The following is a 56,914-nucleotide window of genomic DNA, read 5'->3' on the forward strand; positions in this document are numbered from 1 at the left end:
CCCGAAACCGATGTATTATCAACCCGATTTCCTGATTGGTCAGTGGAACGCATATCTCAAGGAAAACAGTCTCCTGCCTGACGACGTTGACCCGGACGCCTTTGTTCGTTTCGCCTACGCCAAGGCCCTTGCCCATCGCGCGCCGCTGTATCGGGCGATGGCCGAAAACTGGGGCGTGACGGTGGGTGCCAACGAGATCGCCAGGGTCCGTGACGGGCAGGATGCGGTCGAGCTGATCGGGACCGCCCTTGGCAGACGAATGCAAAAGGCCTAAATCCAGCCTTCCCAGACCCGTGCCGTTCAGGACCGTTCCGATGCCCATTACCCTGCCAGAGACCCTGCCCGCCTACGCCCAACTGGAACGTGAGGGCGTGATGGTGATGGGCGAAGGGCGCGCCGCGCGGCAGGATATCCGCCCGCTCAGGATCGGGCTTCTGAACCTGATGCCCAGAAAGATCCAGACCGAGACGCAGTTCGCCCGGCTTATCGGGGCCACGCCGCTTCAGATCGACCTGAGCCTGATCCGCATGAGCGAGCATCAGACCAAGACCACGGCCGCCGAGCATATGGAGGAATTTTACCGCCCCTTTGCGGAGGTCGCGGACAGTGGCGAGAAGTTCGACGGGCTGATCATAACCGGCGCGCCGATTGAACATTTACCTTTTGAAGAAGTGACTTACTGGGAAGAGTTGAAGAAGGTTTTCGACTGGACCCAATCGCATGTGCATTCGACATTCGGCGTTTGCTGGGGTGGAATGGCGATGATCCACCATTTCCACGGCGTCAGGAAGCACATGCTGGCGGACAAGGCATTCGGCTGCTACCGGCATCGCAATCTGGCCCCGGCCTCCCCTTATCTGCGCGGATTTTCGGATGACGTGCTGATCCCCGTCTCCCGCTGGACGGAAATGCGCGCCGCGGAAGTCGATGCGGTGCCGGGTCTCGTCACCTTGATTGGCAGCGATCAGGTGGGCCCATGCCTGGTGGAGGACGCGGGTCACCGGGCGCTCTATATCTTCAACCATCTGGAGTATGACAGCACCACGCTGAAACAGGAGTACGACCGGGATGTGGAAGGCGGCAGCCCGATCGCCGTGCCGGTCAACTACTATCCCGAGGACGACCCCACGCGCGTACCCACCAATCGCTGGCGCAGCCACGCGCATCTGCTCTATGGCAACTGGATCAATGAGATTTATCAGACCACGGATTTTGATTTATCGAAGATCGGCACGTAATGGCCTGCTATTGCTGTTCTTTCTGGCAGCCACAGCATGTGGCCGTGCAGAGATGAGCGATCCGCACAGTCGTATCATCGAGGTGGCCGGCCGCTCGGTCCATGTCTGGCAGGCGGGCAGCGGTCCGGCCGTCATTCTGCTCCACGGGGCGGGCGGTAATCTGCGGGATTTCACCTTTCAGTTGGCGCCCGATCTGACCGATCGTTACACGGTGATCGCTTTCGACCGGCCCGGCCTCGGCCTGTCGGAGGGGCTTGGCCGCGGGCATGACAGCCCGGCAGAGCAGGCCGCCCTCCTCTCTGTCGCCGCCGGGCAACTCGGCGTCGGACAAGCGGTGATCGTCGGCCATTCCTATGGGGGCGCGGTGGCCATGGCATGGGCGCTGAACCACCCCGATCAGGCGGCGGGCATTGTCCTGCTCGCGGGTGCCACCCAGCCTTGGGAGGGGGGCCTTGGCGCATATTATAGGATCACGGGCTCGGCCCTGGGCGGCGTGACGGCGGTGCCGCTGATCGCCAATCTCACGCCCCGCCGCGCTGCGATGAACGTGATAGAGCGCATTTTCGCGCCGGACCCGGTACCGGATGGATACGGCAGCCATATCCGCCCGGAGCTGACCCTGCAAAGCTCGGTCCTGCGCGCCAATGCACGGCAGGTGAACGACCTTCTGGAACATGTCACGGCCATGGCCCCCAGATATGAGACACTCGATATCCCCCTGGAGATGATCCACGGAAGCGCTGACGACACGGTGCCGCTGAACGTGCATTCGATACCCCTTGCCGCGCAGGTGCCCGGCGCCAATCTCACCGTTCTGGAGGGGGTCGGACATATGCCACACCACGCCGACCCCATGGCGACACTGGATGCAATTGACCGTGTGGCAACCCGCGCCGGATTGCGCTAAGCCCCTCCGGGGGCCATATTACCGTTTGAGAGACAACAAAAACGAGGCGGCGCATGAGCAAACCCTTCGACGGCGCCATCACCCAGTTCTACCGTGAAGCCGCCCCCGAGGCGGTTCGGCTGGCGATTGACGCAGCCCATAAGGATGAGATCCTGGACCCGACCTACCCCTACCGCACCCGTATGGACAGGGACGACTACGAGACGCAGTTGAAGGCGTTGCAGATCGAGCTGGTGAAGTGCCACGCCTGGATCCGCGACACCGGCAGACGGGTGGCGGTGGTGTTCGAAGGGCGCGATGCGGCCGGCAAGGGCGGGTCGATCAAACGCGTCCGTGAAAACCTGAACCCCCGTGTTGCCAGTGTGGTCGCGCTGTCGAAGCCCACCGACCGGGAAGCCAGCCAATGGTATTTTCAACGCTATATCCACCATTTACCAGCCGCGGGTGAGATCAGGCTGTTCGATCGCAGCTGGTACAATCGCGGCGTGGTCGAGCACGTGTTCGGCTTTTGCACGCCCGATCAACGGGATGCTTTCTTTCACCAGTTGCCCGATTTCGAGCAGATGCTGGTGGCCGATGGCATCCATCTTGTGAAGATCTGGCTGAATGTTGGCCGTGCGGAACAGTTGCGGCGGTTCCTCGACCGCGAGAAAGACCCCTTGAAACAGTGGAAACTGAGCTGGATCGATGTCGAGGGGCTGAGGAAATGGGATGATTATTCGGATGCCATCGGCCAGACGCTCAGCCTTGGACACACCGCCGATGCCCCCTGGACCGTCGTCCGTTCGGACGACAAGCGGCGCGCGCGGCTGGCCGTCATCCGCCGCGTGCTGATCGATCTGCCCTATGACGGACGCAAGGACAAGGTGGTGGACCGCCCAGACCCGGCCATCTGTGGCGGGCCGGAAATGTGGGCCGACCGCGCCTATGCCTAAACGCGGGTATCATCACGGCAACCTGCGCCAAGCGCTGGTTGAAGCCGCGCTTGTTCTGATCGAGCAGAAGGGCCCGAATGGCTGGACCCTGTCCGAGGCCGCGAAGAACGCGGGCGTGACGCCGGCGGCCGTCTATCGCCATTTCGAGGGGCGCGAAGACCTGATCGCCGAGGGTGCGCGCCAGGGGCACGAGATCTTCGCAGACCTGATGACCTTTGCCTTCAACGAGGGCAAACCCTCGGCTCTCGCCGCGTTCGAGGCGACGGGCCGGGCGTATCTCGCCTTTGCCCGCAAGTATCCCGGCCATTACATGGCGATGTTCGAAAGCGGTTTGTCGGCCAATGAAACCCACGAGCTGGCCGCCGCCGCCGCCAAGTCCCGCGAGGTTCTTGAACGCGCGGCGGAGGCGTTGTCGGAGCATATCCCGCCTGAGAAACGTCCCCCGCCCTCAATGTTCAGCGCACATATCTGGGCGCTCAGCCATGGGGTTGTGGAGTTGTTCGCCCGCGGACGGCCCGGCGGCAATGCGCCCTTCCCGCCCGAAGATCTTCTTGAATCCGGGATCGGCATCTATCTCCGCGGGCTGGGCCTCATCGCGCCGGATCAATAGCGGCAGATCCGCCCGCGTCGGATGCGGGAGACTGCGCCGACAGCCCGCCGGTCGCCTCTACTCCGCCGCTTCCGCCATCGGCGTGCCACCGTTCCGGAACGCGCTCAGGAGGTCGTCGCGCTGACGAGCGGCCTTTTCGGCGTTCTTCTCCTTGACCGGACCAAATCCGCGGATCTGGAGCGGCAACTCCGCCAGGGCCACCGCAATGTCCAGTGTCCGGGGTGTCACGCTCGCCAGCACCTCGTCCATGTCACGCTCGTATTCCCGGATCAGCGCGCGCTCCATCCGGCGCTCTGCGGTGTATCCGAACGGGTTGAACGGGGTCCCGCGAAGCGGCTTCATCCTGGCGAGGATCTTGTAGCTTGTGGCGATCCAGCTGCCGAATTCCCGCTTCTTCGGGCGGCCCTGCGCATCCTTGCCCGGCAACAAAGGCGGGGCCAGGTGATAGGTCAGCTTCAGATCGCCGTCGAATTCGGCGCGCAGCTTGGCCTCCGTGTCCAGATGCAGGCGCGCGACCTCGAACTCGTCCTTGTAGGCCAGTAGCTTGTGATACCCTTTTGCGACCGCCTCCTTCAGGCGCGGATCGGAGATGGGGTCGACGCGCTGGCGATAGCGCCTTGCCAGTCTCGCATTCTGATAGCTGGTGAGATGATCGGCGCGAAACGTGATCTTTTCCTCAAGGGTTTTCGGCTTGTCGATCACGTTGGGCCCGTGCAGCGCGGCCACATCGGCGGGGTTCAGATGCGCCCAACGGCCAAGCTCGAACGCGCGTTTGTTGCGCTCCACCGCCGCGCCGTTCAACTCGATCGCCCGCAAGATGGCCTCATGGCTCAGCGGCACCAGCCCCATCTGCCACGCCGCCCCGAAGGTGATCATGTTGGAATAGATCGAATCCCCCATCAGAACACGGGCCAGTTCGGTCGCGTCGAACAGGCTCAGGCGCTCGCGAAGGCGTGCTTGAAGAGCGACCTGCAGATCTTTGCCCGGAATACGGAATTCCGTATTCAGAGTGAAGTCGCCCGTGGTGATTTCATGGCTGTTGACCGCGGCCCCCGTGCGCCCGGTCGTCATCAGCCCAAGCGTTTTCGCGCCGGCCGAGACAACCAGATCCCCACCGATGATGGCATGGGCTTCCCCGGTTGCGACGCGGATCGCGCTGATATCCTCGGGCCGTTCCGCCAGCCGCAGATGGATGTGAACCGCGCCTCCTTTCTGGGCCAGCCCCGCCATCTCGATCATGCCGGCGCCCTTGCCGTCGATCTGCGCGGCCTGCGCCATCACGGCCCCGATGGTAACGACCCCAGTGCCTCCCACGCCGGTGACCACGATGTTATGGGTTCCCTCGATCTCGGGCAGATCGGGCATCGGCAGGGTGCCCACATCGACCTCGGCGGTGGCCTGTTTCTTCACCTTCGCCCCCTGCACGGTCACAAAGGACGGGCAGAAGCCTTTGACGCAACTGAAATCCTTGTTGCAGGTGGATTGATCGATCGCCCGCTTCCGGCCCAGTTCGGTTTCCACCGGGACGATCGAGACACAGTTGGACTGTACCCCGCAATCGCCGCAGCCCTCGCAGACATCGGTATTGATGAAGACACGCTTGTCGATATCGGGAAAGGTGCCGCGCTTGCGGCGGCGGCGTTTTTCGGCGGCACAGGTCTGGATAAAAATGATCGCCGAGACGCCTTCGACCCCTTTCATCCGGTTCTGCACATTCATCAGCTCGTCCCGCGGATACCTGGGCAGGCCCTTTGGAAAGCCGGAAAAATCAATGTCTTCCTTGGGGTCGTAGACAAGCGCGATCTCCTTCACGCCCATCGCGACCAGCTCATGGGCGATCTGCTGCGGGCTCAAATCGCCTTCGTTGTCCTGCCCGCCGGTCATCGCGACCGCGTCGTTGTAGAGGATCTTGTATGTGATGTTGGTCTTCGCCGCCAAGGCGGCGCGGATCGCCAGAATGCCGGAATGGTTGTAGGTGCCTTCGCCCAGGTTCTGGAACACGTGGGGTCGGGTGGAAAACGGCGCCTCGCCCACCCAGTTCACGCCCTCGGCGCCCATATGGGTGTAGCCTTCGGTGGAGCGGTCCATCCAGAGCGCCATCACATGGCAGCCGATCCCGGCCCCCGCGCGGGATCCGTCGGGCACCTTGGTCGACGTGTTATGCGGGCAGCCCGAACAGAACCAGGGTGTGCGCTGCGCCAGATCAGGAGCGTTGTCAGCCCGGCGCGCTTCGATGATATTGGCAATGCCGGCCTCGATGCGGTCCGTGCGGCGGCCTTCCTCGATCAGGATGTTGCCCAGTTTCTCAGCAATATCCAGCGGGTCGAGTGCGTAATGGGACGGAAACAGGATCGGTCCGCCCCCACCCTTCTTGTAGCCGTAGACCCGGCGCCCGCGCCGGTCGTCGAAGATCGCTTCCTTGACCTGCACCTCGATCAGTTTGCGCTTTTCCTCGACCACCACGATCAGATCCAGCCCCTCGGCCCAATCATGCAGCCCCTTCATGTCCATCGGCCATGTCTGTCCCACCTTGTAAGTGGTGACGCCAAGGCGCTCCGCCTCGGCGTGATCGATACCCAGAAGCTCAAGCGCATGGACAAGATCCAGCCAGTTCTTGCCCGCTGCCACGAAGCCGATTTTCGCGCCTGGCTTGCCAAGCACGCGCTTGTCCATGCCGTTCACATGGGAGAACGCCTCCGCCGCGAAGCGTTTGTATTCCAGAAGCCGCTTTTCCTGATCGATCCAGTGATCGTTCAGCCGGATATTCAGGCCCCCCGGCGGCATCTCGAATTCCGGAGTCACGAACTGCATCCGGTCCGGACGGCCATCCACCACGCCCGTCGCCTCCACCGTATCCTTCATCACCTTCAGGCCGACCCAGACCCCGGCAAACCGGCTGAGCGCAAAGCCGTAATGCCCGAAGTCTAGGATCTCCTGGACACCCGCGGGGCTCAGCACCGGCATATGCACATCGACAAGCGCCCAGTCCGACTGGTGACAGGTGGTGGAGCTTTCGCCCGTATGGTCATCCCCCATCGCCATCAGCACACCACCATGCTGCGAGGTGCCGGCCATGTTCACATGGCGCATCGCATCGCCGGACCGGTCGACGCCGGGGCCCTTGCCGTACCACAGGCCAAAGACGCCGTCATACTTGCCCTCGCCGCGCAGTTCGGCCTGCTGGCTGCCCCAGAGCGCGGTTGCGGCAAGGTCTTCGTTCAGACCGGGTTGAAACAGAATATCGGACGCTTCGAGATGTTTCTTCGAGCGCGCCATCTGCAGGTCGACTGCGCCGAGCGGAGAGCCGCGATAGCCCGTCACATACCCGCCGGTATTCAGCCCCGCGGCCCTGTCGCGCGCCTTCTGAGCGATCATCAGACGGACAAGCGCCTGCGTGCCATTCAGCAGGACCGGCGATTTGCTCAGATCGAACCGATCCTCCAACGAGACCTGTCGGATTCCCATGCGATGCTCCCCCCAGAAAACGATGCGGTTGCAACAAGTATAGGTCAAAAGTACTGACCTGAAAACTGTTTTCTTTTTGCCGCCGATTCAGTTGTTGGTTGCAAGAGTTCGCCAAGCGTCTATGTCTCTGCCAGCGCATTCATGTTGGCGCAAACACGCAACCGGGAGACGGGTCAGATGGACTGGGACAAGCTGCGGATTTTCCACGCCGTGGCGGATGCTGGCAGCCTGACACATGCGGGCGACGCGCTGCATCTCAGCCAATCGGCCGTCAGCCGGCAGATCCGCGCGCTGGAAGAAAGCCTGAACACGACGCTGTTCCACCGCCATGCGCGGGGGCTGATTCTGACCGAACAGGGTGAGCTTCTGTTCGATGCCACGCGTTCCATGACCAAACGGCTGGATGCCGCGGCGGCCCGTATCCGCGACAGCGAAGAGGAAGTGTTCGGCGAGTTGCGCGTGACGACCACGATCGGGTTCGGGTCACTCTGGCTGGCCCCGCGCCTGCCACAGCTATATGCTAAGTATCCCCATCTGAAGATCGACCTGATGCTGGAGGAGCGCCTGCTCGATCTTCCCATGCGCGAGGCCGATGTGGCGATCCGGATGAAGGAACCGTCGCAGGCGGATCTTATCCGCCGCCGTCTCATGACGATCAATATGCGCCTTTATGCGTCACCCCGGTATCTCGCGGCGAATGGAACGCCGGAATCGCTGGACGATATGGGCACCCATCGCCTGATCAGCCAGAACACTCAAAGCGCGCAGGTCAGTGCAGGCGCCACCCTTGTCCGAGAGCTGATGTCTCACGAGATCGGGAGCTTTCTGACGGTCAATAACTATTTCGGTGTTCTTCAGGGCGTGATCCACGACCTGGGGATTGGGGTGCTACCCGATTATCTGGCACAGGATTTCCCGGAGCTCGTCCATGTTCTGCCCGATGTGGAAAGCAACGAAGTCCCTGTTTTTCTGGCCTATCCCGAAGAGCTTCGCCAATCGAAACGGATCGAGGTGTTCCGCGATTTCGTCACCGAAGAGGTGATCGCCTATCGCCGGCGCAAGCGCGATTCCGCCGAGGCGGACGCTCAGTAATCTGTGGGCTATGCGCCACAGACATAGCAGGAATGCGGCAGCGCGGCGCAAAAGCCCTTGATCGTTCTCATAGTGCTGACTAATTGAGCAATAGTGGATGGCGAAGAGCAATCGACGTTATCCCTACCTCCCTGTTGGACTTTGGCCGAGATTCGTCTCGGCCTTTTTTTTGCAAATGGGGTGCCAGATGAATACGCCCGATGTGGAAACGAACCCGAAAAGCCCCGTGGACTGGTCCGCGATCCACGGGCTTCTGAGATTGAGTTTCCGTTCCATGGAGGGCCGGATCGATCCGCCCTCCTCGCTCAGGGCCATGTCCCCCGACACGCTCCGGATCAAGGCCGAGACGGAGGATCTTTTCCTGATCCGCGCGGGCACCACACCAATTGCCTGCCTCTTTGGCCATGGCACGCCGCCCGTCTACCGGCTTTCGAAACTCGCGGTTCACCCCGATCATGCGCGGCGGGGCCTTGCCCGCCGCCTGATCGACACCGCCGTGCGAAAGGCCGCCGGAACCTGCACGACGCTCCGCCTTCAGACCCGTATCGAGCTCGTCGAAAACCATGCCACCTTCCGCGCCCTGGGCTTCAGCCGGTCCGGAAGCAGTAGCCATCCGGGCTTCGACCGGCCCACCAGCGTCATCTTTACCCGCCCGATTGCCGCCGGATAGGCCTTCCCCCTTCCCTGCCCTTGGCCTAAAGACAGGCGCAAACACGTCTTGGGGGACACACGCCAGATGCAAGAACCGGCCATCACGCCCGACCTGATCGCCAAACATGGACTCAGCGCCGAGGAATACGACCGTATTCTGGAGATCATCGGGCGCGAGCCATCCTTTACCGAGCTTGGCATCTTTTCGGCGATGTGGAACGAACATTGCTCCTACAAATCCTCCAAGAAATGGCTGCGCACCCTGCCGACGGAAGGCCCGCAGGTCATTTGCGGCCCGGGCGAGAATGCGGGCGTCGTCGATATCGGCGACGGGCAGGCCGTGGTCTTCAAGATGGAGAGCCACAACCACCCCAGCTATATCGAGCCCTATCAGGGGGCGGCCACGGGCGTGGGTGGCATCCTGCGGGATGTCTTCACGATGGGCGCCCGCCCCATCGCGGCGATGAACGCGCTCAGCTTCGGCAGCCCCGACCACCCGAAAACCCGGCAGCTTGTTCACGGGGTCGTTGAGGGCATCGGCGGCTATGGCAACTGTTTCGGCGTGCCCACCGTGGGCGGAGAGGTGCGGTTTCATCCCGCCTATAACGGCAATTGTCTGGTCAATGCCTTCGCCGCCGGTCTCGCCGATGCGGACAAGATCTTCTATTCCGCGGCTTCGGGCGTCGGGATGCCCGTCGTCTATCTGGGCGCCAAGACCGGCCGGGATGGCGTGGGCGGGGCAACCATGGCCTCCGCCGAGTTCGACGACACGATCGAGGAAAAGCGCCCCACCGTGCAGGTGGGCGACCCGTTCACGGAAAAACGCCTGCTGGAGGCCTGTCTGGAGCTGATGCAGACCGGGGCCGTGATCTCGATCCAGGATATGGGCGCGGCCGGGCTGACCTGTTCGGCGGTGGAAATGGGCGACAAGGGGCGGCTTGGCATCAAGTTGGAGCTGGACCGAGTGCCGGTGCGCGAAGACGCGATGAGTGCCTATGAGATGATGCTGAGCGAAAGCCAGGAACGCATGCTCATGGTGCTGAACCCGGAACTTGAGGCGGAGGCCAAGGCCGTTTTCGAGAAATGGGATCTCGACTTCGCGGTCGTGGGTGAAACCATCGCCGAGGATCGGTTTCTGATCCTGCACGGCAATGCGGTGAAGGCCGATCTGCCACTGTCGAAACTGGCCTCCACCGCGCCGGAATACGACCGGCCATGGGTGGAAACGCTGGCGCCCGGCAAATTGGCCCCCGTCCCCGAAATCGACCCGATTGACGGGCTGCGCGCGCTGATCGCGTCGCCGAACTACGCGGCCAAGCACTGGGTTTACGAGCAATACGATTCCATGGTCATGGCCGATACGATCCGCAATCCGGGCCTTGGCGCGGGCGTGGTTCGCGTGCACGGGACCGACAAGGCGCTTGCCTTCACCAGTGACGTGACGCCCCGCTACGTCAAAGCCAACCCGGTGGAGGGCGGAAAGCAGGCCGTGGCCGAAGCCTATCGCAACCTGACCGCGGTCGGCGCGCTGCCGCTTGCCACCACCGACAACATGAATTTCGGCAACCCCGAGAAGCCCGAGATCATGGGCCAGTTCGTGGGCGCGATCAAAGGTATCGGGGCCGCCTGCGCCGCACTGGGCATGCCGATCGTCTCGGGCAACGTCTCGCTTTACAACGAAACGGACGGTCAAGGCATCCTGCCCACCCCCACCATCGGGGCCGTGGGCCTGCTGACATCGGCCGATGAGCTGATCGACGGGCTGCCGCGCGACGGGCATCTGGCCCTCGTTCTGGGCGAAACATACGGCCATCTGGGGCAATCGGCGATTCTGGCCGAGGTTTTCCACCGCGAGGAGGGCGATGCGCCGGCCGTGGACCTGGAGGCCGAACGCCGAAACGGAGACTTCATCCGCACCCATCGCGAATGGATCGACGCCTGCACCGATCTTTCGGATGGCGGGCTGGCATTGGCCGCGTTCGAGCTGGCGGAGGCCGCGGGCGTCGGTGTCACGCTCGAAGCCGGCGACACGCCCACATTGTTCGGCGAGGACCAGGCCCGATATCTGATCGCCTGTTCCTTCGACAAGGCCGAGGCGCTGATGGTTGCGGCCGGTCAGGCGGGTATACCGCTTACGACCGTGGGCCGGTTTGGCGGCGAGATGGTCCGGTTCGGCGGGTCGGAGGCACCGCTGGAGGAGCTTGCGACGCTTTACCGGGGCGCGTTTGCCGGGGTATTCGCCTGACCCGGGCGGGCGTCCGCATCGCGCCGGCCGCATGCATTGATCGTATCGCCTCCGGGTCGTGTCATTTCCATCGCGACCGCCTTGCACGGTCTGCCCCGCCAATCTACATTCACAACTGAAACAGTCAGGGATCGCCAATGGCCATTACCGCGCATGATATCGAAGCTCTGATCCGAGAGAGTTTTCCGAATGCAATCATCCAGGTGCACGGCGATGACGGTGCCCATTTTGCCGCCGAAGTGATCGATGAAAGCTTCCGAGACATGAATCGCGTCCAGCAGCAACGGGCCGTCTATGCGGCCCTTAAGGGCAAGATGGATGGCTCGGCAGGTGAGCTGCACGCCTTGGCTTTGACCACCAAAGCCCCGGAATAAAAGGAAATACGAGATGAGCGCTGAAGATACGATCAAAGAGACCGTCACCTCGAACGATGTCGTGCTGTTCATGAAGGGCACCAAGTCCATGCCGCAATGCGGGTTTTCCTCCCGTGTGGCCGGGGTGCTGAATTTCATGGGCGTCGAGTATTCAGATGTGAATGTGCTCGCCGATGAGGAAATCCGTCAGGGCATCAAGGAGTATTCCGACTGGCCCACCATCCCGCAGCTTTACGTCAAGGGCGAGTTCGTGGGCGGATGCGACATCATCACCGAGATGACGCTCTCCGGTGAGCTGGACCAGCTTTTCGAGAAAGAAGGCGTTTCCTACGACAAAGAGGCCGCCGACAAGATCCGCGAAGCTAACGCCTGAGCGACGCTCCGTCCGGGTGCGCCCACCGGACGTGATGGAACATACGTGACACAAGAAAGAGCTGATCCGAAACCGGATCAGCTCTTTTTCGTCGCCCCGGAGCGGACATGTTTCGACAGCCGGGACGGTGTCGATTTCTTCCGATCCTTGTACGGGTTCGCGGCGGCCTGGCTGCGCATATGCAGACGGATCGGCGTTCCGGGCATATCAAAGCTTTCTCGCAACCCGTTGACAAGATAGCGTGAATAGCTTTCCGGCAGCTTCTCCGGAAGCGAACACATCACCACGAAACCGGGTGGCCGTGTCTTGACCTGAGTCATGTAGCGCAGCTTGATACGGCGGCCGCCGGGTGCCGGAGGCGGATGGGCTTCCAGCATCCCGGTGAGCCACCGGTTCAGCGTGGCCGTCGGCACGCGGCGGTTCCAGACGTCATGGGCCTTGAGGATGGCCGCGTGCAGCCTGTCGAGCCCCCGTCCGGTCTTGGCCGACACGGTCACAAGCGGTGCGCCGCGCAACTGCGGCAGCAGGCGCTCGAAAGCCTCCTTCAGGTCGCGCAGCTTGTCCTGCCTGTGCTCTTCGAGATCCCATTTATTGACGGCAAGCACAACCGCGCGCCCCTCCCGCTCGGCAAGATCGGCAATGCGTAGATCCTGCTGCTCGAACGGGATCGCCGCATCCAGAAGCACCACGACAACCTCGGCAAACTTCACCGCGCGCAGCCCGTCCGAGACCGAGAGCTTCTCCAGCTTTTCCTGCACCCGGGCCTTTTTCCGCATCCCCGCCGTGTCGAAGATCTTCATCGGCACCCCGTCCCAAATGAACGGCACCGCGATGCTGTCCCGCGTGATCCCCGCCTCCGGGCCGGTCAGCAGACGCTCCTCGCCGACGATCTGATTGATCAGCGTGGACTTGCCCGCATTGGGGCGCCCAACAATCGCGATCTGCAAAGGTTTTTCAGCCGTTATGACACGACCTTCATCTTCGTCCTCACCCAGATCGACATCCGTTTCGGCCTCTTCGGAGGCGTCCTCGGCAGCCTCGATCAGCGGGGCCAGCATCACCGCCAGTTCGGCCATGCCCTCGCCGTGCTCCGCTGACAGGGCCAGCGGCTCGCCCAGACCCAGCCCATAGGCTTCCAGCACACCGCTTTCACCAACACGGCCTTCGGCCTTGTTCACACCCAGGATCACCTGCGTTCCACGCCTGCGCAGAAGTTCGGCGAACACCTCGTCAACCGGGGTGACGCCCGCGCGTCCATCGATGAGGAACAGGCAGGCATCGGCCATATCAACGGCCCGCTCCGTCAGCCGCCGCATTCGGCCCTGCAGGCTGTCATCGGTCGCTTCCTCCAGGCCCGCGGTGTCGATCACCGTGAACCGCAGATCGCCGAGCCGCGCCGCCCCCTCGCGAAGGTCACGCGTCACGCCGGGCTGATCGTCGACAAGAGCCAGACGCTTGCCCACCAGACGATTGAACAGCGTTGATTTCCCGACATTGGGGCGACCGACGATGGCAAGGGTGAAGCTCATGACACTGGTTTCCTGATCCAAGAGACGCGTCCTACCCCATAGCCCCGGTCTTGAAAAGGTGCTGCGGCCCTTCCGATCGACGATATCGCCTCGGGGCACAGTGCCTTGCTCATATGTGTGGCAGCTTGCGGAGCGCCACCTCCAGCGCATTCAAAAACCGCGACCGATCCGCCTTGGAAAACGGCGCAGGCCCACCAAGACCCTGCCCATCCATACCGGCGCGCAGATCCGCCATGATCGCGCGCGTGGCGACCTGGGTGCCGATGCTGTTGGCGGTAAAAGCCTCTCCCTTCGGGCTGAGCACCGAAGCGCCCGCGGCAATGCACCGTTCCGCCAGAAGGATATCGGCGGTGATCACCAAAGTGCCGGGCGCTGCCGCCTCGGCGATGGCATCATCGGCGGCATCGAACGCGTCTGAGACCATCTGCATCGAAATCAGCGGGTGATCAGGATGGCGCAGATACTGATTGGCAACCAGCCGAACCGGTATCTTGTGGCGATAGGCAACGCGGTAGATCTCCTCCTTAACCGGGCAGGCATCGGCATCGACAAGAATCATGGCGGAAAGAACCCGTCATCGAAAGGCACGGAGATATGCGCGCCCGACGCCTCGGTCAGGGTCAACAGGCCCGCGCCGACGGTCAGCGCGACCACGCGATCCCATCCGGGCGGGCGCGGCAGCGAAACCATGGCATGGCGGATCACATGGCTGCCCCCAAGTGTCAGCGCGGTCGGCACATCCATCGCCGTCAGCCGGTTTTCGGCCAACGATGCGGCCAGCCCGATCCCCCCGGCCGCGATCCCGTCTTCGATGCCGATGACGCCCCTGTGGCGGCCATTCCACGGGCTGAAATCACGGCCGCCATTGGAGATCCAGAGCATCGTCACCGGCAGCACGCGCGGGTCTTTCAAAATGACGAGCATGTCGTCCTCGACCACCCGCATCAGCACCGTCCAGCCAAGGCGACTGCCACGAGCCTCGACCAGCGTTACGAAATCCTCGACCGCGTGGCCCGCCGGATAAAGATGCAGATCCCAGTCGCCGCCATCCTCCCGCGGGAGATGCAGATCGGGCTGCATCTGGTTGAGCGCCCAGAGATTGGCGCCCGCCGCCTGCGGCGACGGATCGGTCAGGGCCATCCGCTTCGGCGAGAAGCTGAGCCGACCGCCCCCCGCCATCCGGCTCATGGGATGATGGGCCAGCGTGATACGGCCCTCCCCGCCGGTCAGCCTGTGGGTCTGGTAGAGCACCGGCCCGGTCAGGCGCAGATCCTTTTCCACCACCGCGCCGCGCACGGTCGCCTGAAGGCGGAAACGTCCATGGGACACGCCGATCTCCACCGGATCCCACGGGCTGTTGGCCGGCAGGCCATGGATCGGGTCATCCTGCAGATCGTCGCGGCCGAAGGGCGCACAGAGGAAATCTCCCGCCAGACGTTTGTTGACGAGCGGCAGCGCGGGATCGTCCTGAATCCCGGGCTCGTCCCGCCATGGCGCCGCATGCAACGGGTGACGGCCGGTCACGTCCCAGACCGGGATATTGCCGACCGATGGATCAAAGTCGAGTGTGGCATCGCCATGCCTGAGTGTGATCATCTAGCGCTCCGCCGCCAAGGCGCGCAATGCAGCGGAAAGCACGACAGCCTCGCTGCCCACGCCCAGAAACGTCACGCCGAGGCGCTTGTAATGGGCCCGCATCTCAGACGAAAAGCTGATGATCCCGGCCGATCTGCCATGCCTGAGGATGGTAGCGATCGCGGCGTCGACTGCCTCCAGAACTGCCGGATTGTCCAGATCGTCACGAAACCCCATATCGGCCGCCAAATCGGCGGGGCCGATGAATACACCATCCACGCCATCCACCGCGCAGATTGCATCGAGATTCTCCAGCGCCGCCCTGCTTTCGGCCTGAACGAGCACGCAGATTTCGTCATTTGCGGTGCCGGCATAGTCTGGAACGGCGCCGAAGCCACCCGCGCGCGCCACACCCGCCCCCAAACCGCGCACACCTTCAGGCGGATAGCGGCAGGCGCGCACCGCGGCGTGAGCCTGCGCCGCGGTATCCACCATCGGAACAAGAACCGTCTGCACGCCCAGATCTAGCACCTGTTTCAGCACCCAGTCGCGGTTGATGGGCACACGGACCACCGGCGCCGTGCCGGTTCCGGCCAGCGCGATCAACTGGCTGCGGATCGTGCCGGGATCGAACGGCGCATGCTCCGCATCGATCAGGCACCAGTCGAACCCGGCCAGCCCGGCGATTTCCGTGGCCAGATCGGACCCGAGGTTCAGCCAGAGACCGCGTTGCAACGTCCCTGCGTTGATCGCTGATTTCAATTTGTTTTTTGGCGCCGGCATATCTCTTCCCTTCGACTGCGCTACAACGCACCGCCTGTGACCGAACGATACCAGTTCCGGATCGCCGCTCGCTCGGTCTCTTCCATGAAGCTGAGATTTCCGGGCGGCATCGCATGGGTCACACCCGACTGCAGATAGATCGCTCTGGCATTGGCCGCGATGGCCGCGTCACTGTCCAGATACACACCGCGCGGCGCGGTTGCGATACCGTCCCAGTAAACCTCCGCCCCATGGCACATGGAGCAGCGACCCAGGACAATGTTCGCCACATCGCCAAACTCCGCATGGGCTGCGAACCGTTCCGACACCGGCGACAACCGGGCTTCCTCCAGCGGTTCGTCACGGGACAGCGGCAGGATCGACAGCCAGACGATGGCAACGAAAATCGCCGCCGTGGCGCCCCATGTCCACCAAAGCATGTCCCCCTTGGCGTGCATCGTGTTGAAGAAATGCCGGATCGTGACCCCCATGAGGAACACAAGGCTTGCGATAATCCAGTTGTACTCCGACGCAAATGCCAGGGGATAGTGGTTCGACAGCATCAGAAAAATGACTGGCAGCGTGAGGTAGTTGTTATGGGTCGAGCGCAGCTTGGCGATCTGCCCGTACTTTGCGTCCGGCGTACGGCCCGCCTTCAGATCGCGGACAACGATTTTCTGGTTCGGAATGATGATCATCGCCACATTCGCGGTCATGATCGTCGCGGTGAATGCCCCCAGATGCAGCAAGGCGGCCCGACCGGAAAACACTTGTGTGTATCCCCATGCCATGACGACGAGCAAAAGAAACAGAAGCAGCATGAGCGCCGTCGGATTCTGCCCGAGCGGCGATTTGCAGAGCAGATCGTAGATCACCCACCCGACGATCAGAGAGCCGGCCGATATCAGAACGGCCTGCCAGGTCGTCAGATCCATCACATTGTAATCGATCAGAAAAAGCTCCGCTCCCAGCCAGTAGACAACGGCCAGAAGCGCCACACCCGACAGCCATGTGGCATAGCTTTCCCATTTGAACCAGACCAGATGATCCGGCATTTCGGCGGGCGCCACCATGTATTTCTGGATATGGTAGAAGCCGCCGCCATGGACCTGCCATTCGTCTCCATCCGCGCCGCTGGCCGGTTTCGGGTCCCGTCTCAGGCCAAGATCAAGCGCAATGAAATAGAAACTGGAACCGATCCACGCGATCGCGGTGATCACATGCAGCCATCGGACCGCAAATTCGACCCAGTGAAGAAGGATGGTCTGATCCATCTAGCTGCCCCTGTAGGTGGAATAGCCATGGGGAGAGATCAACAGCGGAACGTGGTAGTGGCTCTGCTCGGACATGCCGAAGCGGATCGGCACGTCGTCCAGAAACAGGGGCTCCGCCGCAGCCTGCCCTGTTTCACGCAGATAGTCGCCGACATGGAACACCAGCTCGTAACGGCCGGTCTGAAAATCCCCGGTCGAAAGGATCGGCATCTCTGTCCGGCCATCGGCATTCGTGACCGCATCCGCGATCATCTCGCCATCACCGCCTGACAGTCGGTAAAGCCGGATCACCACGCCCTCAGCCGGGCGACCACGCGCGGTGTCCAGCACATGGGTGGTCAAAAATCCCTCGGCCATAGTCCCTCCTTTGAGTGTTTTGCGGGCATTTCGGACGTTTTGCCTCCGATGTGCAAGCCGCGATCCGGTGCGCCCCTTGCCCTTTTCCGGTTTTGCGGCGTAATTCGTGGGCATCTGCGACATTTGAGGGCACCAATGGCGAGCACCCCACCCCGTTATCCGCGCGACATGCGCGGTTATGGCGCCGACACGCCAGACCCCCGCTGGCCGAGCGGGGCGAAAATCGCCGTTCAGATCGTGCTGAACTACGAAGAAGGCGGCGAAAACAACCTGCTTCACGGCGATGCCGGGTCTGAGGCGTTTCTGTCCGAGATCGTCGGCGCCGCGTCCTGGCCCGGGCAGCGCCACTGGAACATGGAGTCGATTTATGAATACGGGGCTCGCGCGGGGTTCTGGCGGTTGCACCGGCTATTCACCGGGTTGGATATCCCGATCACCATTTATGGTGTGGCGACGGCGCTCGCCAGGTCGCCCGAACAGGTTGCCGCCATGCTCGAGGCCCAATGGGAGATCGCATCTCACGGGCTTAAATGGATAGATTACAAGGATTTCCCGCCCGACGTTGAAGCGGCCCACATGGCCGAGGCGATCCGGCTGCATACCGAGGTGACCGGCGCGCGCCCAAGCGGGTGGTATACCGGCCGCTGTTCGGAAAACACGGTGCGGCTGGCGGCGGAGGATGGCGGATTTGCCTATGTCGCCGACAGCTATGCGGACGACCTGCCATATTGGACGCGCTTTGGCGAAAGGGCCCAGTTGATCGTGCCCTATACATTGGACGCTAATGACATGCGGTTTGCCACGCCGCAGGGCTTCAACGCCGGCGACCAGTTCGAACGCTATCTATGCGATACTTTCGATGCGCTTTACAGCGAAGGCCAGGCCGGCGCGCCCAAGATGATGTCTATCGGTCTGCATTGCCGGCTGATCGGCCGGCCCGGGCGGATCATGGCGCTGAAACGGTTTCTGGATCATGCGATGCGGCATACGGATGTCTGGTTCGCGCGGCGGATCGATATCGCTACGCACTGGGCGGAAACCTGCCCGCCCGTGGCCGATCTCCCACGACCCTCGAAGATGGATAAAGACACATTCATAAAAGCTTACGGATCGGTATTCGAGCATTCGCCCTGGGTTGCCGAACGCGCATTCGCCTTGGAGCTTGGGCCGGCGCATGACACGGCGGCGGGCCTGGCCAATGCGATGGCCCGCGCCTTCCGCAGCGCCTCCCCCGACGCGCGCCTTTCGGTGCTCAAGGCGCATCCGGATCTGGCGGGCAAGCTGGCGACGGCGAAGCGGCTGACCGAAGACAGCACCGCCGAACAGGCGAGCGCGGGTCTGGATGCCCTAACCGCCAAGGAGCATGAAGTCTTCACCCGACTGAATACCGCCTATGTGGCGAAACACGGGTTTCCGTTTATCATCGCGGTGCGCGACCACACGAAAACCACCATCATGACCGCGTTCGACCGACGCCTGCACAATGACACCGAAACCGAGTTTTCCGAGGCCTGTCATCAGGTCGAACGGATCGCCCTGCACCGCCTGAAAGCGCTTTTGCCATGACCAGCTATGCCACGCCCCAAGGCGGGTTGCCGCCGCAGACCGCGCTCGCCACAACCCGGGCGCAATTCCACGAAAGCTTTGCGGTGATCCCGCGCGGGGTGATGCGCGATATCGTGACCTCGGCCCTGCCGGGATGGAGCGGAGCGCGCGCCTGGGTCCTTGCCCGGCCCCTGACCGGATTTGCGGAAACTTTCGCGCAACTGATCGTCGAGCTTGCCCCCGGCGGCGGCAGCGACAGCCCCGAGCCCGACAAGACCGGCCAGGCGGTGATCTTCGTGACCTCCGGCGATCTTCGGCTCACGATCGCCGGCACCGTCCATGATCTTTCGCCCGGCGGATATGCCTATCTGCCCGCGGGCTGCGAATGGCGGATCGCCAACCCCGGCACGGCACCCGCAACCTTCCACTGGATCCGCAAGGCCTATGAACCGGCGCCGGGCCTTGCCGCGCCCGAGCCCTTCGTGACCCACGAGGCGGAGGTACCGATTGCCTATATGCCCGACACAGGCGCCACATGGGGCACGCAACGCTTCGTTGCCGCGGACGATCTGCGCCACGACATGCATGTGAACATCGTGACCTTCGCGCCCGGCGGCTCCATCCCCTTCCCCGAAACCCATGTGATGGAACACGGGCTCTACGTTCTGGAGGGCAAGGCCGTCTACCTACTGAACCAGACCTGGGTTGAGGTCGAGGCGGGGGATTTCATGTGGCTGCGGGCATTTTGTCCACAGGCCTGCTATGCCGGGGGGCCGGGGCGGTTCCGCTATCTGCTCTACAAGGATGTTAACCGACATCCGAAGCTGACGCTGCGATGACCGGCCCGGCCCGGATCGCGGCGCAGCCCCTCACCGCCGCCGCCTTCGCCCCATTCGGCGACGTGCTGGAGGCCAAGGGCCCGCCCGACAGGCTGATCAATCAGGGCCTCTGTGGCCGGTTTCACGATCGCGCGCGCCTGTCCTTCGCCGATGGGCGTGCCGGGATCAGCCTGTTCCGGGCCGAGCCGCGCACCCTGCCCTATACGCTCGATCTGCTGGAGCGCCACCCGCTCGGCTCTCAGGCGTTCCTGCCGATGACCGAATATCCGTTTCTGGTGACCGTCGCGCCCGATGCCGACGGGCGGCCCGGGACGCCGCTCGCATTTTTGACCACGCCGGGCCAGGGTATCAATCTGCACGCCGGCACATGGCATGGCGTTCTCACCCCGCTGCATGCCCCGGGCCTGTTCGCCGTCGTGGACCGGATCGGCCCCGGCGACAATCTGGAAGAGCATTTTCTGGCAAAACCGGTCATGATAACTCACCAATTCTGACATTTTTCCTTGGCAATACCTCCCGGGCCTGTCTAACTTTGCAACCAAGCGGGTCCGCTTGAGGCCTGCAAAAGGGAGGTATCCATGAAACATCTGACGACAACGGCCATTGGGGCTGTTCTTTCACTCTCCTTCGTGGGCGAAGCGCTGGCCACGGAATGGAATGTCTCGCTCTGGGGGCAGCGCCGCGCCTTCACCGAGCATGTGCATCATCTGGCCGATGCCGTGGCCGAGGCCACGGGCGGCGAGTTCACCATGAACATTTCCTATGGCGGGCTCAGCGACAACCGCGAAAATCTCGACGGGATCTCGATCGGCGCGTTCGAGATGGCGCAGTTCTGCGCCGGTTACCATCGCGACAAGAATCCCTCCATCACGGTTCTGGAACTGCCCTTCCTGGGCGTCTCCACCCTGGAGGAGGAGGTCGCCGTCAGCCACGCGGTTTACAATCATCCCGCCACGCAGGCCGATCTGGGCCGCTGGAATGCGCGCCTGCTGATGACCTCGCCCATGCCGCAATACAATCTCGTCGGCACCGGCGAGCCGCGCGACAGCCTTGCCGAGTTCGAGGGGATGCGCGTGCGCGCCACCGGCGGCATAGGCGAATTGATGGAAAGCGTCGGTGCCGTGCCCACCTCGGTCACCTCGTCGGAGGCCTACAACGCGATGGAGGGGGGCGTGGTCGACACGGTCGCCTTCGCGCAACACGCGCATCTCAGCTTCCGGACGATCGACATCGCCGACTGGTGGACGGAAAACCTGAACCCCGGCACGGTGAACTGCCCGATCGTGGTCAACACCGACGCCTATGATGCGCTGCCCGAGGACCATCGCGCGGCCCTCGACGCGGCGGTGGATGGGGCGATCCAGCACTATCTCGACAATTACGCCGAACTGCTGCAGCGGTGGGATGCGGTGCTGGAGGAACGCGGCGTCGAGCGGATCACGATCCCCGATGAAGAGTTGTCCTCCCTTGCGGAAAACGCGGCCCCCATCCATGCCGCATGGATCGAACAGATGTCGTCGCAGGGCCTGCCCGCGCAGGAACTTTACGATCTCGTGCAGACGACGCTTGCCGAGCATCGCGCCGGCAACTGACACACCGGGCGGCTCCGAGACGTTTCTCTGGGGCCGCCTCTCATTGACGGGCTCCCGGACATGTCAAGCTCCTCTGCGGTTCTGACCGACGACAGCACGCTTTCGCGGCTGGACCGCGCACTTCTGAAGCTGGAAAGCAGCCTTAATCTGGTTGGCGGGATCGTGATTTTCCTGCTGGTCCTGATGGCGGTGTGGAACGTCTTCGGCCGCAAGATCTTCAATGCGCCGGTGCCGGGCTACGTGGACTGGACGGAACAGCTCATGGCGCTCTTCGCGTTTCTGGGGCTCGCCTATTGCCAGCGCGAGGGGGGGCACATCCGGATGGATATCGTCGTCTCCCGCCTGCACGGGCGCATCCTGTGGTTCGCCGAATGGATCTCGATCCTGTTCATGCTGATCGTGACCACTGCACTGGTCTATGGCACATGGTTTCACTTCCAGCGCAGCTTCGACCTGAACGCGCCGAATTTCTCCCGCGACAGCTCCATCGATATCAGCCTACCGCTCTGGCCCGCCAAGCTTATCGTGCCCGTTGCGCTGGCCATTCTGTGGCTCCGGCTGGTCCTGCAGCTCTGGGGCTACTGGCGGGCGCTTCGGACGGGCGAGGATAAACCCGTCGCCGTACCCCTGCCCGACGATCCGATGAGCCAGGCGACACGGGAAGCCCGGACCGTCAGCGGACGGGAGGATGATACGTGACCTACCCCTCCGGTCAGACATACGCAAAGGCCGCGCGCACGCCCGGAAAGGCCCTCTGAATTGGACAGCATCCTTGACATGCGCGCCCTCCTCGATGGCGTCGACATCTTCACCGTTTCGCTCTGGCTCTCCGCTCTTCTGCTGGTTCTGGTCCTGATCGGCGTTCGCGTCGCCTTTGCCGCGGCCTTTGTCGGCATGCTTGGCCTGTGCATCTATTTCATGCAGCGACAGGGCTTCGACCGGGGTCTCGTGACGGCAATCAAACTGGCAGGTCAGGTCCCCCATTCCAAATCCACGGGCTATGCGCTCAGCCTGATCCCGACCTTCATTCTGATCGGCTACCTGGCCTATTACGCCGGGTTGACACGGGCCCTGTTCGAAGCCGCCAAACGATGGGTCGGATGGCTTCCGGGCGGGCTGGGCGTCGCGACGGTGTTTGCAACCGCCGGGTTCGCCGCCGTCTCCGGGGCATCGGTCGCCACCTCGGCCGTCTTCGCGCGGATCGCCATCCCCGAGATGCTGAAGATGAACTACGACAAGGCCTTTGCGGCGGGCGTGGTCGCCGCGGGCGGCACGCTTGCCTCGCTGATCCCGCCCTCCGCCATCCTTGTCATCTACGCGATCATCGTGGAGCAAAGCGTGGGCAAGCTCCTGCTGGCGGGCTTCATCCCCGGCATGGTCTCTGCGCTCATCTATGCCGGGCTGGTCATCGGGCTTGCCAAGACCCGCAAGAATCTGGGGCCACCCGTCACCGGCTTCACCTGGGGCGAGCGGTTCGCCTCTCTGCCGGGCGCGATCCCGATCCTCTTCGTCGTCTTCATCATCATCTTTTCGATCTACTACCGCGGCGAGGACGGCGCATGGGCCACACCGACCGAGGCCGGCGCGCTTGGCGCATTCGTCGTCCTGATCATGGCGCTCTGGAAGGGCATGAAATGGGGTCAGCTGCGCTCCGCGCTGATGGAGGCGGCCAAGCTCACCGCGATGATCTTCGCGATGATCTGGGGCGTTCTGATCTATGTGCGCTTCCTCGGTTTCGCGCAATTGCCCGATCAGTTCGCGGCCTTCATCTCGGGCCTCGAGATGTCGCCCTATCTCGTCTTGCTGATGATCCTCGGCGCCTATGTGATCCTCGGGATGTTCATGGATGCGATCGGCATGCTCATCCTGACCCTCCCGGTGACGTTCCCCGCGATCATCGCGCTTAATGGCGGCCCCGATGTCACCCGCGAGATGTCCGCCTTCGGGATGACATCGGAGGAATGCGCCATCTGGTTCGGCATCATCGTTGTCAAAATGGCAGAGTTATGTCTGATAACGCCGCCCATCGGGTTGAACTGTTTCGTGGTCGCGGGCGTCGCACAGGACAGCAAGCTTCCGATCAGCGTTCAGGATGTGTTCCGGGGCGCCACGCCCTTCTTCGGCGCGGATGTGGCCACAGTGGCCGTGCTCATCGCGTTTCCCGGCATCGTGCTCTGGTTGCCCTCATTGGTCTGAACGGGTCGCTTCGCGCATCCGGCCCGCCGGTCGCGTTTGCCGGCCTTCGCCGAATGGTGACGGCGTCGGCTGTGCGGCCTCTCAGCGCCCGGCCGGGGCCATCCGGTAGAGCGTGTCGGTGTTCACCGACAGAAACCAGATCGCGCCGTCCGGGGCCACGCGCACATCGCGGACCCGCGCGGTCGCGGGGCCTGCGATCTGCTCGACCTCGGTCATGCCCTGATCGGGGTCCAGTCTTGCGATATAGTCGAAGACCAGCGCGCCCACCAGCAGATCGCCCTGCCATTCGGGAAACAGATCGCCCTGATAGAATGCCATGCCCGACGGCGCGATTGAGGGGTCCCAGTAATGCGCCGGTTGCGCCATTCCCGGCGCCTCGGTCCCCTGACCGATCCGCAGTCCGGAATAGTGCCGGCCATAGGCGATCACCGGCCATCCGTAGTTCACACCGCGCCGCACCTCGTTTACCTCGTCGCCACCGCGCGCCCCGTGTTCGACCACCCAAAGCTGGCCGGACGGATCAAGCGCCGCACCTTGCGGATTTCGGTGGCCGTAGGACCAGATCTCGGGCTGCGCGCCCTCCTGCCCGACAAAGGGGTTGTCCGCGGGGACCGATCCGTCGCGCGCCACGCGGAGCACGCTGCCATTTTCGCGGGACAGATCCTGCGCCGACGGCCGATCGCCCCGATCGCCCACGGTCACGTAAAGATATCCGTCCGGTCCTTCGACCACGCGGCTGCCGAAATGCCGCCCGCCGGAACTGCCGGGCTGCAACGCCCAGATCACGGTGACGTCTTCCAGCCGCGCATCGACCAGCCGCGCGCGGGCAAGGGCTGTCCCCGCACCGCGCCCCTGCGGCATGGCGAAGGTAAAGAAGATCTCACCCGTCTCCGCGTGGTCGCGCGGCACCATCACATCCAGCAGGCCGCCCTGCCCGCCCACCGCGATCTCCGGCAATCCGGACAGCGAAACCGATCCGCCCGCCTCGTCAAATCGCAGCATCTGCCCGCCGCGCAGGGTGACCAGAAAGCCGCCATCGGGCAGGAAGGCCACCGCCCAGGGTTCGACGAGACCGGTCGCCACCGGGATCACATCGACCGGGCCGGCGGTGGTGTCGATCTGCTCCGCGATGGCGGGTGCGGCAAGGGACACGGCCAAAATCGCGGCCTTGAAAAGATGTGGCATGAGACAGCTCTTTTCCTCAGATGACACCGGAAAACCTAGGGCGCGGACCCACGCGGGACCAGTCCCATGACGCAGCTGTGAAAAAACCCGGTTTTTCCCCTGTTTTCCGCATGCTGAGCGGCATAATTGCCTCTTTTCAATCCGTTTTGGCCGGACTAACCTTCCACGCATGACGGATCACCGCGATCCATACAGGGAGAAAACAATGAAAAAGCTTCTGCTGGCCTCAACGGCCACTGCTGTCATGTCAACCGCCGCATATGCCGACTCCGTAACGCTTGGCGTGATTGTGGGCTTTACCGGCCCGATTGAATCGCTTGCCCCCGCCATGGCCGACGGAGCCGAAATGGCGATGGCCGAGGTCACCGAAAGCGGCAATCTGCTGGATGGTATGAGCGTCACATCGGTCCGTGCGGACAGCACCTGCATCGACAGCGCCGCCGCCCAGGCCGCAGCCGAGCGGCTGATCACCGCAGATGGCGTGGACGGGATCGTGGGGGCCGATTGCTCGGGCGTCACCACGTCGATCCTATCCAATGTTGCGGTGCCGAACGGCATGGTCATGGTCTCGCCATCCGCCACCTCGCCCGCACTGTCGAGCATCGAGGACAGCGGCCTGTTCTTCCGCACCGCCCCCTCCGATGCGCGTCAGGGTCAGGTGATGACGGATGTGATCATGGATCGCGGTATCTCCGAGGTCGCCGTGACCTATACCAACAACGACTACGGCCAGGGCCTCGCCGACAGTTTCGCCGCCGCCTTCGAAGCGGCGGGCGGCACGGTGACGCTGGTCTCCGCTCATGAAGACGGCCGCGCCGATTACTCGGCCGAAGTGGGCTCGCTCGCCTCCGCCGGCGGTGATGCGCTGGTTGTCGCGGGCTATGTGGATCAGGGCGGCTCCGGCATCGTGCAATCCGCACTCGACAGCGGCGCGTTTGACACCTTCGTCTTCCCCGACGGGATGGTCAGTCAGGCGCTCACCGATAACTTCGGCAGCGATATCGACGGGTCCTTCGGCCAGCACCCCGGCACCGACAGCGAAGGTGCCGAGATCTATCATGGCATGGCCGAAGCCGCGGGCTTCGACGGCACCTCGCCCTTCTCCAAGGAAAGCTATGACGCCGCGGCCCTGATCATGCTGGCCATGCAGGCGGCAGGCTCCACCGCGCCCGCCGATTATGCGGCCCATATCATGGATGTGGCCAACGCACCGGGCGAGCCGATCCAGCCCGGCGAGCTTGGCCGTGCTCTGGAACTGCTCGCAGCCGGCGAGGACATCGATTATCAGGGCGCCTCCGCTGTGGAACTGATCGGTCCGGGTGAAAGCGCGGGCAACTATCGCGAGATCTCGATCGAAGGTGGTGAGATTGTCACGGCCCGGTATCGCTGATTGCCGATGATCTGAAACACATGTAGGAGCAGCCCGGCGTCTGGACCGGGCTGCTTCATTTGGGGGTATCGAAAAAGATGATCGTCGTTGAAGACGTCCACAAGCATTTCGGCGGGTTCCATGCGGTCGATGGCGCGACGCTGACCATCGAAACCGGCTCCATCACCGGGCTGGTCGGCCCTAATGGCGCAGGAAAAACCACCCTTTTCAATGTTATCGCAGGCGTTCTTGAACCCACATCCGGGCGCGTGATCATGGATGGGGAAGACATTACCGGCCTTCCTCCGCATGAGCTTTTTGCACGCGGGCTGTTGCGCACCTTCCAGATCGCCCATGAATTCAGTTCGATGACCGTGCGGGAGAACCTGATGATGGTGCCCGGCGGTCAATCCGGCGAAGCGCTCTGGAATGCCTGGTTCGCACGGCGCCGGATCGCCAGCGAAGAGCGCGCGCTGGCCCGCAAGGCCGATGAAGTGCTGGAATTTCTCACAATCGACCATCTGAGCGACGAAAAAGCAGGCAACCTGTCCGGCGGGCAGAAAAAACTGCTCGAACTCGGCCGCACGATGATGGTCGATGCCAAGGTCGTTTTTCTGGACGAGGTCGGCGCGGGCGTGAACCGGACGCTTCTGAACACGATCGGCGATGCGATCCAGCGTCTGAACGCCGAACGGGGCTACACGTTCTGCATGATCGAACATGACATGGATTTTATCGGCCGCCTCTGTGACCCGGTGATCGTCATGGCCGAAGGGCATGTTCTGGCGAAGGGAACGATCGACGAGATCAAGGCGAACGAGCAGGTGATCGAGGCCTATCTGGGCACCGGTCTGAAAAACAAGGCGGCCACTGCATGAGCGGATCTCCCTATGAAGACGATCGCGGCAACAAGGACCGCTCGATAACCCGTCCCGCCGCTCCGCGAATGGGCGACCCGGTCAAACCCGGCGGCCAGCCCCGCAAGATCGAGGGCGACAATCCGTTTCTGATCGGCCGGGCGATGACCGGCGGCTACGGCTCGGGCGCGGATATCCTCCATGGCTGCACGATTGCCGTGGAACCGGGTGAAATCGCCGTGATCGTCGGGCCCAACGGAGCCGGCAAGTCCACCGCGATGAAGGCGGTTTTCGGCATGCTCAACCTGCGTCAGGGCGAGGTGCTTCTGGATGGCGAGGAGATCACCGAACTGACGCCGCAGTCCCGTGTGGGCAAGGGCATGGGCTTCGTGCCGCAGACATCGAACATCTTCACCTCGCTCACCGTGGAAGAAAACCTTGAAATGGGCGCCTTCATCCGGCGTGACGATATCTCGGGCACCATGGCACAGGTGTATGACCTGTTTCCGATCCTGAAGGAAAAACGCAATCAGGCCGCGGGCGAGTTGTCCGGCGGGCAGCGCCAGCAGGTCGCCGTGGGTCGGGCCCTGATGACCAAACCCAAGGTGCTGATGCTGGATGAACCGACGGCGGGGGTCTCTCCGATCGTGATGGACGAGCTGTTCGACCGGATCATCGAGGTGGCGCGTACCGGCATTCCGATCCTGATGGTCGAACAGAACGCAAGACAGGCGCTGGCGATTGCCGACAAGGGCTATGTTCTGGTCCAGGGGCGCAACGCCTTCAGCGGCACCGGCGCGGAATTGCTGGCCGACCCAGAGGTCCGCAAGAGCTTCCTGGGGGGCTGAGGCGTGCGGGCCGGATACATCGTTCTTATGACGGGTGTGGGCCTTTCGCTGGCCGGCACCGAGGCCAATGCCGAACCCTGGGCCTGCGAATTCACGGTTGAATGCGTCGCCGGCGAGCCCTGCGACGCCGCCGCCTACCAGATCACGATCCTGGCTGCCGATCATGAGGGGCGGCTCTTTCTGTCCAGCGTCGTCGGCGACGCGCCGATCACCCGGCTCAATCCGGACGCGGCCCCGCCGGTCAGCTATGCCAGCGCCGGGCGGAACGGTTTGGCGGAAATGATCACGATCGAGGCCGACAGTACCGCGCTGATGACGGCGCATATCTTCGATGGCAGCCCGATGGCCGTCACCTATTTCGGAACATGTGAGGCTCTTTAGAGACATGGATTTCCTGAACGCGCTGGTTACCCTGCTTAACTTCGTCATCATCCCGGCCACGGCCTACGGGGCGCAGCTTGCGCTCGGCGCGTTGGGTGTGACGCTGATCTACGGCATCCTGCGGTTTTCCAACTTCGCCCATGGCGACACCATGGCCTTTGGCGCGATGGTCACCATTCTGGTCACCTGGTTTCTGCAGGGGGCGGGCGTGTCTCTCGGGCCGTTGCCCACGGCGCTTCTGGCGCTTCCGGTGGGCATCGCCGCGACCGGGCTTCTGCTGATCGGGACGGACCGGGCGGTCTATCGCTTCTACAGGGCGCAAAAGGCGAAACCGGTGATCTATGTGATCGCCTCTCTGGGTGTCATGTTCATCATGAACGGGATCGTGCGCTTCATCATCGGCGTCGACGATCAGCGCTTTGCCGACGGGGAGCGGTTCATCATCTCCGCCCGCACCTTCCGCGAGATGACTGGGCTGGAAGAGGGGCTCGCGTTCCGCACAAGTCAGGGCATCACCATTGTTGTCGCGATCATCGCGGTGGCACTGCTGTTCTGGTTCCTGAACCGTACCCGCACCGGCAAGTCCATGCGCGCCTTTTCAGACAACGAGGATCTGGCCTTGCTGTCGGGCATCAACCCGGAACGGGTGGTGCTGTATACCTGGCTGATTGTTGCCGCACTGGCGACGACGGCGGGTGTGCTTTACGGGCTCGACAAGAGCTTCAAGCCCTTCACTTATTTCCAGCTTCTGCTGCCGATATTCGCCTCGGCCATTGTCGGCGGGCTCGGCAATCCGCTTGGCGCGATTCTGGGCGGGTTCGTAATCGCGTTTTCCGAGATCACGGTCACCTATGCCTTCCGCCGCGTGGTGAGCTATCTGGCCCCGGAAAGCTGGCAGCCGGACGGTCTGTTGCAGCTTCTGTCCACCGATTACAAATTCGCGGTCAGCTTCGCGATCCTGCTGATCGTGCTCCTGTTCCGACCGACCGGCATCATGAAGGGCAAATCGATATGAAAACGATGCAGCCGAAACATGTGCTTTTGTTCGTTCTGGTGGGCGCGCTCTTCATCGGGACGGGGTTCGTTCAATCGTGGAATACCGCGCTGACGATTTTCAACATGGGGCTGGTATCGGCTATCATGGCGCTCGGCGTGAACATGCAATGGGGCTATGCGGGCCTGTTCAATGTCGGCGTCATGGGGTTTGTGGCGCTTGGCGGCCTCGCCGCGGTTCTCGTTTCCATGCCTCCGGTGGAAGGCGCATGGGCGGCCGGCGGGGTACAGGTACTTCTCGGTCTCGTATTGGGGGCGGCAACCATCGTCGGCGCGATCCTCGTCTGGGGCCGGATGCGACCCGGACGCATGCGCGGGATTGTCATCCTGATCATTCTGGTCGCGGGCTTCTTCATTTTCCGCGCAGTGTTCGATGCAGGCGTGGCCCGGGTTGAAAGCGTCGATCCGGCGCTGACTGGGTATCTGGGCGGCCTGGGCCTGCCGGTCGTCCTGTCCTGGCCGGTGGGCGGGCTTCTTGCGGCCGGGGCCGCGTGGATCATCGGGAAAACCGCCCTCGGCCTCAGGTCCGACTATCTGGCCATCGCCACACTCGGCATCGCCGAAATTGTCATCGCCGTTCTGAAAAACGAAGACTGGCTGGCGCGTGGGGTGAAGAACGTGACCGGCCTGCCGCGGCCTGTTCCGTTCGAGGTCGATCTCCAGGCCAATGAACGCTTCGTCGAACTCGCCCAAGGCATCGGCGCAGATCCGGTCAGCGCCTCGACGATTGCGGTAAAGCTGGCTTATGCCGGGTTATTCATTGTGGTTCTGCTCGCCCTGATCTGGCTGAGCGAGAAGGCCCTGAACTCCCCATGGGGCCGGATGATGCGGGCGATCCGCGACAACGAGATTTCCGCCTCGGCCATGGGCAAGAACGTCAAGGCGCGACATTTGCAGATCTTCATTCTTGGCTCGGCCGTCTGTGGACTGGCCGGGGCTATGATGACAACGCTGGACGGCCAGCTTGTGCCCGGCACCTACCAGCCGCTTCGCTTCACCTTCCTGATCTGGGTGATGGTGATCGTCGGCGGTTCCGGCAACAACTGGGGCGCGGTTCTGGGCGGTTTCCTTGTCTGGTGGCTGTGGATTCAGGTTGAACCGATCGGCCTGATGCTGATGCAAGGCATTACTGCGGGTATGGCGGAAGACAGCGCCCTGCGTGACCACCTGCTCGATTCGGCGGCCCACATGCGGCTGCTGACCATGGGGCTTATCCTGCTGCTGGTCCTGCGCTTCAGCCCGCGCGGATTGATCCCGGAACGCTGAGCGATACGCACGGGCGGCACACCCGTCCACGGTGGCCCCTGGCGGGGCCATATGCGGAGCGTTCCCTGGCAAAGATGATGGTGTGATGACATGGGTCGGGCCATTCCGGCCCGTACCCGGCGGGGCCCGGCTGGCGCTCAGCGCCCTTCGAAGCGGGCGGGCCGTTTTTCGAGAAAGGCCATGACCCCCTCCTTGAAGTCACGGGTGCGGCCACAATCGCCCTGAAGCTTTCCTTCAAGCTTCAGTTGCTCGGCCATCGTATTGCCAAAGCTCGCCTGCATCGCCTCCTTCACCTTTGCATAGGCAACGGTGGGGCCTTTTGCCAGATGCGCGGCCCGGCCGCGCCAGTGCCCGGCGAATTCCGCGTCCGGCACCGCCTCCCAGATCATGCCCCAATCCGCAGCTTGCTCGGCGGTGATCTTGTCGGCAAACAGGGCCGCGCCCATGGCGCGGGCCATCCCGATCTGGCGCGGCAGCACATAGGTGCCGCCCGCATCCGGGATCAGACCGATCCGGCTGAACGCCTGAATGAAGCTGGCGCTATGGCAGGCAATGACCACATCCGCGGCGAGTGCCAGATTGGCCCCCGCGCCCGCGGCCGTGCCGTTCACGGCGGACATCGTGGGAACAGGGCAATCGACGATCGCCATCAGCATCGGGATGTATTCGTCGCGCAGCGTCCGTTCGAGATTGATGTCGCCCACATTGGTTCGGTCGCCCAGATCCTGCCCGGAACAGAATGCCCGGCCCTCACCCGTCAGCACGACCACCCGCGCCTCGCGCCCCGCATTTCCGACCGCATGGGTGATTTCGGCCCGCATCTGGGTGTTGAGCGCGTTCATCACATCGGGACGGCGCAGGGTGACCGTCGCGATATCATCGGCAATGTCGAGGGTGATGGTTTCGTAAATCATGGAGGTCTCCGCTGTCCCTGTTCCGGGGCGGACCATATCAAACCGATCAGTTCAGGAAAGCGGAAACGCGGCGTCAGTCCTTCATTATCTCCGCCAGACGCATGGCCTCCGCATCGCTGAGCGCGTCCTCATCCGGCGCGGTGGCGTGATGGCGGCGGCGCACATAGCTTGCGGCGAGACCCAGACCGACCAGCAGGATCGCGGGACCCGCAAGCCAGAGGATCAGTGTGGAGCCGCGGGCGGGCGGATTGAGCAGCACATATTCGCCATAGCGATCCACCACGAACTCGATCACCTCTTCATCGGTGTCGCCTTCGACCAGTCTTTCACGCACCAGAAGACGCAGATCGCGGGCCAGTTCGGCATTGCTTTCGTCGATGCTTTCATTGCGGCAAACAAGACAGCGCAGCCCGGTCGAGATATCACGGGCGCGTTCTTCGAGAACCGGATCGTCAAGGATCTCGTCTGGCTTCACCGCCAGAGCGGCACCCGGCAGGATCAGGGCGAGGGACAGGACCAGAGCACGGATCATTCTGCCGGCACCCCGCCCGACGGAACCCGCGCCTTGGCCGCACCGGCCGCCACGCGATAGCGGCGGTCCGACAGCGACAGGAACCCGCCAAGCGCCATGATGATGGCACCGCCCCAGATCCAGTTTGCGAAGGGTTTGATGTAGGTGCGGACCGCCCATCCGCCGTTATCCTGCGGGTCGCCGATGACGACGTAGACGTCGCGGGTGAAGCCGTTGTTGATACCGGCTTCGGTGGTCGGCATGCCGGCGACCGGGTAGATCCGGCGCTCCGGATAAAGCAAGTCAAGAAGCCGGCCATGGTCGGTGACGGAAATCGTGGCCATGGTCGAGAAGTAATTCGGCCCCTCGACCCGGCGCACCTCCACCAGCTCGACTTCATAGGCGCCCACCTGATAGGGCTGCCCCTCCTGCGCGACGCGAATGTCCTCGATCTGGTAGGTGGTCAGCGCCGCAATCCCGAACAATGTGATGCCAAAGCCGGCATGCGCGACGGCCTTGCCCCAATCGGCGCGCGGCAGACGGGTCAGGCGGCCGAGCCGGTTGCCGATCTCGCCGCGCCCGGTACGCGACCACAGATCTACCGCAGCCCCGGCGACAAGCCAGACGGACAGGCCAATCGCGAGCGGCCCGATGGCCGATGATCCGGTGAACATCGCATAGCTCAGAAGCGTCGCCGCGATGGCCAGAACGGCGGCGCCGACAAGCGGTTTCATCGCGCGACCGATCCGACCCCGCTTCCAGGGCAGCATCGCGCCGATCGGCAGGGCCACGGCCAGACCGATAACAAAGGGTGTGAAGGCCGCGTTGAAGAAGGGCGGGCCGACCGAAAGCGTTCGGCCGAAGAACATGTCGGCGATCAGCGGCCAGATTGTCCCGATGAAGACCACGAAGCAGGAGACCGCAAGCAGCAGGTTGTTCACCACCAGCGCGCTTTCGCGGGAGACGGTAGAGAAAACGCCCTTGGCCTCCATGATGCCCGCGCGGAACGCGAAGAGAAGCAGCGCGCCGCCCATGAAGATCGTCAGGATCGCCAGAATATAGACCCCCCGCTCAGGATCGTTCGCGAAGGCGTGCACCGAGGTCAGGACGCCAGAGCGGACGATGAACGTGCCGATCAGCGAGAAGCCGAAGGCCAGAATCGCCAGCAGGATTGTCCAGCTTTTCAGGGCCTCGCGTTTTTCGACGACGATGGCGGAATGCAGAAGCGCCGCGGAGATCAGCCAGGGCATGAAGCTGGCGTTTTCCACCGGATCCCAGAACCAGAAACCACCCCAGCCAAGCTCGTAATAGGCCCACCAGGAGCCAAGTCCGATGCCGATGGTCAGGAAGACCCATGCCGCCAGCGTCCACGGACGGACCCACCGGCCCCAGGCCGCATCGACGCGGCCCTCGATCAGCGCGGCAACGGCGAAGGAGAATGCCATGGAGAGGCCGACATAGCCGAGATAGAGGAACGGCGGATGGAAGGCCAGACCGGGATCCTGCAAGAGCGGGTTCAGATCCTGGCCGTTGAATGGCGGAATCTCCATCCGCAGGAACGGGTTCGAGGTGAAGAGAATGAAGGCGAAGAACGCGACCGCCACGGAGGATTGCACCGCCAGCACACGGGCGCGCAATGTCGGCGGCAGATTGCCCCCGAACCACGCGGCCATCGCACCGAACAGGGTCAGGATCAGCACCCACAGAAGCAGCGAACCTTCGTGGTTTCCCCAGACCCCGGTGATCTTGTAGATCATCGGTTTCAGTGTGTGGGAGTTGTTGACCACCAGACTGAGCGAGAAATCCGATGTGACGAAGGCATAGGTCAGCGCCCCGAAACTAACGGCTGTCAGCGCGAACTGAGCGGTTGCCGCGGGGGAGGCCACGGCCATCCAGCCCGCCTGCCCGCGCGCGGCGCCGATCATCGGCACGATCATCTGAAAGATCGCGACCATGAAGGCCAGGATCAGGGCGAAATGTCCGAGTTCTACAATCATGTCTCTACCTTAGGCCTCCGCACGCCGTTGCGCCAATAGATAGTATGTTGAGATCACATAGGATTGTGCATTGATGTCGCGGGGGGTGAGCTGCGCCACATGCCACACTCTCCATCACCGCGGTTTGCCTGGCCTGATTGCGCCGGCACGCCAAAGGCCGGGGCGAACGGTCGCAGGCGGCGGCGACGACGACGCCCGCCCGACCTACCGGCCGCGGAACAGCCCGCCCAGCACCCCGCGCACCAGCGCCTGACCTGATCGCGTGCCAAGCTGGCGGGCAAAGCTCTTGGCGAAGGTGGTCGCAATGCTGTCGCTTCGGCTGGACCGCCCCCGCGCACCCGAGCCGGATTTGCCGGTGGATGTGGACCGGCTGACGCGAGTGCCGGAATAGCGGCGTCCGGCCTGAAACTCCCGCTCCGCGATGCTCTCGGTCTCCCGCTCCAGAGCTTCGGCCTTTTCGGCCTCCGCCGCCGCCTCTTCCGCGCGCCGGGTCAGCATCTCGAAGGCGCTGTCGCGGTCGACGGCCGCCTCGTATTTTCCGGCCACCGGCGATGCCTCGACAAGAGCCGCCCGCGCGGGCCCCGCAATCGGGCCAAGCTGGGACGAGGGCGGACGGATCAGCGTCCGCTGTACCACGCCGGGCACGCCCTTGCGTTCCAGCATCGAGGTCACGGCCTCACCCACACCCACCTCGCGGATCGCATCCTCGGTGTCGAAATCCGGGTTCTCCCGGTAATTCTCCGCCGCCTGCCGCAACTCCCGCTGATCCTTCGCCGTGAAGGCACGAAGCGCATGCTGAACCCGGTTGCCGAGCTGGCCCAGAATATCCTCGGGCACATCGGCCGGGTTCTGGGTGACGAAATAGACGCCGACGCCCTTGGACCGGATCAGCCGGGCCACCTGCTCCACCTTATCGACCAATGCCTTGGGCGCGTCCTCGAACAGCAGATGCGCCTCGTCAAAGAAGAACACCAGCTTGGGTTTGTCCGGATCGCCCACTTCGGGCAATGTCTCGAACAGCTCCGACAACAGCCACAGCAAGAAGGTCGCATAAAGCCGGGGCGCGCCCATCAGCCTGTCGGCGGCCAGAATGTTGATCCTGCCGAACCCCTGATCATCGTGCAGCATCATGTCGGACAGCTCCAGCGCCGGCTCCCCGAATAGCTGGCTGCCGCCCTGCCCTTCCAGCACCAGAAGACGCCGCTGAATCGCGCCGATCGACGCGGTAGAGACATTGCCGTAGCGCAGGCTGAGCGTCTCGCGGTTCTCGCCGACCCAGACCAGAAGCGCCTGAAGGTCTCTGAGATCCAGCAGCGGCAGCGACTGCTCGTCGGCCACGCGGAAGGCGATGTTCAAGATTCCTTCCTGCGCCTCGGACAGCTCCAGCAACCGGGACAGGAGCAGAGGCCCCATTTCGGAGATCGTGGTGCGCACAGGATGGCCCGCCTCCCCGAACAGGTCCCAGAAGGTCACCGGAAAGGCGCGATAGGCATAATCGACAAAGCCGATTGCTTCGGCACGCGACATGAAGGCGTCATGCAGCTTGAAATCGGCCGTGCCGCTGGCGCCAAGCCCGGACAGGTCGCCCTTCACATCGGACAGGAATACCGGCACGCCCCGGGCCGAGAAGCTTTCCGCCAGAATTTGCAGGGTGACCGTCTTGCCCGTGCCCGTGGCACCCGCGATCAGCCCGTGGCGGTTTGCATATTTCAAAAGCAGGGTCTGCGGCTCCGCATACGCGCTGCCCCCGCCGCCGATAAAGATACCATCACTCATGCGTCTGAACCGTCCCAAAGAATTCCAGTCGCAATACCATACATTCTTAACCAATCGGTGCCAGTGTGATCCGCGACGTTGCCCTCACTCCCTTGGGTGGCGTCAACTTCCTCCCTGTCGACTGGCCGCGTCCCCCTTGCTTGGGACGCGGCTTTTTTCATGCCCGGCGCCTGTGGAAAAAGTGAACGCTTCCCTGTTGACCTGTGGGCTGCGCTGTCATAGCGTCTGCGCCACAACGTCGGCCAGTCCGACAGGGAGAGAAAAAACGCTGGAAAGGGCTCGTGTCTTCGGGCCCTTTTCGATTTTTCTGCCCCGCCATCCCATCCCGGTCTGCCCGCATCTTGCGCCGTTCCCCGCCAGCGGCGCATTTTGCCCCTGACAGCGCCCGTTTCCCATGCTAGCCAGCGTCGCGATAGAGCAGAGCAGACTGCAAAAGGATACGTGATCATGAAACGCGCATTGCCCGTCATTCCCGCCATTCTGGCCCTTCTTCTGGCCGGCCCGGCCCTGGCTCAGGATACGACGCCCGAAGCGGCCGAGCCCGAGGCTCCCGAAACGGCGGCGCAGGATCCGACGGTCGACCCCGAAACGGGCCTTTCGCTCGGAACGCCCGTGCAGGACCCCAACGGGATTGGCACCACATATGTCGCCGAAACCCATGGCGATTGGGAAATTCGCTGTATCCGCGTTGAAGAGGGCGAGTTCGAACCCTGCCAGATGTATCAGCTGCTGTCCGACCAGGAAGGCAGTCCGGTGGCGGAGTTCAACCTTTTCGACGTCCCCGATCAAGGTGAGGTCGTGGCGGGCATCACCATCGTGACGCCGCTCGACACGCTGCTGATCCCGCAGCTGCGTCTCAGTGTCGATGGCGGTCAGGCGCGACAGTATCCGTTCAGCTTCTGCCAGCCCGTTGGCTGCTTTGTCCGGATCGGGCTCGGAGAGGCGGACATCAACGCCTTTCGCGCGGGCGCCAATGCCACGATCAGCATCGTGCCCCTGCCGGCCCCCGATCAGGTTGTCGACCTGACCGCGTCGCTGACCGGGTTCACCGCGGGCTATAATGCCCTGACCGAGCGGACAGCGGCCTTCGTCGCCACTCAGGAAGGTGCGTCGGAATAGACATCCGCGCGCGACCCGCATTCCGGTTCACAGGCAAACGCCCTGCCCGCTTCGGTCAGGGCGTTTTTCGTTTCAGCGATGTTTTGGTCGGCACTCAGGCCACCGCGCGCAGAGCCAGCACCGCATTCAGCCCGCCAAACGCAAACGCATTCGACAGAACCGCGCCAACCTTGGCGTCCCGCGCCACATTCGGCACCACGTCCAGCGCGCATTCCGGATCCGGCTCCTCATAGCCGATCGTCGGGGCGATAACGCCCTCGCGCAGAGCCATGATGCAGGCCAGAAGTTCCACCGCGCCGGTACCGCCGATCAAATGGCCGTGCATGGATTTGGTTGAGGAGATCATCAGATCGTTGGCGTGATGCCCGAAGGCATCGGCGACGGCGGCGCATTCCGTCTTGTCATTCGCGGCCGTGCCGGTTCCATGGGCATTGATATAGCCGATGTCCTCGGGGTTCAGCCCGGCATCGCGCATTGCGCCCGAAATCGCGCGCGCCGCCCCCTGTTTCGACGGCATGACGATATCGGCGGCATCCGACGTCATGGCGAAACCGACCATCTCGGCCAGGATCTCCGCGCCGCGGGCCCGGGCATGCTCGTATTCCTCGAACACGAATACCGCCGCGCCTTCGCCCTGCACCATCCCGTTGCGGGTGGCGGAAAACGGGCGGCAGGCGTCCTTGGACATCACGCGCAACCCTTCCCAGGCCTTGACGCCGCCGAAGGTCAGCATCGCCTCGGATCCGCCGGTCACCATCGCATCGCAAAGCCCGGTGCGGATCATCTGAAATGCCTGCCCCATCGCATGGTTCGACGACGCGCAGGCGGTGGCGACCGAAAAGGACGGGCCTTTGAGATTGTACTCCATGCTCACATGGCTGGCGGCCGCATTGTTCATCAGCTTGGGCACAACGAACGGGTGGACGCGGTTCTTGCCCTCTTCGTACACGCTGCGGTAATTCTCGTCCCAGGTGTTCACACCGCCACCTGCCGTGCCGAACACGACGCCCGACCGCGCCGCCAGTTGCCCCGCGAAACTCAGCCCCGACTGCGCGAGCGCCTCCTTCGTGGCGATCAAGGTGAACTGGGTGAACCGGTCGTAAAGCGCGATCTGCTGTCGGTTGAACAGCGCCTCGGGCTCGTAGCCCTTCACCTGACCGCCGATCTTGACCGACAGGCGGTCCACATCGCGCAATTCCAGTTCGGCGATACCGCAGCGTCCGTCGCGCATCGCATCCAGCGTCGTCGCCACATCCTGCCCCAGGGCATTGATGGTGCCTTGCCCGGTGATTACGACCCGTCTCATTTCTGATCGGCCACCAGTCCTTCGACGGCTTTCACGATTGCGGCCACGCTTGAGATGTCAAACGCGCTCTGCTCGGGTTCATTGGCGTTGAACGGTACCTGAATATCGAAGGCCTCTTCTATCGCAAAGATGGATTCCACCAGTCCAAGGCTATCGATCCCCAGATCTTCCAGCGAGTTGTCCATGGCGACATCGCCCGGCTCCAGCACCGCCTGTTCCGCTATGATCGCAATCACCCTGTCCTGAACACTGTCGGCCATCTGGTCTGCCCTCGGATCGTTTCTCACCGCTCACTTAGTCATTCTGGCCGCGGTTGAAAACGGCTTTCTGCAATGCCTCGACGGTCTTCATGACGCGGGGCAGACGGCGCATCGCTTTGTAGATCTCCACCTGCGTATCCATTTTCACGGCGGGAGAGCCCATAAGCATTCGCCCCGACGGCACATTGGAGAAGATCTTGGTGGCCCCCGCCGCAACCACATCATCGCCGATGACGATATTGTCCGACAGTCCGCATTGCCCGCCCAGAACCACCCGGTCGCCGATCACCGTCGATCCGGCGCTGCCCACCTGCCCACAAATCAGACAATCCCGCCCGATGCGCACGTTGTGGCCGATATGGACAAGGTTATCGAGCTTGGTGCCGTCGCCGATTTCCGTGTTGGCGATCGTGCCGCGGTCGATGGCGGTATTGGCGCCGATCTCCACATCGTCGCCCAGAACGACCGAGCCGAGGGAGTGGATGCGCGTCCAGCTTTGCGACACAGCGGGCGCGGGCGCGGAGCCCTTGCCAAGCGTCTCGCGCGCCATCTCGACCGTCGATTTCTCCGGCGTGACAAAGGAAAAGCCGTCCCCACCGATCACCGCGCCCGGCTGGATGAACACCCGGTCCCCGATCCGCACCCGCGTACCGATGCGGACGCCGGCATGGATCACCGCGTCATCGCCGATTGCCGCCTCGGCCCCTATGCTCGCATGTGCGCCGATCCGGGCATTTGCGCCGATCTCCGCGCCGCGCCCGATCACCACGAAGGGCCCGATGGCTGCGCCCGCGCCGATCCGGGCGCGGGCGTCGATCACCGCCGTGGCGTGGACACCCGCCGCGATCCCGGTCCCCGGATCCATCGCCGCGGTCAGCCCGGCCAGCGCATAGCGCGGCCGTGGCGCGATGATGGCCGCCTTGAGCCCGAGCGCTTGCCAGTCACTGCCTGCGCCCAGAACGGCAGCCCGCGCCGCGCCCTTGGAGAGATCGGCCAGAAATTTCTCGGACATGGCCAATGCCAGCTGATCCGGGCCCGCCGTGGCGGGCTCCGCCAGTCCGGTAACCTCAAGATCGACGGCGCCCAGGGCTTCCGCCCCGAGCGCCGCTGCAATCTGTTCAATCGTGTGGACCATGGCCCGCCGCCTCGCCTAATGCATGCGGCGAGAGGTTTAGCTTGTGACGGCGCGCACCGCCACCCCTGCGTCCAGCATCGCCTGCCAGAGCAACGTGTTCCGGCCATAGACATCGTCGCGGTAGTTCACCCGGCCCTCCGGCGTGATCCAGGCCGTCCAGTACACCAGATGCACCGGGATCGGCGTCTCCAGATTGACCTGCGTTTCCCGGCCCGAGCGCCGATAGGTCTGGTACAGCGCCTCGGGGTCCTCCTCCTGCGGGGCAAGCAGATGATAGGCCAGTTCCTGCGGCCGGTGGACCCGCACACAGCCATGGGAATAGGCCCGCACCTGACGCTCGAACAGGTTCCGCGAAGGCGTGTCGTGGAGGTAGATGTTCCAGCGGTTCGGGAACATGAACTTCACCTCGCCGAGCGCATTCTGGCTGCCCGGGGGCTGGCGCAGATCGAAGGGGAAATTCCGTGCCGTGTACTGGCTGAAATCGATCCCCTGGCGGCTGACGACCCGGCCACCGCGCAGCAATTGCAGATGGCCGGCCGCGGCGGGGTTGCTGCGCATCTGAGGCAGGTATTCGCCCACCGCGATCGAGCGCGGCACATTCCAGCTCGGATTGATGACCATATGCTCCATCACATCCGAAAACTCGGGGGTGCGCCGGTCGCTGTCGCGATGGCCGACGACGACGCGGGTTTCGAACGTGACCTGCTCGCCATCGATCACATAGGCGTGGAAGTCGGCGATGTTGACCAGAATATGCCGGTCCCCCCTCTCCCGGTTCATCCAGCGCTGGCGTTCCATCGCAAGAATGATCTGCCCGAGACGCGTTTCGACGCCCACATTGATCTCGGCCATGGTGTCGGCGCCGGCCTCTCCGTCCGCGGTCAGCCCGTGATCGTTCTGAAAGCGCTGCACGGCGGCCTGAAGTGTGGCGTCATAGGTCGCGCTGGCCGAACGCTCCAGATAGCCCATGGCGATCAGACGGTTCCGCAGCGCGATTACCGGCTCTCCGCTATCGCCGGGTGCCAATGCCCCGGCCTGAACCGTCGAGCCCCATCCGCCCGCACCCAGCACGCGCTCCAGCCGGAGCTTTTCGCGCATCAGGCGAACGTATTCCGGATGGCTGGGCGGCAATGCCCGCATGAACTCGTGCGGGTTGGAGGATGCAAAGCTGCGGATCTGTTCCAGCGGATCGCGCCGCGGCAGGTCCTTCACGATGTCGGAGACAACATCGTCTGGCTCCAGCAGACCGGATTGCACATCGCGGGCATATTGCAGAAACATCCGGGAGGCGAGCACTTCGGCCTGGCCGCGCGCATAGGGATTGTCCGCATCGCGGAACGTGGCGCGGAGCAGATCGGCATCGTAACGCGAGACAGGCAGCCCGTGATCCTCGGCACGGTCGAGCGCGGTCAACAACGCATTGCGGCGGGAGGCCGCCTCGGTCGTTGTCCAGATCGGCTCGAAATTCCGTTCGCGATAGAACGTGGCCAGCGCGTCGTTCGACGATGCGGCCTCGGCAATCGCCTGTCTGAGCGCAGTGACCTGTTGCGCGTCTGCGCTGTGTGTCACCAGCAGACCGTTAAAAAACACCAGCCCCACGACCAATAGAGGAGCAGCTGACCTGAAAATCCGTAGCCTCATCTTCTCAATACCTGTTTGCAAACAGTTCACACCCTTGTGACCACCCTGCTGTCAAAGCCTCGGCGCTGTCCATTCACAATATCGCAAGGCCTGTGGGCTAAACCGGAATTCACCACGATCTGTTCCCGGTCTGCAACGGCCGGTACTGGTCCTCGCGATGCCGCGTTGTCGACACCGATTCTGCGAAAGCTGGGCGGAATTCTGCCGAAATGACACGGCATGTCGGTAAATCGGAAAGGCGGCACTTTAAGAATTCTCTCGTTTGTGTCATCAACAGCACATCTGAGGGGATAGATACGCAGAATAGCTGCAAAAAGCGGCATAAGACGTGTGACGGAACGAGCAGAGACGAGATGGGGCACAGATTTATATGACCAGGTCAACGTTTACGCGGCGCGCTTTGTTGCGCGTTTTCGCCGCCAGCGCTGTGAGCGCCGCACCGGTGATGGCAAATGCTTTCGGGTTTCTCCGCGGGGCCGGCGATATCCGCAAACTCTCCATGTATAACGGCCGCACCGGCGAAAGCATGGATATGATTTACTGGATCGACGGCGACTATGTCGGCCCGGCGCTGGACGAGGTGAACCACTTCATGCGCGACTGGCGCCAGAACGAGGTGCGCCGGATCGACACCCGCACCATCGACATCATGGCCGCAGCCCACAACCTGCTGGAAACCTCCGAACCCTATACCCTTCTGTCGGGATACCGCTCTGCCGCAACGAATGCGATGCTCCGCTCCCGCTCCCGCGGAGTGGCCCGCCACTCCCGCCATATGACCGGCGAAGCGGCGGATCTGCGGATCAACTCGCGCAGCGTCAGTCAGATCGCCCGCGCCGCCGCAGCCTGCAACGCCGGTGGCGTCGGCCGGTACTCCGGCTCCAACTTCGTGCATATGGATTGCGGCCCGGTTCGCACCTGGGGCCGCTAGGCACGAACCCCGCCGCCCCCGGCATCTCTCTTTTCGTTCCGCGTCCGGCCCCGCATCTGGCGGGGTCTTTGTTTTTCGCGTCGATGGACTTCGCGCCTCGGGCCCCCATATCATGGGTCGACGCGACAAACCGCAGGAGGAACAGATGGGCACCTATGCCAGAACCGAAGAGGCCATCGCAGCGCTCAGTCCCGAGGAATACCGGGTGACGCAGGAGAACGGAACCGAGCGTCCCGGCACCGGCGCGCTGCTTGGCAACAAGGAGCCCGGCATCTATGTGGACATCGTTTCGGGCGAACCGCTTTTCGCCTCGGCCGACAAATACGAAAGCGGCTGCGGCTGGCCCAGTTTCACCAAACCGATCGAGCCGGCCCATATCAACGAAGTGACCGACACCACCCATGGCATGATCCGGACCGAGGTACGCTCGGCCCACGGAGACAGTCATCTGGGCCATGTCTTTCCGGATGGCCCCCGGGACCGGGGCGGCCTGCGCTATTGCATCAATTCGGCATCCCTGCGGTTCGTCCACCGTGACGACATGGAGGCGCAAGGATATGGCGCCTATCTGGATCAGGTGGAGGACGTGGCATGAGCGCGCGCGCAGTTCTGGCCGGTGGCTGCTTCTGGGGCATGCAGGATCTTATCCGCAAGCGCACCGGGGTCGTGTCGACACGAGTGGGGTACACCGGCGGCGACGTTCCGAACGCCACCTATCGCAACCATGGCACCCATGCCGAAGCGATCGAGATCATCTTCGATCCGACGCAGGTCAGCTATCGCGACCTGCTGGAGCTGTTTTTCCAGATCCACGACCCCACCACGCTGAACCGTCAGGGGAACGACCGCGGTCTCTCCTACCGCTCGGCGATCTACTATGTGGACGAAGAGCAGCGGCAGGTGGCCCATGACACCATCGCCGATGTGAATGCCTCGGGTCTCTGGCCCGGCCCGGTGGTGACCGAAGTCGAACCGGTCGGCGATTTCTGGGAAGCCGAGCCGGAACATCAGGATTATCTTGAACGGATCCCGAACGGCTATACCTGTCATTTTCCGCGCCCCGACTGGATCCTGCCGAAACGCGCCGCCGCCGAGTGAGCCCGGCCTCGCGCGCCGGGCCTGCGGCGCGGCTCCCCCGGCGACGGGATTCCGGTTCAGCCCTGTTCAGGGACCGTCATGATTGCTCTGGCGCGGATTGGCGCCAGAGGTCTGCGCGCTGAACGAGACGCCGCGTGGGCTACGCGTGCCCCGCGACCGGTTTCGGCCTGTAGGCGGCTTCCAGCTTCGCAACCTCTTCGTCCGAGAGCGTGATCTCAAGGGCTGCAATCGCGTCGTCGAATAGTTCGACCCGTGAAATTCCGACCAGCGGGGCCGTGATACCGGGCCGGCTTGCCACCCATGCATAGGCGATCTGGGCCATGGAAACGCCCCGCGCCCCCGCCAGCTCTGATACGGCCTTTGCAATCTGGTCATCCTGTGTGCGGGAGGCGTCATAAAGCTGGTTCGCCACACCGTCTGACCCCGCGCGAACCGATTTTCTCGCCCCGGCAAGCACCCCGCGCGCAAGCGGGCTCCACGGCAAGACGCCAACCCCCTCGGCGCGGCAGAGCGGCAGCATCTCGCGCTCCTCCTCCCGGTAGATGAGGTTGTAATGCGGCTGCATCGAGACGAACTCGGCCCATCCATTGGCGCGTTGCAGGCCGATTGCCTTCATGAACTGCCAGGCGAACATGGATGACGCCCCGAGATAGCGCACCTTGCCCGCGCGCACGACGTCGTTCAGCGCGTCCAGCGTTTCCTCCAGCGGCGTTTCATAGTCAAAACGGTGCAGTTGCAGCAGGTCGATATGATCGGTCTTGAGGCGTCTGAGACTGCCCTCCACCGAATCCATCACATGCTTACGCGACAGCCCCCGGTCATTGGGGTCGTCGCTCATCGGGTTGTAGAGCTTCGTCGCCAGAACGATATTGTGCCGCGGCAGCATCGGAAGAAGAACCTCCGCCAGAACCTCTTCGCTTGCTCCGCGTGAATACATGTCCGCGGTGTCGAACAGGTTGATACCCAGTTCGACCGCTTTGGCGATGATCGGGCGGGAGGCCGCCTTGTCCAGAACCCACGGCGCCCAGTCCGGCGACCCGAACGTCATGCAGCCAAGACCAATCCGCGATACCTTCAGCCCCGTCCGGCCAAGATTGACATATTCCATAGTTACACTCCCCTTTTTGCCGATCTTCGGCGCGTTGGCCTCCAAACAGGCATTCGTGCCCGCCGATGAAACGCCAGGTTGGCCGGCCGCCAGGACCGCCCCCGAGAATCACCCATAAACTTAATATGATCGCGCAGGGACCCGGCGTGCATGGCTCCGGCGACCAAAAATACAGGCCATTTCAAGCGTTATACTCATCCATAACACTGATGGTCCAGAAAATCCTTGCTTCGTGTCGATCATTTTTACTAGGGTTCAAGTGATCTAAACGAGTATATCACTTTGGCCCTCGCATTCGACCCAAGCTATATCGACAAATCCCTGCCGGTTCCGGTTGGCCGGCAGCTTTACGGATTGATGAGCTACCTGCTGTCTCACGGCGATCTGCCGAAGGGGACCAAGCTACCATCGGTGCGTCAAATGGCGCGGGATGTGGGCATCGCGCAGGCAACGGTATCGCAGGTCTATCAGGATCTGCGCGACGCAGGCCTGCTTGAGATGCGCAAAGGCAGCGGAGCCTATACCTGCCTGTCGATCCCGCAACAATCCGACCATGGTCGCGGCTCCCTGCGTACCGATATCGAGATCCTGCTGAACAAGGCGGAGCGGCTTGGCATCAACCGCATGACCCTGGTGGCGATGGTCAACGCGCAGGCACAGCTTCGTCGCACCAGATCGGGACTGAAGATCGTCTTCGTGGCGGTGTTCGAAGGGCCCGGCGCGGATTACGTGGATGAAATCCGCCCCGTACTGTCGCCAAGCGACCGCATCTCGATCGTCACATTCGACCACCTTCGGGAAAACGAAAATGCCCGCAAACGCTGCCTGGACGCCGATATCGTGCTGACCTTCCTGCATCGGGAAACCGAGCTGACGGCGATTATCGGCGGCGCGAACATTCTGGGCCTGCGGTTCATTCCGTCGAACAACACCCGCAAGGCGCTTGCGTCGATCGATCCCAGGGCACGGGTTGCCGCGATCACGCAGCTTGAGGATTACATCGCCATCATGCGTCCGAGCGTTCAGCGTTTCGCGCCGCATGTCGCCGACATTCGCGTGGGCTGGTCCTATGCGCCCGATGTAGAGGCGGTGATCACGGAATCCGACGTCGTCATCTACGCCACCGGGGCCGATCATATCACCCGCCTCGTCCGGCCCGGCGTGCCCTGCTTCGAGTATCGTCACACCCCCGACCCGGCAGTGTTGGAGAACGAACTCGTGCCCAGGCTCACCAAGCTGCGCGAGGCCCTGGAGCGGCCCGACATGGGTGCGCGCGAGGGTGAAGGCGAACGATCAACAGAACTGCATCAAGGGGAGATGAAACAATGAAAAAGAAACTCATGACAGGCGTCGCCATCGCCGCGCTGACCGCGCTGACGGCGACCGCCACAACGGCCCAGGAAAGCCTCGTCATCGGCGCGGATGTCGATGCGGGCACGCTTGACCCGCGGCTGGCGCGCGACACGACGGCCTATCGAGTGGCCAATCTGATCTCGGCGGGATTGGTGCATATGACGCCTTCGCTGGAGGCCGTGCCCGATCTGGCCGAAAGCTGGGAAAGCCCAAGCCCCACAACGGTGGTGTTCACTCTGCGCGAAGGGCTGACCTTCTCGGACGGCTCGCCGCTCACCGCGGAGGATGTGGCCTATACGTTCGAAACCATCACCGATCCCGATTTCAACTCACCGGCGCGGGGGCTGTTCACGCCCATCGACAGCATCGATATCGTGGATGACCTTACGGTCCGGTTCAACCTTTCAGCACCCTACGCGCCGCTGCTGAGCTATCTGGACATCGGCATCGTCCCGTCCGATTACGCGGAGAACGGCGGCGACATGGCCCTGGAGCCGATTGGCGCCGGGCCCATGGTTCTGCAAAGCTGGACCCGTGGCAGCGAGATCGTGCTGGCCGCGTCGGACAGCTACTGGGCCGGCGCACCGGAGGTCGGCGAACTGACGCTTCAGGTCGTCGGCGACAACTCGGCCCGCGCCCAGGCCTTCGAAGCCGGGGATCTGGACGTGATCCAGTCGCCGCTGTCGCCCAATGACATCCAGCGCTATGCCGCAGATGAAAGCGTGGGCTCCGAGATCATGGCCGGGCTTGGCGTGACCTATCTGAACTTCAACACCGCCGATCCGCTTCTGGCCGACCCGCAGATGCGTCAGGCGCTGGCGATGCTCGTCGATCAGGACACGATCGTGAACCAGATCTATCAGGGTGTGGATCAGGTCGCCTCCTCCGTGATCCTGCCCTCGTCCTGGGCGTTTGATGCCGAAGTCCGGCAGCCCACATTCGATATGGCGGGCGCGGTGGCGATGCTGGCAGAGCTGGGCTGGAGCGACAGCGACGGCGACGGGGTGCTCGACCGGGACGGGGAAACACTCTCCATCGAACTTTCGACGCATAGCGAAGACCCGAACCGCGTTCAGTCGGTCGAGTATCTTCAGGCGGTGTTTCAGTCCGCGGGCATCGACACAAGCGTGCGCATCACCGACTGGCCCTCCTTCTCGACCGGGTATGTCCAGCAAGGCGAGCATCAGATCGCGCTTCTGGGCTGGCTGCGCATCACCGACCCGGACCGGATGCTGTTTTCGCAGCTGACCACCGGGGGCGGACTGAACTGGGGCGGGTATTCCAATACCCGGGTCGACGAGCTGCTTCTGACCGGGCGCACCGCACTTGATCAGGATGCGCGGGCCGCGGCTTACCGGGAGGCGGCGCAGATCATCGCCGAAGAGCTGCCCTACTACATCATTTCCTATCAGGGCTATCAGCTCTTCTATGATCCCGAGACAGTATCCGTTGTTGAGACCTCTCCCCGCGGCGGGTTTCGTGGCCTGATTGGAATGGGCGCGTCCGAATAGGACATGCCCACGTTGGCCGGCCGTGGAGTGCCCGCGGCCGGCCAACGACCTTGAACCGCCGCCCGGGCGCGATGCCGGAATGACCCGGCGGTGACCGCCCGCATACGCCGGTTAGCCGGCAAACCCGCGTGACCAGCCGACGACGCCACAGCCGATCAGCCCCGAACCGAGAGTGCCCCGATGACAGACTATGTGATCCGCCGGCTTCTGCTTTTCGTGCCCATGGCGATCGGCATCGTGATCGTGACCTTCTGCCTGCTGCTGCTGATCCCGGGCGATCCGGCGGCGGTACTGCTCGGCCAAGACGCCACGCCCGAAGGCATCGCAACCCTGCGCGAGGCATTGGGCCTGAACGACCCGTGGTACATCCGGCTTGGCAGCTACTTCGCGAACCTCCTGCGCGGGGACATGGGGTATTCCATATTCCAGAGCGCCCCGGTTTCCGACATCATTCTGGGTCGCCTTGGCGCGACGATAGAACTGGCCGTCGTGGCCTTGCTGATCTCGATAGTTTTCGGCGTGACCTTGGGTGTGCTCGCCGCAAACCGGCAAGGTGGCATCGTTGACGCCATCGCGATGCTGATCGCGCAGATCGGCATTTCGATGCCGGTCTACTGGCTTGCGCTGCTCCTGATGCTTGGCTTTGCTGTCCATCTGGGATGGCTGCCCGCCATCGGCCGCGAAGAGCCGCTGATCAGCGCGCTCGGCATGGCGCTGACGGGAAATGTGCAGCCCCTGCTCGACTCACTGGCGCATATCGCGCTGCCGGCCGTCTCTCTTGCGCTCAACTCCGCGGCGATCATATCGCGGCTGGTGCGCACCTCCATGCTGGAAGTTCTGCGGGAAGATTTCGTGCGCACCGCCAAGGCCAAGGGTGTCCGCCGCGGGACGGTGATCTGGCGTCACGCCCTGCGCAACGCGCTCCTGCCGGTGGTTTCGGTCATCGGTCTGAGGTTCGGCGCGCTTCTGGGCGGCGCGATCCTGACCGAGACGATTTTTGCGTGGCCCGGTCTTGGCCAATTGACGATCTCGGCGATCTCGCAGCGGGATCTGCCGCTGATACAGGGGATCGTTCTGACCTTCGCGCTGATCTACGCCAGCGTCACCCTGCTGGTCGATCTGCTTTACGCCGCAGTCGACCCCCGCATCCGGCTCAGGTGATCCGATGACAGATGCCACACCGAAACTCGCCGCCACCGCCGCCCGCAGGACAAGGAGCTTCTGTCTGCCCCGGATCTTCCGCAACGCGTCCCTGCTCATCGGGGCGACAATCACGGCAACCATCCTGCTGCTTGCGATCTTCGCGCCACTGGTGGCGACCCATGACCTGATGCAAATGGACATGCCGAACCGGTTCTCGGGCCCCTCCTCCGAGCACATTCTGGGCACGGACAATTTCGGCCGCGACCTGTGGAGCCGTCTGGTCCATGGCGCGCGGATCTCGCTCTCGATCGCGGTGATCGCGGTTCTGGCCTCGGCCGTCATCGGCACGATCGTCGGCCTGATCTCGGGGTATTTCGGCGGCTGGGTCGATTTGCTCCTGATGCGGATCACCGATGTGTTTCTGGGATTTCCGCCGCTGGTGCTGGTCCTGGCAGTGGTCGCGGTGATGGGCCCCGGGCTGGTCAATGTGGCGGTCTCTCTCATCATCGTATCCTGGACGGAATATGCACGCGTCGTGCGCTCCACCACCTTGTCTCTGCGGGAGCAGAACTACGTGCAGGCCGCGCGCGCCCTCGGCGCGTCATGGCCGCGCATCCTGTTCCGGGAAATCCTGCCCAACTCTCTGGGCCCGATCATCGTTCTGGCCTCGCTCGGGCTGGGAACCGCGATCATCTGGGAAAGCGCGCTCAGCTTTCTGGGCTTCGGATTGCCGCCCCCTGCCCCCACCTGGGGCTGGTCGCTGAGCTATGGCACGCGGTTCATCCGGGATGAGCCATGGATGTCCATCATCTCCGGGGCGGCGATCATGATCACCGTGCTGGGCTTCAACCTGCTGGGGGACGGGTTGCGCGACATACTCGACCCCCGACAGCAAACCCGCGGTAAGGGCTGACACACCCGATCCGATCCGCAAGACACCAACAGGAGCGAACATGGTCAAAGAAATTGTCAGGCACACGCCGAAGGTCACCACCCTTGCCGATGGCACGGATGCCGTCCTGCACATGACGGATCTGGTCGGGGAGGAGGCCGGGCCCCTTGTCGGGATCTCGGCATCGGTTCACGGCAATGAAAACTGCGGCAGCCAGGCCATCCTCGATCTCTTCCGCATCCTGCAGACCATGAAGATCAAGGGCCGGATCCGGTTGCTGCCGGTGGTCAATGCCCGCGCAATGACGGTGAATGCGCGGTTCAACCCCATCGATCATCTCGATCTCAACCGGCAGTTTCCGGGCGACCCGAACGGCACGTTTTCGCAGCAGCTTGCCGCCGCCCTGACGCGGGAGTTTCTGGGCAAGATCGACATGCATATCGACCTGCATTCGGGAACGGACCGGCCCACCGTGGATTATGTCTATCTGCTCAATGATGAGGGGTTGAGCCGCGCCTTCGGTTCGAAGCTGCTCTACCGCCCCGATGACGGCAAGCAGGGCACCACCTTCAGCGGCACCACCAAGGAGGTCACCATGCCCCGCGGCATTCCCGCCACGGTGATCGAACTTGGCGGTGGCATCGTCGATCAGGGCCCCTATATCGAGCGCATCGTCGCGGGTGTGCTGAACATGCTGCGGCATGCCGGGGTGATCGAGGGCGAAGAAGCAGCCCCCGGCGAACAGATCGTCGTGAACGAGATCGCCGGCATCCGGCCCACCACAGGGGGCTGGATCGAGCCGCTTTCGCCCCCGCTCGGGGAGCCCGTCAATGGCGGCGCGCCCTTGTTCCGGGTTGTCAGCCCCTACACGTTCGAGGTGCTGGAAGAGGTCTCCGCGCCCTTCGAGAACGGCATCATGATCATGGGCCACCTGACCCGCAACCTCGTTGAAGCGGGGGATTACGGCTGGATGGTCGGAAATCTGGAGGGATCGACGCTGTGAGCCAGACGGTCTCCGGGACCATGACGGATACGGCGCCGGAACGGGCGCCCGCGCTGGAGGTGCGCGATCTGAGGATCCGCATCGATGCGGAGGCGGGCAGTTTCACTGTGGTGGACGACATGTCGCTTGCGGTGCGTCCCGGGGAGACGCTCTGCATCGTGGGCGAAAGCGGCTGCGGCAAATCCATGACCGCCCTGTCGCTTCTGCGGCTGTTGCCCGACGGCGCCCATGTCGAACGCGGCAGTATCCGGGTGGGCGAGACCGATCTTCTGGCCCTCTCCGAACGGCGGGCGGAGGATATCCGCGGCGACCGGATCGCGATGATCTTTCAGGAGCCTCTGACCGCGCTCAATCCGGTGATGACCGTCGGCGCGCAGATCGCCGAGGCCGTCTGCCGTCACCGGGGCCTGTCCCGCAAGGCCGGTTGGGCCGCCGCCGTGCAGGCGCTCAGGGGGGTGCAGATGCCCGATGCGGAACAGCGGGCGCAGCAATACCCCCATGAGCTGTCGGGCGGCATGCGACAAAGGGCGATGATCGCCCTGGCGCTCTGCTGCGATCCGGCGGTCATCGTGGCCGACGAACCCACCACCGCACTGGATGTGACGGTGCAGGCCCAGATCCTCGGCCTGATGGCCAATCTTCAGCGGGAACACGGCACTGCGGTCGTGCTCATCACCCATGATCTTGCCGTGGTCGCCGAGATCGCCGACCGGGTCATCGTGATGTATGCCGGGCGCAGGGTCGAAGAGGCGGCGATCACCGATCTGTTCGATGCGCCGCTTCACCCCTATACGCGCGGGCTGATGGGCGCGATCCCCCATGTCGGCGGTGTCGGGCGTCTGACGGATATCCCCGGAACGGTCCCCCCGCTCTGGAACCTGCCCGAAGGCTGCGCCTTCGCGCCCCGTTGCCCGCTGGCCACCGCGCAATGCAGCGCCGAAACCCCGCCCCTGCGGGCGCATCGCCCCGGCCATTTGGCCGCCTGCTGGAATGTGACCCATGACGCCTGACACCTCCGATATCAACGGGCCCGTGCTGTCGGTCCGCGATCTGAAGGTTCACTTCCCGATCAGAAAGGGCGTCTTTCAGCGTCAGGTGGGCACCGTGCGCGCGGTCGACGGGGTCAGCTTCGATATCGGGCGCTCGGAAACGGTGGGGCTGGTCGGCGAAAGCGGCTGCGGCAAATCCACAACCGGGCTGGCACTTGCCGGGCTGGTGGCGGCGACCGAAGGCAAGGTGATGTTCGACGGCGCGCGCGTCGGAAGCAAGACCGGGCGCGATCTGGCGACGTATCGCCAGCGCATGCAGATTGTCTTTCAGGACCCGTTCTCCTCCCTCAACCCGCGCCAGCGGGTGCGCGATATCCTGCGCGCGCCGCTCGACATCCACGGGATCGGCGCGCCGGCGGAACGCCCGCAGATGGTGCTCGACATGATGGCGCGGGTCGGGCTGCGCCCGGATCAGTCGGCGAGCTTTCCACACCAGTTTTCCGGGGGGCAACGCCAGCGGATCGGCATTGCCCGGGCGTTGATGCTGAAACCGGACGTGATCGTCTGCGACGAACCCGTCTCGGCGCTGGATGTCTCGGTTCAGGCGCAGATTCTCAATCTTCTCAACGATCTGCAAGCCGAACTAGGGGTTTCGTTCCTGTTCATCAGCCATGATCTGGGCGTCGTCGAACACATCTCCCACAAGGTGGCGGTGATGTATCTGGGTAAGATCGTGGAAATGGCCGACAGGCAGGCGATCTTCGCCAACCCGACCCATCCCTATACCGAGCTTCTGCTCAGTTCCACGCCCTCGCTCGACCCCCGCAAGCGGCGCAATTTCACCGTGAGCAACGATGACGTACCCTCGGCAACGTCGATCCCCGCAGGATGTGCCTTTCGCACTCGCTGCCCGCTCGCATCCGACATCTGCGCGCGCGAGGCGCCGCCCCTGACCCCGCGCGACGGAACCCGCCTTGTCGCCTGCCACAACCGATGAGCCACGACATGACCGAACGCCCCCTCCTCCTCACCGGCGCCCGCCTTCTCGACCCGGAGGCCGGTCGCCTGCGCGACAACGCCTCGATCCTGATCAAGGGAGACCGCATCGCCGATATCGGGACCGGTATCCCCACAGCCGAGGGCGCAAGACAGATCGCGCTTGACGGCAAGGTCGTGATGCCCGGGATGATCGACTGTCACATGCATGTCGTCGCCTGGTCGCTTGATCTCTGGGGCAACATGATCGCCCCCTCCTCGCTGGCGGCATTGCGCGCGGCGGAGGTGCTGACGGAAACACTGGGGCGCGGCTTCACCACCATCCGCGATCTGGGTGGCGCCGATCAGGGGCTTGTTCGTGCGGTCGAGGAAGGGTTGGTTTCAGGCCCGAGGCTGGTGATCTGCGGCAAGGGTCTGTCCACCACCGGTGGTCATTGCGACCTGCGCCAGCGTACCGATGACCGGCCCGGCATCATGTCCGATCGCCTCGGCTCGATGGGTGTGCTGGTGGATGGGGTGGATGAGGTTCGCAGGATCTGCCGCACTTATATCAAGGAGGGGGCCGCGTTCATCAAGATCATGGCCAATGGTGGGGTCAGTTCACCCAACGACCCGATCCATTCCCTGCAATTCTCCCGGGCCGAGATCGAGGCAGCGGTGGAGGAAGCCGGGAATGCCGGGCTCTATGTGGCCGCCCACGTCTATACCGACGCGGCGATCCGCCGTTGCGTCGATCTTGGCGTGCGCTCGCTGGAACATTGCAATCTGATCGAAGCTGAAACCGCGGCCGAAGCGGCCAGCCGGGGCTGTATCGCCGTGCCTACGCTGGTCGCCTACGAAGCGCTCGCCCGCGAGGGTGAGGCGCTTGGGCTCGGCCCCGAGAGCATCGCCAAGATCGACACCGTGCGCGAGGGCGGCCGCCGCTCCCTGTCGATCATGCAGCAGGCGGGCCTCCCGATGGCCTTCGGTTCGGACCTGTTGGGGGAGCTGCGCAAATACCATTGCCTCGAACTGGAACTGCTGGCCGAGGTTCTGTCCGCGGCGGAGATCATCCGCTCCCTGACGAGCATCGGCGCGGAGCTTTGCGGCTTGACCGGGCGCGCCGGTGTGATCGCACCGGGCGCCTCGGCCGATCTGCTGGTCCTGGATGACGACCCGCTTGCCGATATCGGACTTCTGGGCGGCGACGGCGCGCATTTCAGGGCGATCATGGCGCGGGGCGCTTTTGCGAAGAACACTCTTCAGGAGAGAACGACATGAAACTCGGGCGCGATCTTGCGGAAATCACGGCAGGTGTCGATCTGCTCTATCGTGCGGGGCTGTCGGACGGCGACGTGCTGGATGCCGAAGGCCTGATCCCCGTGGCCGTTGCACCGGTTTCGCCGCGCCGCTTCCGCGACTGGCCAGAGGCAGAGGCCGCAATCAGCGCCCTGCTCGCCCGCATTCCCGGCGAGGCGGAAAATGCGCAGCGGGAGGGTTGGCTGACCGAAATGACGCTGTCCCTGGCATCGCTTGCGCGCATGTTCTCGGGCCGGAAACTCGGCTTCGCGGAGCGGCTGCGGGACCAGCTTCGGGTCACGCCCGCGCCGATACCCGCCGCTTTCCTGGACGGCTACCGCGCCGAACTCCGCGACGCGCTTGACGATCTGGGGTATCGAAGCGGGGATCTGAGCACCGATGTCGCGGCGTGGGAGGAATCCATTGCCGTGCCGTCCGAGGAGGTTCTGCCCCGCCTCTCATCGCTCCAGCGGGAGGCTCAGGCGCGCTCCCGCCGGCTTGTCTTCGACATCGGTGACGACTGGATCAGCCCAGAGGCGGTTTACGATAAGCCCTATGCCGCCTATTGCGACTATCCGGGCCGTCATCTGTGGCTGAACCTCGAGTTCAGCTATACGCTCGCCGACCTGAAACACCTTGCCACCCACGAGGCGTTTCCCGGCCATCTGGTGCATCTCGCCCGGCGGGAGGCGCTGGTGGCCCGTGGCGAAATGCCGCTCGACGGCGCACAGGTAGTGACGAACTCCGCCTCCAGCGCGCTTTTCGAGGGGATCGCGGATAACGGGATCGAGCTTCTGGACTGGATCGACGGCCCCGCGGATGTCGCCGGCATCGCCTTGCAGCGAATCCGCAGCGCCCTGCGGTGCAACGCCGCCTGGATGGTGTTCGAGGAAGGCGCGTCGATCGACGAGGCCGCCGCCGCAACCGCCGCCCCGTCGTTCCAGAGCACAAAGGTCACGCGCCGCCGCCTCGCCTTCCTGTCCCACGAATTGCGGGCGCCTTTCCTCTTTGCCTATTGGTGCGGCGATCACGCGGTGCATGAGTTCCTCAAAGCCACCCGCGACTGGGATCGCGAGGCGGTAATGCGCACCCTCTACGACGAGATGCACACGCCAACGACCCTCGCCGCCGCAGCCGCGTAAGGCCCGCCAATAAGCGGCATCGCGTATTGATCGGTCGCGGGCTCAGGGCATGGCCTCACCACTGCCGCTCCGTTGGTTCCCGAAAAGCACCGGATCCGGCGACCGCCTGAATGCACCAGAACTCGTCGTCACATGCGCCCGGCGGTCGGTTTGCTCGGATTTTCACCAACGACACGGACCGGGAGAGCCGTGGAAACCGACCCAGGTAGGTGAAATGGCGCGCAGCTTTGGACGAAGCTGAGCACTAAACCTCCGCCACAGCGCCAAGACGACCAAACCTCGGCGGGGTCAGCTGATAACGCGGGTTCTTCCGGAGTCGGTCACGGCGAAAAGATATGGAACTGGCGGAGGTCCATCGGCCTTACCTCTGTTGCGAGCACCGAGTGTGTTGAACCAAGACAACCATGCTATGGCCCGAATGAGCTTCCGCTGCGATCTCATTGAAGGAATGGATTGTCGAGCACAGCGACAGCGTCGTTAGAGAGACTTCCGAGATAGAGCCTATCACCGTGCGGCACGGCATTGGCGACGCTGAAGACGCGCTGCCCGTCTGGATCGTGGAGCGCTCCGAGCGGCGCGCCGCTAAGTTCGTCGTAAGCGACCACCAAGCCATAGCGCCGTGGCCGGACCCAAAAAGTTTGCGGAAGCTTCGCAAGCAATGCCTTTAGCCAGGGCTGCGGATGCAGCATTCGGTCGAGAATTTCCGAACGCAGCGCCTGGATGCTGATATAGAGCCGTCCTCCCGCGTCGGCAGAGATCCCGTCGGCGAAGCCGGGAAGACCGTCGATGAGGATATCTGAACGCCCCGCCTCGGGTCCGGAAAGCCAGAGGCGGCGAACCCGGTAGCGTGATGTCTCCACGACGAGGACTGCGGTCTCGTCGGATGTCAGCGCGACGCCGTTTGCGAAATACATGTCGTCGAGGAGAAGGCTCGTCTCCCCCGTGTTCGTGTCGAAGGCGTAGAGCGCACCATGCGGTCGGGCCTCGAGCATGTCGAAGGGAAGATAGGGTGGCCCTGCGTCGAGCGTCGTGTTGTTGAACGCGGCGCTGGCGTCCGAGAAGTAAACGATGCCGTCGGACGCGATATCGAGATCATCCGCGAAGAGGATCGGCCGAGCGCCGAAACTGTCGGTCAGAAGGTGTACGGAGCCGTCGGGCGCGACCGCCTGAAGCCCGACCCCGTGATTGGCGACATAGAGCGTGTCGTCCGGTCCAAAGATCAGGCCAAGTGGATGCCCCCCGACGTTCGCGAAGCGCTCGACGATCTCGGCGCCTTCGCTCAGGGTGATTCTCCGGATCCACCCGTCATGGGTTCCGGTATAGAGCCTGCCGCTTGAATCAAACGCCACATCTTCAGGGATATCCAGACGGCCGTCGGCGATCATTTCGGCCCTGCGGAGCACGGTATTCGGCGCGAAAGGACCATCCAGGGGATGGCCCGGCTCGGGCTCGTAAGGCAGGGGATCAATAGGCGAAGGAACCGCAACGAAAACGAGTAAAGCGACGAGAAGGGCTCCTGCCGCAATCGCGAGCGCGCGGATCCATTTCACGGCAGCAGCACCAGGTCATGCGCCCCGCGTGACGTCATAACGCGGTGGCCGGTCGGTCTCAGGCGTGCACCGGTTCCGTTCCCCTCGACCCGAAAGTACTCGACCCATCCTGTCGTGGACATGGCATCGTGGTCCTGAAAGACGGTGACCGCCAGGCTGCGCCCGGTGCGATCGAACGCGATACCCTGCGGCAACACGCCCCTGAACGCCACAGATCCTCCCACTTGCTCGGGAGTTCCGGTAGACGGATCGACGTAAAAGAGCGAAACGGACGAAGCGTTTCGACCCCGGATCAGGCCGGTGGGAAGGCCGGATGGAAGGTAGGTCCTTTCCATGTTGAGCGTCGCCAGCAAGACGCCATCCTGCGAGAGAGCGAAGTTTTCCGAACTGCGGCCCGACGCAACCGATGCAATCAGCCGCGGGGCGCTGCCGTCCCAACCGATCACATGGATCGATCCCGGCCCGTTCAGCACCCGGTCGACGGTGCGCGGTCCCCAGCCCGTGTCGAGTGCATAGAGGACGCGCCCATCGGGCGACCAGCGCAAGACGCTGAGCAACTCACCGACGTCGGTCACCACGACCTCGATGGTTGCTCCGGTTATCGCTCCGTCGGATCCCCGTTGCACGCGTGCAAAGCCGACCGCGTCTCCGCCCATGTTGAGGGCGAGGACATCTTCTTGCGGATGCCAGGCCAAGGCGGTTATCGTGCCTGCGTCCGGTCCGACACCGCCTGCCACGGGCAC

The 56,914-nt window shown here is 63.5% G+C and carries 54 protein-coding genes (2 of these 54 only partly in view); 35 read left to right on the top strand and 19 right to left on the bottom strand.

All coding sequences use genetic code 11. The features are described 5' to 3' along the window. The 5 genes in view from D9R08_RS14335 to D9R08_RS14355 are tightly spaced (at most 53 nt apart) and all read left to right on the top strand, a layout consistent with a single transcriptional unit that may run on beyond the window. A protein-coding gene (locus D9R08_RS14335) for an ATPase (protein ID WP_121898859.1) crosses the window boundary here: on the top strand, positions 1-274 show its 3' portion. 599 nt of this gene lie to the left of the window's left edge; 274 of the gene's 873 nt are visible here — the last part of the coding sequence; the start codon falls outside the window, past its left edge; the stop codon is at positions 272-274. A 40-nt stretch (positions 275-314) separates the two neighbouring features. Further along, positions 315-1,238: a homoserine O-succinyltransferase gene (locus tag D9R08_RS14340; RefSeq protein ID WP_121898750.1), complete on the top strand. Its 924-nt coding sequence runs from the start codon at positions 315-317 to the stop codon at positions 1,236-1,238. Positions 1,239-1,290: 52 nt separating this feature from the next. Next, positions 1,291-2,145, top strand: a complete 855-nt coding sequence (locus D9R08_RS14345; protein ID WP_233557483.1) for an alpha/beta fold hydrolase — start codon at positions 1,291-1,293, stop codon at positions 2,143-2,145. Between the two features lie 53 nt (positions 2,146-2,198). Then, a complete protein-coding gene (gene ppk2 / locus D9R08_RS14350; RefSeq protein ID WP_121898752.1) occupies positions 2,199-3,080 on the top strand; it encodes a polyphosphate kinase 2 in 882 nt (293 codons plus the stop codon). Beyond that, complete coding sequence (locus D9R08_RS14355) at positions 3,073-3,690, top strand: TetR/AcrR family transcriptional regulator (protein WP_121898753.1); 618 nt, start codon at positions 3,073-3,075, stop codon at positions 3,688-3,690. The genes ppk2 and D9R08_RS14355 overlap by 8 nt, the downstream gene beginning before the upstream one ends. Positions 3,691-3,747: 57 nt before the next feature. Here D9R08_RS14355 and D9R08_RS14360 read toward each other — a convergent pair whose 3' ends face one another. Continuing rightward, positions 3,748-7,155, bottom strand: a complete 3,408-nt coding sequence (locus tag D9R08_RS14360; RefSeq protein WP_121898754.1) for an indolepyruvate ferredoxin oxidoreductase family protein — start codon at positions 7,153-7,155, stop codon at positions 3,748-3,750. Positions 7,156-7,332: 177 nt separating this feature from the next. Here D9R08_RS14360 and D9R08_RS14365 point away from each other — a divergent pair, with 177 nt between their 5' ends. The 5 genes from D9R08_RS14365 to grxD all read left to right on the top strand — a co-directional run bounded on the left by D9R08_RS14365 (position 7,333) and on the right by grxD (position 11,890). Continuing rightward, entirely contained in the window at positions 7,333-8,247 is a 915-nt protein-coding gene (locus D9R08_RS14365) for a LysR family transcriptional regulator (protein ID WP_121898860.1), read from the top strand. A gap of 187 nt (positions 8,248-8,434) precedes the next feature. Beyond that, positions 8,435-8,917, top strand: a complete 483-nt coding sequence (locus D9R08_RS14370) for a GNAT family N-acetyltransferase (protein WP_121898755.1) — start codon at positions 8,435-8,437, stop codon at positions 8,915-8,917. Positions 8,918-8,983: 66 nt separating this feature from the next. After that, positions 8,984-11,143: a phosphoribosylformylglycinamidine synthase subunit PurL gene (gene purL / locus D9R08_RS14375; protein ID WP_121898756.1), complete on the top strand. Its 2,160-nt coding sequence runs from the start codon at positions 8,984-8,986 to the stop codon at positions 11,141-11,143. Positions 11,144-11,280: 137 nt separating this feature from the next. Next, complete coding sequence (locus D9R08_RS14380; RefSeq protein ID WP_121898757.1) at positions 11,281-11,517, top strand: BolA/IbaG family iron-sulfur metabolism protein; 237 nt, start codon at positions 11,281-11,283, stop codon at positions 11,515-11,517. A 13-nt stretch (positions 11,518-11,530) separates the two neighbouring features. After that, on the top strand, positions 11,531-11,890 hold the full coding sequence (gene grxD, locus D9R08_RS14385) for a Grx4 family monothiol glutaredoxin (protein WP_121898758.1): 360 nt from the start codon (positions 11,531-11,533) through the stop codon (positions 11,888-11,890). A gap of 77 nt (positions 11,891-11,967) precedes the next feature. Here grxD and der read toward each other — a convergent pair whose 3' ends face one another. From der to uraH, 6 genes are all read right to left on the bottom strand, one after another. Continuing rightward, positions 11,968-13,419 (bottom strand): ribosome biogenesis GTPase Der, encoded by a 1,452-nt coding sequence (der, locus tag D9R08_RS14390; protein ID WP_121898861.1) that lies wholly within the window; start codon positions 13,417-13,419, stop codon positions 11,968-11,970. Positions 13,420-13,528: 109 nt separating this feature from the next. Next, positions 13,529-13,978, bottom strand: a complete 450-nt coding sequence (locus D9R08_RS14395; protein WP_121898759.1) for a YaiI/YqxD family protein — start codon at positions 13,976-13,978, stop codon at positions 13,529-13,531. Further along, the gene (locus D9R08_RS14400) at positions 13,975-15,015 is read right to left on the bottom strand and encodes a hypothetical protein (RefSeq protein WP_121898760.1); all 1,041 of its coding nucleotides are present in this window, start codon (positions 15,013-15,015) and stop codon (positions 13,975-13,977) included. The genes D9R08_RS14395 and D9R08_RS14400 overlap by 4 nt, the downstream gene beginning before the upstream one ends. Next, complete coding sequence (locus D9R08_RS14405) at positions 15,016-15,777, bottom strand: HpcH/HpaI aldolase family protein (RefSeq protein ID WP_121898761.1); 762 nt, start codon at positions 15,775-15,777, stop codon at positions 15,016-15,018. 20 nt (positions 15,778-15,797) lie between these two features. Then, on the bottom strand, positions 15,798-17,030 hold the full coding sequence (locus tag D9R08_RS14410) for a urate hydroxylase PuuD (protein WP_121898762.1): 1,233 nt from the start codon (positions 17,028-17,030) through the stop codon (positions 15,798-15,800). Further along, positions 17,031-17,387, bottom strand: coding sequence for a hydroxyisourate hydrolase (uraH, locus tag D9R08_RS14415; protein WP_121898763.1), 357 nt, complete (start codon positions 17,385-17,387; stop codon positions 17,031-17,033). Between the two features lie 135 nt (positions 17,388-17,522). Between uraH and puuE the strand changes: the two genes are divergently transcribed. The 6 genes from puuE (at position 17,523) to D9R08_RS14445 (ending at position 23,559) form a co-directional block, all read left to right on the top strand. Beyond that, on the top strand, positions 17,523-18,953 hold the full coding sequence (gene puuE, locus D9R08_RS14420) for an allantoinase PuuE (RefSeq protein WP_121898764.1): 1,431 nt from the start codon (positions 17,523-17,525) through the stop codon (positions 18,951-18,953). Continuing rightward, entirely contained in the window at positions 18,950-19,771 is an 822-nt protein-coding gene (locus D9R08_RS14425) for a bifunctional allantoicase/(S)-ureidoglycine aminohydrolase (protein ID WP_121898765.1), read from the top strand. Before puuE ends, D9R08_RS14425 begins: the two co-directional genes overlap by 4 nt. After that, positions 19,768-20,265: an ureidoglycolate lyase gene (locus D9R08_RS14430; RefSeq protein ID WP_121898766.1), complete on the top strand. Its 498-nt coding sequence runs from the start codon at positions 19,768-19,770 to the stop codon at positions 20,263-20,265. The genes D9R08_RS14425 and D9R08_RS14430 overlap by 4 nt, the downstream gene beginning before the upstream one ends. A gap of 84 nt (positions 20,266-20,349) precedes the next feature. Continuing rightward, positions 20,350-21,363, top strand: a complete 1,014-nt coding sequence (locus D9R08_RS14435) for a C4-dicarboxylate TRAP transporter substrate-binding protein (protein WP_121898767.1) — start codon at positions 20,350-20,352, stop codon at positions 21,361-21,363. 60 nt (positions 21,364-21,423) lie between these two features. Further along, positions 21,424-22,062 (top strand): TRAP transporter small permease subunit, encoded by a 639-nt coding sequence (locus D9R08_RS14440; protein ID WP_121898768.1) that lies wholly within the window; start codon positions 21,424-21,426, stop codon positions 22,060-22,062. A gap of 78 nt (positions 22,063-22,140) precedes the next feature. Beyond that, positions 22,141-23,559 carry a TRAP transporter large permease gene (locus tag D9R08_RS14445; protein ID WP_121898769.1) on the top strand — a complete coding sequence of 473 codons (1,419 nt, stop codon included), beginning with the start codon at positions 22,141-22,143 and terminating at the stop codon, positions 23,557-23,559. Between the two features lie 81 nt (positions 23,560-23,640). Here the strand turns inward: D9R08_RS14445 and D9R08_RS14450 are convergent, their stop codons facing one another. Next, entirely contained in the window at positions 23,641-24,744 is a 1,104-nt protein-coding gene (locus D9R08_RS14450) for a PQQ-dependent sugar dehydrogenase (RefSeq protein WP_121898770.1), read from the bottom strand. Positions 24,745-24,949: 205 nt separating this feature from the next. On the opposite strand from D9R08_RS14450, the gene D9R08_RS14455 reads away from it, so the two are divergent. The 6 genes from D9R08_RS14455 to D9R08_RS14480 all read left to right on the top strand — a co-directional run bounded on the left by D9R08_RS14455 (position 24,950) and on the right by D9R08_RS14480 (position 30,518). After that, on the top strand, positions 24,950-26,134 hold the full coding sequence (locus D9R08_RS14455; protein WP_121898862.1) for an ABC transporter substrate-binding protein: 1,185 nt from the start codon (positions 24,950-24,952) through the stop codon (positions 26,132-26,134). A 77-nt stretch (positions 26,135-26,211) separates the two neighbouring features. Beyond that, on the top strand, positions 26,212-26,991 hold the full coding sequence (locus D9R08_RS14460; protein ID WP_121898771.1) for an ABC transporter ATP-binding protein: 780 nt from the start codon (positions 26,212-26,214) through the stop codon (positions 26,989-26,991). After that, on the top strand, positions 26,988-27,818 hold the full coding sequence (locus D9R08_RS14465) for an ABC transporter ATP-binding protein (protein ID WP_121898772.1): 831 nt from the start codon (positions 26,988-26,990) through the stop codon (positions 27,816-27,818). Before D9R08_RS14460 ends, D9R08_RS14465 begins: the two co-directional genes overlap by 4 nt. A 3-nt stretch (positions 27,819-27,821) precedes the next feature. After that, on the top strand, positions 27,822-28,199 hold the full coding sequence (locus D9R08_RS14470; protein WP_147450689.1) for a hypothetical protein: 378 nt from the start codon (positions 27,822-27,824) through the stop codon (positions 28,197-28,199). A 4-nt stretch (positions 28,200-28,203) separates the two neighbouring features. Further along, positions 28,204-29,214 (top strand): branched-chain amino acid ABC transporter permease, encoded by a 1,011-nt coding sequence (locus D9R08_RS14475; protein WP_121898774.1) that lies wholly within the window; start codon positions 28,204-28,206, stop codon positions 29,212-29,214. A gap of 5 nt (positions 29,215-29,219) precedes the next feature. Continuing rightward, positions 29,220-30,518, top strand: coding sequence for a branched-chain amino acid ABC transporter permease (locus D9R08_RS14480; protein ID WP_121898863.1), 1,299 nt, complete (start codon positions 29,220-29,222; stop codon positions 30,516-30,518). A gap of 137 nt (positions 30,519-30,655) precedes the next feature. Here the strand turns inward: D9R08_RS14480 and D9R08_RS14485 are convergent, their stop codons facing one another. The 4 genes from D9R08_RS14485 to D9R08_RS14500 all read right to left on the bottom strand — a co-directional run bounded on the left by D9R08_RS14485 (position 30,656) and on the right by D9R08_RS14500 (position 35,716). Continuing rightward, entirely contained in the window at positions 30,656-31,432 is a 777-nt protein-coding gene (locus D9R08_RS14485; protein WP_121898775.1) for an enoyl-CoA hydratase-related protein, read from the bottom strand. Between the two features lie 73 nt (positions 31,433-31,505). Further along, positions 31,506-31,964 (bottom strand): cytochrome c-type biogenesis protein, encoded by a 459-nt coding sequence (locus D9R08_RS14490; protein ID WP_121898776.1) that lies wholly within the window; start codon positions 31,962-31,964, stop codon positions 31,506-31,508. Further along, positions 31,961-33,940 carry a heme lyase CcmF/NrfE family subunit gene (locus D9R08_RS14495; protein ID WP_121898777.1) on the bottom strand — a complete coding sequence of 660 codons (1,980 nt, stop codon included), beginning with the start codon at positions 33,938-33,940 and terminating at the stop codon, positions 31,961-31,963. Before D9R08_RS14495 ends, D9R08_RS14490 begins: the two co-directional genes overlap by 4 nt. Positions 33,941-34,144: 204 nt before the next feature. Continuing rightward, complete coding sequence (locus tag D9R08_RS14500) at positions 34,145-35,716, bottom strand: helicase HerA-like domain-containing protein (protein ID WP_121898778.1); 1,572 nt, start codon at positions 35,714-35,716, stop codon at positions 34,145-34,147. A gap of 447 nt (positions 35,717-36,163) precedes the next feature. Between D9R08_RS14500 and D9R08_RS14505 the strand changes: the two genes are divergently transcribed. Next, positions 36,164-36,835: an invasion associated locus B family protein gene (locus tag D9R08_RS14505; RefSeq protein ID WP_121898779.1), complete on the top strand. Its 672-nt coding sequence runs from the start codon at positions 36,164-36,166 to the stop codon at positions 36,833-36,835. 94 nt (positions 36,836-36,929) lie between these two features. Here the strand turns inward: D9R08_RS14505 and D9R08_RS14510 are convergent, their stop codons facing one another. Genes D9R08_RS14510 through D9R08_RS14525 form a run of 4 tightly spaced genes read right to left on the bottom strand, consistent with a single transcriptional unit; the run spans position 36,930 to position 41,105 of the window. Beyond that, positions 36,930-38,141: a beta-ketoacyl-[acyl-carrier-protein] synthase family protein gene (locus D9R08_RS14510; RefSeq protein WP_121898780.1), complete on the bottom strand. Its 1,212-nt coding sequence runs from the start codon at positions 38,139-38,141 to the stop codon at positions 36,930-36,932. Beyond that, positions 38,138-38,401 carry an acyl carrier protein gene (locus tag D9R08_RS14515; protein WP_121898781.1) on the bottom strand — a complete coding sequence of 88 codons (264 nt, stop codon included), beginning with the start codon at positions 38,399-38,401 and terminating at the stop codon, positions 38,138-38,140. The genes D9R08_RS14510 and D9R08_RS14515 overlap by 4 nt, the downstream gene beginning before the upstream one ends. Before the next feature lie 34 nt (positions 38,402-38,435). Next, positions 38,436-39,536, bottom strand: coding sequence for a UDP-3-O-(3-hydroxymyristoyl)glucosamine N-acyltransferase (locus D9R08_RS14520; RefSeq protein WP_121898782.1), 1,101 nt, complete (start codon positions 39,534-39,536; stop codon positions 38,436-38,438). A 36-nt stretch (positions 39,537-39,572) separates the two neighbouring features. After that, entirely contained in the window at positions 39,573-41,105 is a 1,533-nt protein-coding gene (locus tag D9R08_RS14525; RefSeq protein WP_233557484.1) for a L,D-transpeptidase family protein, read from the bottom strand. Positions 41,106-41,547: 442 nt separating this feature from the next. Between D9R08_RS14525 and D9R08_RS14530 the strand changes: the two genes are divergently transcribed. The 3 genes from D9R08_RS14530 to msrA all read left to right on the top strand — a co-directional run bounded on the left by D9R08_RS14530 (position 41,548) and on the right by msrA (position 43,206). After that, positions 41,548-42,108, top strand: coding sequence for a YcbK family protein (locus tag D9R08_RS14530; protein ID WP_121898784.1), 561 nt, complete (start codon positions 41,548-41,550; stop codon positions 42,106-42,108). A 145-nt stretch (positions 42,109-42,253) separates the two neighbouring features. Then, on the top strand, positions 42,254-42,703 hold the full coding sequence (gene msrB, locus D9R08_RS14535) for a peptide-methionine (R)-S-oxide reductase MsrB (protein ID WP_121898785.1): 450 nt from the start codon (positions 42,254-42,256) through the stop codon (positions 42,701-42,703). After that, on the top strand, positions 42,700-43,206 hold the full coding sequence (gene msrA, locus D9R08_RS14540; RefSeq protein ID WP_121898786.1) for a peptide-methionine (S)-S-oxide reductase MsrA: 507 nt from the start codon (positions 42,700-42,702) through the stop codon (positions 43,204-43,206). The genes msrB and msrA overlap by 4 nt, the downstream gene beginning before the upstream one ends. A gap of 139 nt (positions 43,207-43,345) precedes the next feature. Here msrA and D9R08_RS14545 read toward each other — a convergent pair whose 3' ends face one another. Further along, a complete protein-coding gene (locus D9R08_RS14545; protein ID WP_121898787.1) occupies positions 43,346-44,314 on the bottom strand; it encodes an aldo/keto reductase in 969 nt (322 codons plus the stop codon). Between the two features lie 282 nt (positions 44,315-44,596). Here D9R08_RS14545 and D9R08_RS14550 point away from each other — a divergent pair, with 282 nt between their 5' ends. The 9 genes from D9R08_RS14550 to D9R08_RS14590 all read left to right on the top strand — a co-directional run bounded on the left by D9R08_RS14550 (position 44,597) and on the right by D9R08_RS14590 (position 54,621). Beyond that, a complete protein-coding gene (locus D9R08_RS14550; RefSeq protein ID WP_121898788.1) occupies positions 44,597-45,643 on the top strand; it encodes a GntR family transcriptional regulator in 1,047 nt (348 codons plus the stop codon). Further along, on the top strand, positions 45,640-47,178 hold the full coding sequence (locus D9R08_RS14555; protein ID WP_121898789.1) for an ABC transporter substrate-binding protein: 1,539 nt from the start codon (positions 45,640-45,642) through the stop codon (positions 47,176-47,178). The genes D9R08_RS14550 and D9R08_RS14555 overlap by 4 nt, the downstream gene beginning before the upstream one ends. A gap of 180 nt (positions 47,179-47,358) precedes the next feature. Beyond that, on the top strand, positions 47,359-48,339 hold the full coding sequence (locus tag D9R08_RS14560; RefSeq protein WP_121898790.1) for an ABC transporter permease: 981 nt from the start codon (positions 47,359-47,361) through the stop codon (positions 48,337-48,339). 4 nt (positions 48,340-48,343) lie between these two features. Then, entirely contained in the window at positions 48,344-49,234 is an 891-nt protein-coding gene (locus D9R08_RS14565; protein ID WP_121898791.1) for an ABC transporter permease, read from the top strand. 40 nt (positions 49,235-49,274) lie between these two features. Then, the gene (locus D9R08_RS14570) at positions 49,275-50,216 is read left to right on the top strand and encodes a succinylglutamate desuccinylase/aspartoacylase family protein (protein ID WP_121898792.1); all 942 of its coding nucleotides are present in this window, start codon (positions 49,275-49,277) and stop codon (positions 50,214-50,216) included. A 20-nt stretch (positions 50,217-50,236) separates the two neighbouring features. Beyond that, complete coding sequence (locus tag D9R08_RS14575) at positions 50,237-51,226, top strand: ABC transporter ATP-binding protein (RefSeq protein ID WP_121898864.1); 990 nt, start codon at positions 50,237-50,239, stop codon at positions 51,224-51,226. Next, on the top strand, positions 51,216-52,202 hold the full coding sequence (locus D9R08_RS14580) for an ABC transporter ATP-binding protein (RefSeq protein ID WP_121898793.1): 987 nt from the start codon (positions 51,216-51,218) through the stop codon (positions 52,200-52,202). Before D9R08_RS14575 ends, D9R08_RS14580 begins: the two co-directional genes overlap by 11 nt. An 8-nt stretch (positions 52,203-52,210) precedes the next feature. Beyond that, on the top strand, positions 52,211-53,461 hold the full coding sequence (locus tag D9R08_RS14585) for a metal-dependent hydrolase family protein (RefSeq protein ID WP_121898865.1): 1,251 nt from the start codon (positions 52,211-52,213) through the stop codon (positions 53,459-53,461). After that, the gene (locus D9R08_RS14590; protein WP_121898794.1) at positions 53,458-54,621 is read left to right on the top strand and encodes a hypothetical protein; all 1,164 of its coding nucleotides are present in this window, start codon (positions 53,458-53,460) and stop codon (positions 54,619-54,621) included. Before D9R08_RS14585 ends, D9R08_RS14590 begins: the two co-directional genes overlap by 4 nt. A gap of 437 nt (positions 54,622-55,058) precedes the next feature. Here the strand turns inward: D9R08_RS14590 and D9R08_RS14595 are convergent, their stop codons facing one another. Beyond that, entirely contained in the window at positions 55,059-56,171 is a 1,113-nt protein-coding gene (locus D9R08_RS14595) for an SMP-30/gluconolactonase/LRE family protein (RefSeq protein ID WP_121898795.1), read from the bottom strand. Next, positions 56,168-56,914 carry the 3' portion of a lactonase family protein gene (locus D9R08_RS14600; RefSeq protein WP_147450690.1) on the bottom strand. It continues 543 nt past the right edge of the window, so the window shows 747 of its 1,290 coding nt (coding positions 544-1,290); the start codon falls outside the window, past its right edge; its stop codon occupies positions 56,168-56,170. The genes D9R08_RS14595 and D9R08_RS14600 overlap by 4 nt, the downstream gene beginning before the upstream one ends.

Origin of the sequence: Rhodophyticola porphyridii, from assembly GCF_003688285.1 — a bacterium.
Classification (GTDB): domain Bacteria; phylum Pseudomonadota; class Alphaproteobacteria; order Rhodobacterales; family Rhodobacteraceae; genus Rhodophyticola; species Rhodophyticola porphyridii.

Bases quoted from the DNA above. Each gene is read 5' to 3' on its own strand.
- D9R08_RS14340 (WP_121898750.1), top strand. From the start codon at position 315: ATGCCCATTACCCTGCCAGAGACCCTGCCCGCCTACGCCCAACTGGAA.
- D9R08_RS14345 (WP_233557483.1), top strand. From the start codon at position 1,291: ATGAGCGATCCGCACAGTCGTATCATCGAGGTGGCCGGCCGCTCGGTC.
- ppk2 (WP_121898752.1), top strand. From the start codon at position 2,199: ATGAGCAAACCCTTCGACGGCGCCATCACCCAGTTCTACCGTGAAGCC.
- D9R08_RS14355 (WP_121898753.1), top strand. From the start codon at position 3,073: ATGCCTAAACGCGGGTATCATCACGGCAACCTGCGCCAAGCGCTGGTT.
- D9R08_RS14360 (WP_121898754.1), bottom strand. From the start codon at position 7,155: ATGGGAATCCGACAGGTCTCGTTGGAGGATCGGTTCGATCTGAGCAAA.
- D9R08_RS14365 (WP_121898860.1), top strand. From the start codon at position 7,333: ATGGACTGGGACAAGCTGCGGATTTTCCACGCCGTGGCGGATGCTGGC.
- D9R08_RS14370 (WP_121898755.1), top strand. From the start codon at position 8,435: ATGAATACGCCCGATGTGGAAACGAACCCGAAAAGCCCCGTGGACTGG.
- purL (WP_121898756.1), top strand. From the start codon at position 8,984: ATGCAAGAACCGGCCATCACGCCCGACCTGATCGCCAAACATGGACTC.
- D9R08_RS14380 (WP_121898757.1), top strand. From the start codon at position 11,281: ATGGCCATTACCGCGCATGATATCGAAGCTCTGATCCGAGAGAGTTTT.
- grxD (WP_121898758.1), top strand. From the start codon at position 11,531: ATGAGCGCTGAAGATACGATCAAAGAGACCGTCACCTCGAACGATGTC.
- der (WP_121898861.1), bottom strand. From the start codon at position 13,419: ATGAGCTTCACCCTTGCCATCGTCGGTCGCCCCAATGTCGGGAAATCA.
- D9R08_RS14395 (WP_121898759.1), bottom strand. From the start codon at position 13,978: ATGATTCTTGTCGATGCCGATGCCTGCCCGGTTAAGGAGGAGATCTAC.
- D9R08_RS14400 (WP_121898760.1), bottom strand. From the start codon at position 15,015: ATGATCACACTCAGGCATGGCGATGCCACACTCGACTTTGATCCATCG.
- D9R08_RS14405 (WP_121898761.1), bottom strand. From the start codon at position 15,777: ATGCCGGCGCCAAAAAACAAATTGAAATCAGCGATCAACGCAGGGACG.
- D9R08_RS14410 (WP_121898762.1), bottom strand. From the start codon at position 17,030: ATGGATCAGACCATCCTTCTTCACTGGGTCGAATTTGCGGTCCGATGG.
- uraH (WP_121898763.1), bottom strand. From the start codon at position 17,387: ATGGCCGAGGGATTTTTGACCACCCATGTGCTGGACACCGCGCGTGGT.
- puuE (WP_121898764.1), top strand. From the start codon at position 17,523: ATGGCGAGCACCCCACCCCGTTATCCGCGCGACATGCGCGGTTATGGC.
- D9R08_RS14425 (WP_121898765.1), top strand. From the start codon at position 18,950: ATGACCAGCTATGCCACGCCCCAAGGCGGGTTGCCGCCGCAGACCGCG.
- D9R08_RS14430 (WP_121898766.1), top strand. From the start codon at position 19,768: ATGACCGGCCCGGCCCGGATCGCGGCGCAGCCCCTCACCGCCGCCGCC.
- D9R08_RS14435 (WP_121898767.1), top strand. From the start codon at position 20,350: ATGAAACATCTGACGACAACGGCCATTGGGGCTGTTCTTTCACTCTCC.
- D9R08_RS14440 (WP_121898768.1), top strand. From the start codon at position 21,424: ATGTCAAGCTCCTCTGCGGTTCTGACCGACGACAGCACGCTTTCGCGG.
- D9R08_RS14445 (WP_121898769.1), top strand. From the start codon at position 22,141: ATGCGCGCCCTCCTCGATGGCGTCGACATCTTCACCGTTTCGCTCTGG.
- D9R08_RS14450 (WP_121898770.1), bottom strand. From the start codon at position 24,744: ATGCCACATCTTTTCAAGGCCGCGATTTTGGCCGTGTCCCTTGCCGCA.
- D9R08_RS14455 (WP_121898862.1), top strand. From the start codon at position 24,950: ATGAAAAAGCTTCTGCTGGCCTCAACGGCCACTGCTGTCATGTCAACC.
- D9R08_RS14460 (WP_121898771.1), top strand. From the start codon at position 26,212: ATGATCGTCGTTGAAGACGTCCACAAGCATTTCGGCGGGTTCCATGCG.
- D9R08_RS14465 (WP_121898772.1), top strand. From the start codon at position 26,988: ATGAGCGGATCTCCCTATGAAGACGATCGCGGCAACAAGGACCGCTCG.
- D9R08_RS14475 (WP_121898774.1), top strand. From the start codon at position 28,204: ATGGATTTCCTGAACGCGCTGGTTACCCTGCTTAACTTCGTCATCATC.
- D9R08_RS14480 (WP_121898863.1), top strand. From the start codon at position 29,220: ATGCAGCCGAAACATGTGCTTTTGTTCGTTCTGGTGGGCGCGCTCTTC.
- D9R08_RS14485 (WP_121898775.1), bottom strand. From the start codon at position 31,432: ATGATTTACGAAACCATCACCCTCGACATTGCCGATGATATCGCGACG.
- D9R08_RS14490 (WP_121898776.1), bottom strand. From the start codon at position 31,964: ATGATCCGTGCTCTGGTCCTGTCCCTCGCCCTGATCCTGCCGGGTGCC.
- D9R08_RS14495 (WP_121898777.1), bottom strand. From the start codon at position 33,940: ATGATTGTAGAACTCGGACATTTCGCCCTGATCCTGGCCTTCATGGTC.
- D9R08_RS14500 (WP_121898778.1), bottom strand. From the start codon at position 35,716: ATGAGTGATGGTATCTTTATCGGCGGCGGGGGCAGCGCGTATGCGGAG.
- D9R08_RS14505 (WP_121898779.1), top strand. From the start codon at position 36,164: ATGAAACGCGCATTGCCCGTCATTCCCGCCATTCTGGCCCTTCTTCTG.
- D9R08_RS14510 (WP_121898780.1), bottom strand. From the start codon at position 38,141: ATGAGACGGGTCGTAATCACCGGGCAAGGCACCATCAATGCCCTGGGG.
- D9R08_RS14515 (WP_121898781.1), bottom strand. From the start codon at position 38,401: ATGGCCGACAGTGTTCAGGACAGGGTGATTGCGATCATAGCGGAACAG.
- D9R08_RS14520 (WP_121898782.1), bottom strand. From the start codon at position 39,536: ATGGTCCACACGATTGAACAGATTGCAGCGGCGCTCGGGGCGGAAGCC.
- D9R08_RS14530 (WP_121898784.1), top strand. From the start codon at position 41,548: ATGACCAGGTCAACGTTTACGCGGCGCGCTTTGTTGCGCGTTTTCGCC.
- msrB (WP_121898785.1), top strand. From the start codon at position 42,254: ATGGGCACCTATGCCAGAACCGAAGAGGCCATCGCAGCGCTCAGTCCC.
- msrA (WP_121898786.1), top strand. From the start codon at position 42,700: ATGAGCGCGCGCGCAGTTCTGGCCGGTGGCTGCTTCTGGGGCATGCAG.
- D9R08_RS14545 (WP_121898787.1), bottom strand. From the start codon at position 44,314: ATGGAATATGTCAATCTTGGCCGGACGGGGCTGAAGGTATCGCGGATT.
- D9R08_RS14555 (WP_121898789.1), top strand. From the start codon at position 45,640: ATGAAAAAGAAACTCATGACAGGCGTCGCCATCGCCGCGCTGACCGCG.
- D9R08_RS14560 (WP_121898790.1), top strand. From the start codon at position 47,359: ATGACAGACTATGTGATCCGCCGGCTTCTGCTTTTCGTGCCCATGGCG.
- D9R08_RS14565 (WP_121898791.1), top strand. From the start codon at position 48,344: ATGACAGATGCCACACCGAAACTCGCCGCCACCGCCGCCCGCAGGACA.
- D9R08_RS14570 (WP_121898792.1), top strand. From the start codon at position 49,275: ATGGTCAAAGAAATTGTCAGGCACACGCCGAAGGTCACCACCCTTGCC.
- D9R08_RS14575 (WP_121898864.1), top strand. From the start codon at position 50,237: ATGACGGATACGGCGCCGGAACGGGCGCCCGCGCTGGAGGTGCGCGAT.
- D9R08_RS14580 (WP_121898793.1), top strand. From the start codon at position 51,216: ATGACGCCTGACACCTCCGATATCAACGGGCCCGTGCTGTCGGTCCGC.
- D9R08_RS14585 (WP_121898865.1), top strand. From the start codon at position 52,211: ATGACCGAACGCCCCCTCCTCCTCACCGGCGCCCGCCTTCTCGACCCG.
- D9R08_RS14590 (WP_121898794.1), top strand. From the start codon at position 53,458: ATGAAACTCGGGCGCGATCTTGCGGAAATCACGGCAGGTGTCGATCTG.